General features: G+C 61.4%; 54 protein-coding genes and 1 riboswitch (2 of these 55 running past the window's edge). Of the genes, 23 read left to right on the forward strand and 31 right to left on the reverse strand.

The annotated features are described in order from the left end of the window. Together prpB and AC1RNA_RS15910 are read left to right on the forward strand one after the other, a co-directional pair. A protein-coding gene (gene prpB / locus AC1RNA_RS15905) for a methylisocitrate lyase (protein WP_009340256.1) crosses the window boundary here: on the forward strand, positions 1-104 show its 3' end. It extends 811 nt beyond the left edge of the window; 104 of the gene's 915 nt are visible here — the last part of the coding sequence; its start codon lies off the left edge, out of view; its stop codon occupies positions 102-104. A 136-nt stretch (positions 105-240) separates the two neighbouring features. After that, positions 241-480 carry a hypothetical protein gene (locus tag AC1RNA_RS15910; protein WP_009340257.1) on the forward strand — a complete coding sequence of 80 codons (240 nt, stop codon included), beginning with the start codon at positions 241-243 and terminating at the stop codon, positions 478-480. Between the two features lie 13 nt (positions 481-493). Here AC1RNA_RS15910 and AC1RNA_RS15915 read toward each other — a convergent pair whose 3' ends face one another. Continuing rightward, positions 494-847, reverse strand: a complete 354-nt coding sequence (locus tag AC1RNA_RS15915) for a hypothetical protein (RefSeq protein ID WP_009340258.1) — start codon at positions 845-847, stop codon at positions 494-496. A 384-nt stretch (positions 848-1,231) separates the two neighbouring features. Between AC1RNA_RS15915 and AC1RNA_RS15920 the strand changes: the two genes are divergently transcribed. The 3 genes from AC1RNA_RS15920 (at position 1,232) to sorB (ending at position 4,355) form a co-directional block, all read left to right on the forward strand. Next, positions 1,232-2,665, forward strand: coding sequence for an NAD-dependent succinate-semialdehyde dehydrogenase (locus AC1RNA_RS15920; protein WP_492951722.1), 1,434 nt, complete (start codon positions 1,232-1,234; stop codon positions 2,663-2,665). A 140-nt stretch (positions 2,666-2,805) separates the two neighbouring features. Beyond that, positions 2,806-4,011 (forward strand): SorA family sulfite dehydrogenase catalytic subunit, encoded by a 1,206-nt coding sequence (sorA, locus tag AC1RNA_RS15925; RefSeq protein ID WP_492951723.1) that lies wholly within the window; start codon positions 2,806-2,808, stop codon positions 4,009-4,011. A gap of 11 nt (positions 4,012-4,022) precedes the next feature. Then, positions 4,023-4,355, forward strand: coding sequence for a SorB family sulfite dehydrogenase c-type cytochrome subunit (gene sorB / locus AC1RNA_RS15930; RefSeq protein ID WP_009340262.1), 333 nt, complete (start codon positions 4,023-4,025; stop codon positions 4,353-4,355). A gap of 50 nt (positions 4,356-4,405) precedes the next feature. Here the strand turns inward: sorB and AC1RNA_RS15935 are convergent, their stop codons facing one another. The 7 genes from AC1RNA_RS15935 to AC1RNA_RS15965 form a co-directional block, all read right to left on the reverse strand. Then, entirely contained in the window at positions 4,406-4,717 is a 312-nt protein-coding gene (locus AC1RNA_RS15935; protein WP_492951724.1) for a polyhydroxyalkanoic acid system family protein, read from the reverse strand. A gap of 207 nt (positions 4,718-4,924) precedes the next feature. Beyond that, a complete protein-coding gene (gene treY, locus AC1RNA_RS15940) occupies positions 4,925-7,726 on the reverse strand; it encodes a malto-oligosyltrehalose synthase (protein ID WP_492951725.1) in 2,802 nt (933 codons plus the stop codon). A gap of 13 nt (positions 7,727-7,739) precedes the next feature. Continuing rightward, on the reverse strand, positions 7,740-9,485 hold the full coding sequence (gene treZ, locus AC1RNA_RS15945) for a malto-oligosyltrehalose trehalohydrolase (RefSeq protein WP_492951726.1): 1,746 nt from the start codon (positions 9,483-9,485) through the stop codon (positions 7,740-7,742). Then, positions 9,482-11,554, reverse strand: coding sequence for a glycogen debranching protein GlgX (glgX, locus tag AC1RNA_RS15950; RefSeq protein ID WP_492951781.1), 2,073 nt, complete (start codon positions 11,552-11,554; stop codon positions 9,482-9,484). The genes treZ and glgX overlap by 4 nt, the downstream gene beginning before the upstream one ends. Further along, positions 11,554-13,701: a 1,4-alpha-glucan branching protein GlgB gene (gene glgB / locus AC1RNA_RS15955; RefSeq protein ID WP_492951727.1), complete on the reverse strand. Its 2,148-nt coding sequence runs from the start codon at positions 13,699-13,701 to the stop codon at positions 11,554-11,556. The genes glgX and glgB overlap by 1 nt, the downstream gene beginning before the upstream one ends. Further along, a complete protein-coding gene (gene treS, locus AC1RNA_RS15960; protein WP_492951728.1) occupies positions 13,698-16,988 on the reverse strand; it encodes a maltose alpha-D-glucosyltransferase in 3,291 nt (1,096 codons plus the stop codon). The genes glgB and treS overlap by 4 nt, the downstream gene beginning before the upstream one ends. A gap of 9 nt (positions 16,989-16,997) precedes the next feature. Beyond that, the gene (locus tag AC1RNA_RS15965) at positions 16,998-18,983 is read right to left on the reverse strand and encodes an alpha-1,4-glucan--maltose-1-phosphate maltosyltransferase (protein WP_492951729.1); all 1,986 of its coding nucleotides are present in this window, start codon (positions 18,981-18,983) and stop codon (positions 16,998-17,000) included. Between the two features lie 146 nt (positions 18,984-19,129). Here AC1RNA_RS15965 and malQ point away from each other — a divergent pair, with 146 nt between their 5' ends. From malQ to AC1RNA_RS15985, 4 genes are all read left to right on the forward strand, one after another. Beyond that, a complete protein-coding gene (gene malQ, locus AC1RNA_RS15970) occupies positions 19,130-21,061 on the forward strand; it encodes a 4-alpha-glucanotransferase (RefSeq protein ID WP_492951730.1) in 1,932 nt (643 codons plus the stop codon). Between the two features lie 91 nt (positions 21,062-21,152). Beyond that, entirely contained in the window at positions 21,153-21,317 is a 165-nt protein-coding gene (locus AC1RNA_RS15975) for a DUF3309 family protein (RefSeq protein WP_275246523.1), read from the forward strand. A gap of 254 nt (positions 21,318-21,571) precedes the next feature. Continuing rightward, entirely contained in the window at positions 21,572-22,384 is an 813-nt protein-coding gene (locus tag AC1RNA_RS15980) for a dienelactone hydrolase family protein (RefSeq protein ID WP_492951782.1), read from the forward strand. 79 nt (positions 22,385-22,463) lie between these two features. Further along, positions 22,464-24,035, forward strand: a complete 1,572-nt coding sequence (locus AC1RNA_RS15985) for an adenylate/guanylate cyclase domain-containing protein (RefSeq protein ID WP_492951731.1) — start codon at positions 22,464-22,466, stop codon at positions 24,033-24,035. Positions 24,036-24,041: 6 nt separating this feature from the next. Here AC1RNA_RS15985 and AC1RNA_RS15990 read toward each other — a convergent pair whose 3' ends face one another. Further along, positions 24,042-24,284: a DUF2188 domain-containing protein gene (locus AC1RNA_RS15990; protein ID WP_009340274.1), complete on the reverse strand. Its 243-nt coding sequence runs from the start codon at positions 24,282-24,284 to the stop codon at positions 24,042-24,044. A gap of 365 nt (positions 24,285-24,649) precedes the next feature. Here AC1RNA_RS15990 and AC1RNA_RS15995 point away from each other — a divergent pair, with 365 nt between their 5' ends. Both AC1RNA_RS15995 and AC1RNA_RS16000 read left to right on the forward strand, forming a co-directional pair. Then, positions 24,650-24,991: a hypothetical protein gene (locus tag AC1RNA_RS15995; protein WP_492951732.1), complete on the forward strand. Its 342-nt coding sequence runs from the start codon at positions 24,650-24,652 to the stop codon at positions 24,989-24,991. Next, a complete protein-coding gene (locus tag AC1RNA_RS16000) occupies positions 24,991-25,266 on the forward strand; it encodes a GIY-YIG nuclease family protein (protein WP_009340276.1) in 276 nt (91 codons plus the stop codon). Before AC1RNA_RS15995 ends, AC1RNA_RS16000 begins: the two co-directional genes overlap by 1 nt. Positions 25,267-25,272: 6 nt before the next feature. Here the strand turns inward: AC1RNA_RS16000 and AC1RNA_RS16005 are convergent, their stop codons facing one another. Beyond that, positions 25,273-26,115 carry an AAA family ATPase gene (locus AC1RNA_RS16005; protein ID WP_492951733.1) on the reverse strand — a complete coding sequence of 281 codons (843 nt, stop codon included), beginning with the start codon at positions 26,113-26,115 and terminating at the stop codon, positions 25,273-25,275. Positions 26,116-26,288: 173 nt separating this feature from the next. Here AC1RNA_RS16005 and AC1RNA_RS16010 point away from each other — a divergent pair, with 173 nt between their 5' ends. From AC1RNA_RS16010 to sseA, 3 genes are read left to right on the forward strand one after another with little or no spacing between them, the layout of a single operon-like run. Continuing rightward, positions 26,289-27,464, forward strand: coding sequence for a vWA domain-containing protein (locus AC1RNA_RS16010; RefSeq protein ID WP_492951783.1), 1,176 nt, complete (start codon positions 26,289-26,291; stop codon positions 27,462-27,464). A 24-nt stretch (positions 27,465-27,488) separates the two neighbouring features. Then, on the forward strand, positions 27,489-27,905 hold the full coding sequence (locus tag AC1RNA_RS16015; RefSeq protein ID WP_492951734.1) for a rhodanese-like domain-containing protein: 417 nt from the start codon (positions 27,489-27,491) through the stop codon (positions 27,903-27,905). A 9-nt stretch (positions 27,906-27,914) separates the two neighbouring features. Continuing rightward, positions 27,915-28,763 carry a 3-mercaptopyruvate sulfurtransferase gene (gene sseA / locus AC1RNA_RS16020; protein ID WP_492951735.1) on the forward strand — a complete coding sequence of 283 codons (849 nt, stop codon included), beginning with the start codon at positions 27,915-27,917 and terminating at the stop codon, positions 28,761-28,763. 48 nt (positions 28,764-28,811) lie between these two features. Here the strand turns inward: sseA and AC1RNA_RS16025 are convergent, their stop codons facing one another. Next, positions 28,812-29,474 carry a hypothetical protein gene (locus tag AC1RNA_RS16025; protein WP_492951736.1) on the reverse strand — a complete coding sequence of 221 codons (663 nt, stop codon included), beginning with the start codon at positions 29,472-29,474 and terminating at the stop codon, positions 28,812-28,814. Positions 29,475-29,793: 319 nt separating this feature from the next. Here AC1RNA_RS16025 and AC1RNA_RS16030 point away from each other — a divergent pair, with 319 nt between their 5' ends. Next, complete coding sequence (locus tag AC1RNA_RS16030; RefSeq protein ID WP_492951784.1) at positions 29,794-30,945, forward strand: L,D-transpeptidase; 1,152 nt, start codon at positions 29,794-29,796, stop codon at positions 30,943-30,945. 77 nt (positions 30,946-31,022) lie between these two features. Here the strand turns inward: AC1RNA_RS16030 and gdhA are convergent, their stop codons facing one another. After that, positions 31,023-32,366, reverse strand: coding sequence for an NADP-specific glutamate dehydrogenase (gene gdhA / locus AC1RNA_RS16035; protein ID WP_009340283.1), 1,344 nt, complete (start codon positions 32,364-32,366; stop codon positions 31,023-31,025). A gap of 482 nt (positions 32,367-32,848) precedes the next feature. Between gdhA and ettA the strand changes: the two genes are divergently transcribed. The 4 genes from ettA to AC1RNA_RS16055 all read left to right on the forward strand — a co-directional run bounded on the left by ettA (position 32,849) and on the right by AC1RNA_RS16055 (position 37,256). Then, positions 32,849-34,498 carry an energy-dependent translational throttle protein EttA gene (gene ettA / locus AC1RNA_RS16040; RefSeq protein ID WP_492951737.1) on the forward strand — a complete coding sequence of 550 codons (1,650 nt, stop codon included), beginning with the start codon at positions 32,849-32,851 and terminating at the stop codon, positions 34,496-34,498. 8 nt (positions 34,499-34,506) lie between these two features. Beyond that, the gene (gene tam / locus AC1RNA_RS16045) at positions 34,507-35,277 is read left to right on the forward strand and encodes a trans-aconitate 2-methyltransferase (RefSeq protein WP_492951738.1); all 771 of its coding nucleotides are present in this window, start codon (positions 34,507-34,509) and stop codon (positions 35,275-35,277) included. 117 nt (positions 35,278-35,394) lie between these two features. Next, entirely contained in the window at positions 35,395-35,991 is a 597-nt protein-coding gene (locus AC1RNA_RS16050; protein ID WP_009340286.1) for a TIGR00645 family protein, read from the forward strand. 59 nt (positions 35,992-36,050) lie between these two features. Next, positions 36,051-37,256, forward strand: a complete 1,206-nt coding sequence (locus tag AC1RNA_RS16055) for a lytic murein transglycosylase (RefSeq protein ID WP_492951785.1) — start codon at positions 36,051-36,053, stop codon at positions 37,254-37,256. Positions 37,257-37,275: 19 nt separating this feature from the next. Here AC1RNA_RS16055 and AC1RNA_RS16060 read toward each other — a convergent pair whose 3' ends face one another. The 4 genes from AC1RNA_RS16060 to AC1RNA_RS16075 all read right to left on the reverse strand — a co-directional run bounded on the left by AC1RNA_RS16060 (position 37,276) and on the right by AC1RNA_RS16075 (position 40,109). Next, positions 37,276-37,488: a hypothetical protein gene (locus AC1RNA_RS16060; protein ID WP_492951739.1), complete on the reverse strand. Its 213-nt coding sequence runs from the start codon at positions 37,486-37,488 to the stop codon at positions 37,276-37,278. A gap of 131 nt (positions 37,489-37,619) precedes the next feature. Further along, positions 37,620-37,901, reverse strand: a complete 282-nt coding sequence (locus AC1RNA_RS16065; RefSeq protein WP_009340289.1) for a hypothetical protein — start codon at positions 37,899-37,901, stop codon at positions 37,620-37,622. Between the two features lie 289 nt (positions 37,902-38,190). Beyond that, on the reverse strand, positions 38,191-39,516 hold the full coding sequence (locus AC1RNA_RS16070; protein WP_009340290.1) for a chloride channel protein: 1,326 nt from the start codon (positions 39,514-39,516) through the stop codon (positions 38,191-38,193). Positions 39,517-39,752: 236 nt separating this feature from the next. Beyond that, entirely contained in the window at positions 39,753-40,109 is a 357-nt protein-coding gene (locus AC1RNA_RS16075) for a hypothetical protein (protein ID WP_009340292.1), read from the reverse strand. Between the two features lie 357 nt (positions 40,110-40,466). On the opposite strand from AC1RNA_RS16075, the gene AC1RNA_RS16080 reads away from it, so the two are divergent. Together AC1RNA_RS16080 and bfr are read left to right on the forward strand one after the other, a co-directional pair. Continuing rightward, on the forward strand, positions 40,467-40,736 hold the full coding sequence (locus tag AC1RNA_RS16080; RefSeq protein WP_492951786.1) for a (2Fe-2S)-binding protein: 270 nt from the start codon (positions 40,467-40,469) through the stop codon (positions 40,734-40,736). A 127-nt stretch (positions 40,737-40,863) separates the two neighbouring features. Next, positions 40,864-41,364, forward strand: coding sequence for a bacterioferritin (gene bfr / locus AC1RNA_RS16085; RefSeq protein WP_009340295.1), 501 nt, complete (start codon positions 40,864-40,866; stop codon positions 41,362-41,364). Between the two features lie 19 nt (positions 41,365-41,383). Here bfr and AC1RNA_RS16090 read toward each other — a convergent pair whose 3' ends face one another. The 3 genes from AC1RNA_RS16090 to AC1RNA_RS16100 all read right to left on the reverse strand — a co-directional run bounded on the left by AC1RNA_RS16090 (position 41,384) and on the right by AC1RNA_RS16100 (position 44,047). Further along, positions 41,384-41,983 carry a hypothetical protein gene (locus AC1RNA_RS16090; protein WP_492951740.1) on the reverse strand — a complete coding sequence of 200 codons (600 nt, stop codon included), beginning with the start codon at positions 41,981-41,983 and terminating at the stop codon, positions 41,384-41,386. Positions 41,984-42,134: 151 nt separating this feature from the next. Continuing rightward, positions 42,135-42,815 (reverse strand): YoaK family protein, encoded by a 681-nt coding sequence (locus AC1RNA_RS16095; RefSeq protein WP_492951741.1) that lies wholly within the window; start codon positions 42,813-42,815, stop codon positions 42,135-42,137. A gap of 176 nt (positions 42,816-42,991) precedes the next feature. Then, on the reverse strand, positions 42,992-44,047 hold the full coding sequence (locus AC1RNA_RS16100) for an alpha/beta fold hydrolase (protein ID WP_492951742.1): 1,056 nt from the start codon (positions 44,045-44,047) through the stop codon (positions 42,992-42,994). A 198-nt stretch (positions 44,048-44,245) separates the two neighbouring features. On the opposite strand from AC1RNA_RS16100, the gene AC1RNA_RS16105 reads away from it, so the two are divergent. Continuing rightward, positions 44,246-44,653, forward strand: a complete 408-nt coding sequence (locus AC1RNA_RS16105) for a DUF1801 domain-containing protein (RefSeq protein WP_492951743.1) — start codon at positions 44,246-44,248, stop codon at positions 44,651-44,653. 96 nt (positions 44,654-44,749) lie between these two features. On the opposite strand, the gene AC1RNA_RS16110 is transcribed toward AC1RNA_RS16105, so the two are convergent. The 10 genes from AC1RNA_RS16110 to thiO form a co-directional block, all read right to left on the reverse strand. After that, positions 44,750-45,013 carry a helix-turn-helix domain-containing protein gene (locus tag AC1RNA_RS16110; RefSeq protein ID WP_492951744.1) on the reverse strand — a complete coding sequence of 88 codons (264 nt, stop codon included), beginning with the start codon at positions 45,011-45,013 and terminating at the stop codon, positions 44,750-44,752. A 351-nt stretch (positions 45,014-45,364) separates the two neighbouring features. Next, on the reverse strand, positions 45,365-45,565 hold the full coding sequence (locus AC1RNA_RS16115; RefSeq protein WP_009340303.1) for a hypothetical protein: 201 nt from the start codon (positions 45,563-45,565) through the stop codon (positions 45,365-45,367). 15 nt (positions 45,566-45,580) lie between these two features. Continuing rightward, entirely contained in the window at positions 45,581-46,198 is a 618-nt protein-coding gene (locus AC1RNA_RS16120) for a class I SAM-dependent methyltransferase (RefSeq protein WP_492951745.1), read from the reverse strand. A gap of 60 nt (positions 46,199-46,258) precedes the next feature. Beyond that, positions 46,259-47,509 carry a glycosyltransferase family 2 protein gene (locus AC1RNA_RS16125; RefSeq protein ID WP_492951746.1) on the reverse strand — a complete coding sequence of 417 codons (1,251 nt, stop codon included), beginning with the start codon at positions 47,507-47,509 and terminating at the stop codon, positions 46,259-46,261. Beyond that, complete coding sequence (locus tag AC1RNA_RS16130; protein WP_009340306.1) at positions 47,502-48,059, reverse strand: dTDP-4-dehydrorhamnose 3,5-epimerase family protein; 558 nt, start codon at positions 48,057-48,059, stop codon at positions 47,502-47,504. Before AC1RNA_RS16130 ends, AC1RNA_RS16125 begins: the two co-directional genes overlap by 8 nt. Before the next feature lie 211 nt (positions 48,060-48,270). After that, complete coding sequence (gene thiC, locus AC1RNA_RS16135; protein ID WP_009340307.1) at positions 48,271-50,199, reverse strand: phosphomethylpyrimidine synthase ThiC; 1,929 nt, start codon at positions 50,197-50,199, stop codon at positions 48,271-48,273. Between the two features lie 141 nt (positions 50,200-50,340). Next, complete coding sequence (locus AC1RNA_RS16140) at positions 50,341-50,949, reverse strand: thiamine phosphate synthase (protein ID WP_492951747.1); 609 nt, start codon at positions 50,947-50,949, stop codon at positions 50,341-50,343. Further along, positions 50,936-51,730: a thiazole synthase gene (locus tag AC1RNA_RS16145; protein ID WP_492951748.1), complete on the reverse strand. Its 795-nt coding sequence runs from the start codon at positions 51,728-51,730 to the stop codon at positions 50,936-50,938. The genes AC1RNA_RS16140 and AC1RNA_RS16145 overlap by 14 nt, the downstream gene beginning before the upstream one ends. Continuing rightward, on the reverse strand, positions 51,730-51,927 hold the full coding sequence (gene thiS / locus AC1RNA_RS16150; RefSeq protein ID WP_009340310.1) for a sulfur carrier protein ThiS: 198 nt from the start codon (positions 51,925-51,927) through the stop codon (positions 51,730-51,732). The genes AC1RNA_RS16145 and thiS overlap by 1 nt, the downstream gene beginning before the upstream one ends. Further along, on the reverse strand, positions 51,918-52,982 hold the full coding sequence (thiO, locus tag AC1RNA_RS16155) for a glycine oxidase ThiO (RefSeq protein ID WP_492951749.1): 1,065 nt from the start codon (positions 52,980-52,982) through the stop codon (positions 51,918-51,920). The genes thiS and thiO overlap by 10 nt, the downstream gene beginning before the upstream one ends. After that, a riboswitch (TPP riboswitch) is annotated at positions 52,970-53,080 on the reverse strand. (Overlaps the previous gene by 13 nt.) A gap of 892 nt (positions 53,081-53,972) precedes the next feature. Between thiO and AC1RNA_RS16160 the strand changes: the two genes are divergently transcribed. Then, positions 53,973-54,179 (forward strand): hypothetical protein, encoded by a 207-nt coding sequence (locus AC1RNA_RS16160; protein ID WP_009340312.1) that lies wholly within the window; start codon positions 53,973-53,975, stop codon positions 54,177-54,179. Between the two features lie 95 nt (positions 54,180-54,274). Here the strand turns inward: AC1RNA_RS16160 and AC1RNA_RS16165 are convergent, their stop codons facing one another. Together AC1RNA_RS16165 and AC1RNA_RS16170 are read right to left on the reverse strand one after the other, a co-directional pair. Next, on the reverse strand, positions 54,275-54,778 hold the full coding sequence (locus AC1RNA_RS16165; RefSeq protein ID WP_009340313.1) for a DUF1993 domain-containing protein: 504 nt from the start codon (positions 54,776-54,778) through the stop codon (positions 54,275-54,277). Positions 54,779-54,910: 132 nt separating this feature from the next. Further along, positions 54,911-55,948: the 3' portion of a helix-turn-helix domain-containing protein gene (locus AC1RNA_RS16170; protein WP_009340314.1), read on the reverse strand. 420 nt of this gene lie beyond the right edge of the window; 1,038 of the gene's 1,458 nt are visible here — the last part of the coding sequence; its start codon lies off the right edge, out of view; its stop codon occupies positions 54,911-54,913.

Raw genomic sequence — 55,948 nt, forward strand, 5'->3', positions numbered from 1 at the left:
ACATGCAGACCCGCGCCGAGCTTTACGCCACGATCCGCCTGCATGACTATGAGGCGCTCGATGCGTCCATCGTCGAAAGCGTGGTGCCGAAGGCGGTCGAGTAGGGGCGTTGCCCCTCTCGCTGCAACAGTTCGAGCCCGGCTGCAATTAACACAGGATATGATCCGCTAAAATATATCGCCTGACCCGTGATTTACATCGCGCGGGCGGCTGGATTATCGTCCGCTGGCGGGGACGAAAATGGACAATCGGACATTCTGGCTCGGGTTGCTGGGCGGCATGATGGCTGGCGCGCTGATCATTGCGGCCGGTTATTATGCCATCAAGGCTTATCTGCCGCCGCCGGACGACGATCCGCTTTACAGGGCCAAGCAGTCATTCCTGCCGTTCGGCACGGGCCTGTCGCGCGCGGAAGCGGAGGCCGAAATTCTGTTCCTCAATCGCTGGCGCGAGCGGGCACCCGCCTCGCTCACGAGCTGACGCTTTACGGCTGCTAGCTGGTCAGGATCTTCGAGGCGCATAGCAGGACAATCAGGGTCAGGAACAGCAAGTCTATATAGGACTTGAGCTCGCCCTCGTGGCGCAGGCGCCCGACTTCCCGCGCGGATTGCCGGCGTGTCGATCCCTCGGCGCTGCCGGCCTTCGCGTCGTTTTCGAGACGTTCGATTTTCTGAAAGAACATGAATTGCCGGATCGTGGAGACGATCCTCATTGAGGAATAAACCAGCACCAGAAAGGCAATGATCGATCGCTCGCTGTATTTGCTCAAAAAATTCAGGGTAAGATAAACTAGCGCCAGGAACGCGAAGTTCGAGGCGAAGCGATAGATGTAGCCTAGGATAACCAAGACCGAATCCCTAGAAAGCGCGCCCCCACTTGCATCCCTCAGGATGCTGCGCAACAGAGAAATACAGGCCTGTCTCGGTGGCCTGTTTTATATCGAACCAGAGATCGTACCCCTTGATAGCCTTGAGAGAATCGGAGGTTCTTTAGTACCTCAACCTGCCGCTTTTCCGCCTGCGCCGCAAGGCGATTATCAAATCTGCGCGGAATCCCCGCATCCAGGCACGTCAGGATACCGGCAGGGATATCAGGTATTTGGAAAGAGGGCGGTGCATGGCCCGTCTGCCATTTCGGGAGTGGTTTGTTGCGGAAGCGGCCTTAGTTTATGCGTCTGCATCCTTTCCGTGCTACGGCACGCTCCGTTTCCTTCCGTACAAGGACTTTGCCGATGACCTCATACTCTGACACCCAGCTTTTCATCGACGGACGCTGGCGCGACGGAAGCAAACCGCGCCTGCCGGTGCTGAACCCGGCCACGGAGGAGACAATCGGCACGCTTGCGCATGCCGGACAGGCGGATCTCGACGAGGCGCTGGCCGCGGCGCAGCGCGGGTTCGAGGTATGGCGCAAGGTCGGAGCACTTGATCGTTCGAAGCTGATCCGCCGCGCTGCCGAGCTGCTGCGCGAGCGGGCCGATACCATCGCCACCCTGATGACTCTGGAGCAGGGCAAGCCGCTGGTGGAATCCCGGGCCGAGACGGCGGGTGCCGCCGACACCATCGAATGGTTCGCGGAGGAAGCGCGCCGCACCTATGGACGCCTCGTTCCGGCGCGGGCGACGAACGTGACCCAGATGGTGGTGAAGGAGCCGGTCGGCGTTGCAGCCGCGTTCACGCCCTGGAATTTTCCGCTCAATCAGGCCGTCCGCAAGGTCTCGGCGGCATTGGCGGCGGGTTGTTCGGTCATCCTGAAGGGGCCGGAGGAAACCCCGGCAAGCTGCGCCGCCTTGATCGGCGTGTTTGCCGATGCCGGTATTCCGGCGGGCGTCGTCAATATCGTGTTCGGCATTCCGGCCGAAATCTCCTCCTATTTGATCCCGCATCCTGTCATCAAGAAAATCTCGTTCACGGGCTCCACCGCCGTCGGCAAGCAACTGGCGGCCATGGCTGGCAGCCACATGAAGCGCGTGACGATGGAATTGGGCGGACATGCGCCCGCGCTGGTGTTCAACGATGCCGACGTGGCGCAGGCGGTGAAGATTTTGTCCGCCAATAAGTTCCGCAATGCCGGTCAGGTCTGCGTCGCGCCGACGCGCTTCCTGGTGCAGGAAAAGGTCTATCAGCAATTCCTCGATGGCTTCGTGGAGGCCGCCGAGGACCTCAAGGTCGGCAACGGCATGGAGAAGGGCGTGCGGATGGGGCCGCTCGCCAACAATCGCCGGATCGAGGCGATGGAAACGCTGGTTGCGGATGCCACTTCGCGTGGCGCCAAGGTGGCGACCGGCGGCGAGCGGATCGGCAATCGCGGCTATTTCTTCAAGCCGACGGTGCTGACGGACGTACCGCTTTCGGCGCGCATGATGACCGAGGAGCCGTTCGGCCCCGTCGCCATGATCAACCGCTTCTCCGATTATGATGAGGTGGTCACCGAGGCCAACCGCCTGCCGTACGGTCTGGCGGCCTATGCCTACACGACCTCGGCGAAAACCATGGCAGGTCTCGGCCGCGACATCGAAAGCGGCATGGTCAGCATCAACCATCATGGCATCGCGCTGCCGGAACTGCCGTTCGGCGGCATCAAGGATTCCGGCTATGGTTCCGAAGGCGGCATCGAGGCTGTCGAGGCCTATCTGAACACCAAACTGGTGACGCAGGCGATATAAGTTCCTGCAAAATCCGTCGGGGTTCTTGTACGACAAATGTCGTAAGGCGAGAATTCCGGTTTGCGGAATTAATGTCTGGAACACTTTGAAATCTCGTGGCTCAATTCTCCCAAGGGAATATGTCCCTTGGGAGGAAGATAATGATCGACCGACGCTCTGTGCTCCAGGGCGGCGTTGCATTGCTGGCAGGCACGAGCCTGCTGGGTAAGTCGACGCTCGCCTTCGCCGAGGAAACCGTCACGCTGCCATTCGGAAATGGCACCAGGCCGCTCGGCAAGTTCCCTCAAAAACGAACCATGATCGTGCAGACGAGCCGGCCTCCGCAACTGGAGACGCCGTTCTCGGTGTTCAATGAAAGCGTGATCACGCCGAACGATGCTTTCTTCGTCCGGTATCATCTCGCCGGAATTCCGCTGGAGATCGATCCCGCCAAGTTCACGGTGGACGTCAAAGGCAAGGTCGACAAGCCGCTGAAGCTGTCGCTGGCCGACCTCAAGAAGATGCCTTCGAAAACCATCGTCGCCGTGACGCAATGCTCCGGCAACAGCCGTGCCTTCTCCGATCCGCGGGTTGCTGGCGGCCAGTCCGGCAATGGCGCGATGGGCAACGCGCGCTGGAAGGGCGTGCCGCTCAAGGCGGTGCTGGAAAAGGCCGGCGTGCAGGCCGGCGCCAAACAGGTGGTGTTTGGTGGCCTCGACGGCCCGGTGATGGACACCACGCCGGACTTCGCCAAGGCGCTGGATCTGGACGTCGCGACCAATGGCGAGGTGATGCTGGCCTATTCGATGAACGGCGAAGATCTGCCGATGCTCAACGGTTTTCCGTTGCGCCTCGTGGTGCCCGGTTATTACGGCACGTACTGGGTCAAGCATCTCAACGAGATCACCGTCATCGACAAGGTGTACGATAATTTCTGGATGAAGACGGCGTACCGCATTCCCGACAACGAGTGCGCCTGCGTCGAGCCCGGCACCGCGCCGAAGGCGACCGTGCCGATCAACCGCTTCACCGTCCGTTCGTTCATCACCAGCGTGCAGAGCGGCGCGAAGCTGAAATCCGGCAATATCACCCTCAGGGGCATTGCTTTCGACGGCGGCACCGGCATCAAGCAGGTCGATGTGTCCACCGATGGCGGCAAAACTTGGAAGGCGGCGAAGCTCGGCAAGGATCTCGGCAACTATTCCTTCCGGGAGTGGACCTTGCCTGTGAAGCTGTCGGCGGGCGTGCACGAGTTGAAAGTGCGGGCCACCAGCAATGGCGGCAAGGTGCAGCCCGAGAAGGCGGTGTTCAATCCGGCGGGCTACATGCGCAACGTCATCGAAACCACGTCCGTGACAGTGGCTTGAGGGAGGGCATCATGAGCATGTTCAGGATTGTCACCCGTCTAGCCGCGCTGGGTGCGGCTGCGGGATTTGTGATGGCTGTGAGCGGCCTGCAAGCCAAACCGGTCAGCATCAAGCTCCCCCAGGAAACCGCGCAGTTCAAGCCGGGACCGAATCTCGATGTAGTCCAGGCCAATTGCACTGGTTGCCATTCGGCCGACTACGTCCAGACCCAGCCGCGTGGCCCGAAGTTCGGCAAGGACTTCTGGACCGCCGAAGTCAACAAGATGATCAAGGTCTACGGGGCGCCGATCGAGGCGAACGATATTCCGAAGATCGTGGACTATCTGGCGACGGCCTATCAGTGAAAGGCGAAAAGCCGGCTGCATACGTGCAGCCGGCTTTTTTTTTGTGCGCTTTATTTCTTCTCCAGCATCAGGCGGCCCTTATCGCCGATCACGGCCTGCGCGCGCTCGGCGAGTTTCGCCAGCAGCCAGGGCAGCATCACCTCAAGCCGCACGTGATCGTCCGTGACATCGATGTTGCCGCTGACGGCCTGCGCCAGCGCGGTGACGCGGAAGGTCAACTGGTTGTCGTTCCAGGTTTCCTCGTTCACGGTGAGCAAATGGCCGTATTGCGTGCGGGCACCGGCGAGGCCGCTTTTCATGCGGCGGACGGCTTCCTCGCGGCCGAGGTTGTGGGGAATTGAAACGACAAGCGGCTTCGACACTCTGCGATCTCCTGATTCTCTCCTGAGATATTCCCGATATTTGAAACCGCAAGCGGATGCTTTTGTGCGAAGCAACGCTTTGCCCGCCGGAAAGCTGTGAAGAGGGCGCGATATTGGCCTTTGGAGTGATTGAATTCCGCAAGGGTCAGCAAATAATCGCGATCCGCGGGGGAAGGGAACCAGACCTTTGAGTCGGCACAACGTCCGCTAGGCCGCCCGGCCATGATCCCGGGCGGCCTTTTTATGTGTGCGTTTGACCGTGGCTTCGCGCGCCGCGACCGGAAGGGTAGCGAACAGCTCGCTGAGAGGCAGCCCGGCGCGGGTTGCGCCGTTCACATGAAATCCGTCGATTCTGACAGCGCCTTCGATGGCGCCGTTCGGCCATGTACGGCCTCCATCGGTGAATGGCGCAAACCATCGCCTCGCCGCGACGATCACTGCTTCCTTGCGGTGAACACGCGCGAACGCGATGACGTGATCGCGATGCGGGCCGGTGATTTCCAGCGGCAGATAACTGCCGCTTTCGAACACGCCGGAATGGGCCTTGCGCAGCGCCAGCAGATGATGCGTCCATGCGAGTTTGATGCGGCCATCGGTGGCGTTGGCGATCAAATCGTCCCAGCGCGGCTCCGTTGCGACGTCCGCAAGCGCCATCTCGCGCGCCTTGAAATCGACGGGGCGGCGGTTGTCGGGATCGACGAGAGAGTAATCCCAAAATTCCGTGCCCTGATAGAAGTCCGGCACACCCGGCATCATCGCCTTGAGCGCGAGTTGTGACAGCGAGTTGAGAATGCCGATCAGCGATACGCGCCGGGCAAAGGCATCGATCGACGACAGGAATTCGGGTGATTGGCCCGCATCGAGAATCCGCTCCAGAAAAATCTCCACGCCGCGTTCGTAGGCGGGTTGCGGATTGAGCCAGCTTGTTTCGGCCTTCGCCTCGCGCGCCGCTTTGATCGCGTAGGCTTTCATGCGGGCGAGAAAGTCGGCATCGATGGTTTGCGGCCATGCGCCGATCAGAGCCTGGTAAAGCATGTATTCGAAGGCGGGCGAGGGCGCGCGCATGTTGCCCTCAGTCACGATGTGGCGGGCGTTGAACGATTTCCAGCGCCCGACAAGGCTTGCCCATTCGCCAGCCAGCTCCGACAGCACAAGGAGGCGGGCACGGGCATCCTCGCCGCGCTTGGTATCGTGCGTGGCCGTTGCCGTCATGCCGTGAGGTGAATCCTTGGCACGCGCCTGCATGGCGTCGTGAAACGTTTTCACGGGAAGCGAGGTCGCGGCGGCATCGCCGCCGACCTCGTTCAGCGCGAGCAACCGGTGGTAGCGGTAGAAGGCGGTGTCCTCCAGCGACTTCGCCATCATCGGCCCGGTGAACTGCTGCACCTTCAACGTAAAGCGCCGGACGCGGTTTCGGCCATGGGTGGCTCGACGGGTCGCGCGCTCCGGCGCGACAAGGTCGAGCGTAAGGACATCTTGCAGGAAATCGAAAATGCCCTCATTGGCCCCGAACCAGTCGGCTCTCGCCTTCTCAATGGTGTCCGCGATCAGCGCGCGGTCGTTCGGTGCAGGGCCGCCCGCCGTGATGTAGGTGCGATAGACCGGAAAATGCAGCACATACAATTCCAGCGCCTGCCGCAGGCTGTCTGCGGAAAAATCGCGGGTCGCGTAGTGGCCGCCGGCGATGCGCGCCAGAAGCCGCGCCAGCACGGTGAATTCGCTCGCGAGTAGCGTTTCCATCACGCGCTGCTTGGCGGCCCGCAGCACGGGATCGAAACTCGGCGCGATGTTGCTCGCCTGCCGCCATGTCTCATCGAGCGTGTCGAGACCTTTATCCCCCAGCAGGACGCGAGAGATCAGGTTGAGCCATTCATATCCGGTGGTGCCCTGCATGCCCGCGAATGCCGGCAGGGCCTCGCCTTCGCCGAGGATCTTTTCCATCACCAGATAGAACGACTCGCGGTTTTCTCCCTGCGCTTCCCGGATCAACCGCAGCAGGCGCTGGCAATATTGCGCGGGGTCGCGAAGCCCATCGATGTGATCGAGGCGAATGCCTTGCAATTTGCCTTCGGCCACCAGCCGCCGGACAAGAGCGTGAATAGCCTTGAATGTCTGGAGATTTTCAACTCGCAATCCGGCGAGCGTATTGATGTCGAAGAAGCGGCGATAGTTGATCTCGCTGGTCGCAAGCCGCCAGTGGCCGAGCCTGTAGTGCTGCCGTTCGAGGAGATAGTGCAATGCTTTTGTTTGCGCTTCGCGCCCTTTGCCCGCACGGTAGGCGCCGAGGCCGCGCGTGATGACCGCGTCCGCGCCATCGATGGCGCGCAACGCAGCCTTGAAGGCGGGCGCTTCCAGGCGGTTGGGGCGGCGCAAACCGGTATAGCGCGTGGCCAGATCGAGAATGGCGCGTCCGGCAACATCGTGTTCGGCTTGCGCTTCGCCGACGATGACGCGCAGGATCTCGCTGTAACGTTCAGGTGCGATGGGAAGCCGGTGTTCGTAGTACCAGGCGGAGAAGCTGCCTTCTTTAGGGTCGTAGCGCAGTTCGATCTCGCCGCCATCCAGCGCCTTGCCGTAAGAGGTGCCGAGGATCGGCAGCAGCACGCCACCCTTGGCGCGATAGGGTAAGAGATCCCAATCGATATCGAAAAAATCCGCATAGGGCGACGTCTCGCCCCATTCCAGCACGTCGAGCCACCATGGGTTATCGGCGAAATGCACGCCCATATGATTGGGCACGAAATCGAGGATCAAGCCGAGATCGTTCTGTTTCAGTGTGCTGCTGAATCGCTCGAAGGCGGCTTCGCCTCCCAGTTCGGGGTTGAGGACATTGTGATCGACAATGTCGTAGCCGTGCTGGCTGTGCGCGCGCGCTTTCAGGAAAGGAGAAGCATAGACATGGCTGATGCCGAGCGCCTTCAGATAAGGGACGACAGCGGCGGCATCGTCGAACGTGAAATTTTCGTTGAGTTGCAGCCGGTAGGTGGCGCGTGGAATCGCAGATGGCATCACATGGGCTTCCTCATATGGGCTCCATTGTCCAGCAGACCCCCCATGGTGCGAAGATGCCGGGTTCGCCCCAGATCATGTGCCCGCCGCGCGGTGTTTCTTTTGCGCTCGGTTCGGATGAAAGGTTGGCCGTCAGCGTCAGAAGCCGATCACCCAGAGTCCATGATGCAAACAGAACGCCGTCCGGCTCGAAAGAGGCTTCTTCGAAAGACGCCGCGCGCAAATGTGGAACGATATGTTGCCGCCGAACGGCGAGCAGCCTGCGCATGAGATCGTGCCGGCGCTGCCCATCAGGCTTTTGCAAGTCCTGCCAGTTCAATTTCGCGGAGATGAAGCTGGCTTGAGCGAGTGGATCGGGGATTTCGTCTCCGAACGCCTCGTAAGCCTTTTTGAATTCACGACGCCGCCCGTCGCGCACGGCTTGCGCGAGATCGCCTTGGAAATCGCAGAAAAACGGAAAGGGGGTCGTCGCGCCCCACTCCTCGCCCATGAATATCATCGGCGGCATCGGCGCGAGCAGGGTGATCGCCAGCGCGGCCTCGATGGCCGCGGGGTGAGCGGCAAGCCGGTCGCCAAGTGCGCGGTTGCCGATCTGGTCGTGGTTCTGAATAAAGTTCACGAAGGCGGCGGGCGAGAGATTGCCGCTCGGCTCGCCGCGCAGGGCGTTGTCACGATGCGTTGACGGCTCGCCCTGATAGGCGAAGCCGGACTCAAGCGCGCGAACGAGATAAGGCAGCGGCGGCTGATAGTCCTGATAGTAGCCGAATTTTTCGCCGGTCAGTAAAACATGCCAGGCGTGGTGGTAGTCGTCATTCCACTGCGCGCGATATTTTCCCGCAGGCGGGTCAGCGAATGGGTCGAGCAGGCTGGCACGATTATCGTCGTTCTCCAGTACGAGATGGATGTGCCGGCCGCTGCTGCGCGCGAGCGCACCGGCGGCCACGCTGATATCGCGCAGCAGCAGATCCTCTGCCGTCTCGATTGCGTGCACGGCATCCAGCCGCAGTCCGTCGAAGCGGTAGGTACGCAGCCAGTGCAGCGCGTTCTCGACCGCGAATTGGCGCACTTGTGGCACGCGATAATCGATCGCGTTGCCCCACGGAGTCTGCGCTGGTGAGAAGAAGGGTGGCGCGTAGAGGCCAAGATAATTCCCCTCTGGCCCGAAGTGGTTGTAGACGACATCGAGAAACACCATCAGTCCGCGCAGGTGCGCTTCGTCGATCAGCGCCTTGAGATCGTCGGGGTGGCCATAGCTGGAATCCGGCGCGTACCACAGCGCGCCGTCATAGCCCCAGTTCCAGCGGCCGGGAAAATCCGCCACCGGCATCAATTCCAGCGCGGTGATGCCGGTTTCGACCAGATGGTCGAGCTTGCCGATCATCGCGCGACAGGTGCCTTCCGGCGTGAACGTGCCGATATGAGTCTCGAGAAAGACGGCGTCTTCCCACGGCCGCCCGCGCCAGTTCGTGGCGCGCCAGTTGTAGCTGTGATGATCGATCACTTCGCTGGGGCCGGCGATATCTTCCGGCTGGAAGGACGAGGCGGGATCTGGCACTTCCGTTTCGCCGTCGATCAGGAAGCGATAGCGCGTGCCCGCGCCAATCTCCGCAACCTCTCGTGTAAACCACCCTTCGCTTTCACGCTGCATCTCATGCGTCGCGCCATCGAGCAGGACATCGACCCGTTTCGCGGCGGGCGCCCAGAGCCGGAACGTAACGCCGTCGGAAGTTAGCCGTGGGCCGAAGGAGGAGCCATTCATGCAGCCCCCGAGAATGCCAGCACCGATCGCGGAGGCGCGTTTGCCGTGGTGCCGGATGCAACGCTGCCGTTCGCTTCCAGCGTGGTGGTATCAAGCACGCAAGACCATTTTGTATATTCGGGCAGCTTCGGCAAAGTGAACTCGATCGGCTCGGGTGCGGCGTTCAGCACGATAAACAATGGCGGCTCGCCTTGTTCCTTGGGACCGAGCACGTAAGAGAGAAATCGCCCTTCCGGAAAATTCCAGTCGGCTTCCTCCATCTCGTTGGCCTGCGGCGTCAGCCACAACACGCCGTAGGTTCCGTCCGCCTTCAATCCGTCAACCCATTGGCGAGAGCGCAGTTGCGGAAAGTGCGCGCGCAGCGCGGTCAGCTTGCCGATGAAATCGGTGAGATCGTCGCCGTCCTGCCCGACGCCGTTCCAGTTCACCCAGCCGATCTCGTTGTCCTGACAATAGGCGTTGTTGTTGCCCTGCTGGCTGTTGCCGGCCTCATCGCCGGCCAGCAGCAGCGGTACGCCTTGCGCGAGGAACAGGCAGGCGAGCTGGTTTTTCCGCAATTGTCGCCGCAGCGCGACGATGGCTTCGTCGTCAGTCGGGCCTTCATGGCCGCAATTGTTGCTGTGATTGTCGTTGGAGCCGTCACGGTTGTCTTCGCCGTTGGCTTCGTTGTGTTTCTCGTTGTAGCTGAACAGGTCCATCAGGGTGAAGCCGTCATGCACCGTGATGTGGTTGATGCTCGCCTGCGGCGTGCGGCCGTCATGATTGAACAGGTCGGACGAGCCCGTCATGCGGCGGCCGAGGTCGCCGAGCAGGCTGCCTTCGCCCGCCCAATAGCGACGCAGCGTGGAGCGATAGCGGTCGTTCCACTCCGACCATTGCGAGGGATACGCGCCGACCTGATAACCGCCGAGGCCGACGTCCCACGGCTCGGCCACCAGCTTCACGGTGGCCAGCACCGGGTCTTGCCGCACGGCGGTGAGGAATGCGCCGCCACGGTCGAAGCCGTTCGGTCCGCGTGCCAGCGTGCTGGCGAGATCGAAGCGGAAGCCGTCGACATGGCAGACGTCGACCCAGTAGCGCAGCGAATCCATCACCATCTGCAACACACGCGGATGGGAGAGGTTGAGCGAATTGCCGGTGCCGGTGAAGTCGTCATAGAATCGCGGCTTGTCCGGCATCAGCCAGTAATAAGACAGGTTGTCGATGCCACGGAATGACAGCGTCGGGCCGAGGTGGTTGCCTTCGGCGGTGTGGTTATAGACCACGTCGAGCATCACCTCGATTCCGGCGTCGTGCAGCCGCGCCACGGCGGTGCGGAAGGAATCCAGCGCGCTGTTGTTGGCATAACGCGCTTCGGGCGCAAAGAAGGCGATGGAGTTATAGCCCCAGTAGTTGGAGAGCTTTTTCTCCACGAGATGTCGGTCGTCGACGAAACCGTGGATCGGCAGAAGCTCGATGGTGGTGACGCCAAGGCGTTTGAGGTGATCGACCACGGCGGGGCACGACAGCGCGCCGAATGTGCCGCGCAGATGTGGCGGCACGCCGTCGCGGGTCTGGGTCAATCCCTTGACGTGTGCCTCATAGATAATGGTGTCGGCCCAAGCCACGTTCGGCCGGTTCTCGCGGCGCCCCCAGTTGAAGGTTTCGTCGATCACGACAGCCTTCGGCATGCCGCGGGCATTGTCGCGGCGGTCGAACGACAGATCCTCGCGCGAACTGCCGGTGCGATAGCCGAAATGCGCGTCGCTCCAGACAAGGCGCCCGGCGAGGCGCTTGGCGTAAGGATCGATCAATAGCTTGTGGCAGTTGAAGCGATGGCCGTGGTCCGGGGCGTATGGGCCATGAACGCGATAGCCATAGAGCTGGCCCGGCGACACGTCGTTGAGATAGCCGTGCCAGACGTCTTCGGTGCGTTCGGGCAGCGCGATGCGCTCGATTTCGCGGCGGCCCTGATTGTCGAACAGACATAGTTCGACGCTCTGCGCGTTCGCTGAGAACAATGCGAAATTGGTGCCCCGGCCGTCCCAGGTCGAACCAAGACGGGTATGCGTGCCGGCGGACAGGCGCATCATTCGCCGTCCGGCACGAGATAGATGGCGGCGAGCGGCGGAATGGTAAGATCGAGGTGCGGCACAAGACCTTCCAGCGTCTCGCGGCCTCCGACATTGCCTTTATTACTGCCGCCGTAATGCGCGGAGTCGGAGTTGAACACCTCACGCCATCGGCCGGGGAAGGGCACCCGGACGCGATAATCCTCATAGAGATTGGGCGAGAAATTCACCACGACGAGGCAGCGCTGGCGCGGAGCATTGCCCTTGCGCATCCAGGCGAACACGTTGTGGTCGGCATCGTTGGTGATGATCCATTCAAATCCAGCGGGATCACAGTCCAGTTCGTGCAGCGCAGGCAACTGGCGGTAGAGGTTATTGAGGTCGCGCACCAGAGCCTGAATGCCGCGATGACGATCCTGATCGAGCAGATGCCAGTCGAGCGAGTGATCGTGATCCCATTCGCGCTCCTGCCCGAATTCCGAGCCCATGAATATCAGCTTCTTGCCGGGATGGGCGAACATGAAAGCGTAGTAGGCGCGCAGATTGGCGAAACGCTGCCAGTCGTCACCGGGCATGCGACCGAGAATCGAGCGTTTGCCATGGACGACTTCGTCATGCGACAGCGGCAGGATGAAGTTTTCCGAGAACGCGTAATGCAGGCCGAACAGGATTTGGTCGTGATGATATTTGCGGTGGATCGGGTCCTTGCTGATGTAGTCCAGCGTGTCGTGCATCCAGCCCATGTTCCATTTGTAGCCGAAGCCGAGCCCGCCGAACTCGACAGGGCGCGACACCTGCGGCCATGCGGTGGACTCTTCGGCGGCGGTCGTCGCGTGCGGAAATTTCGCGAATACTTCGGTGTTGAAGCGACGCAGGAATTCGATGGCTTCGATGTTTTCGCGGCCGCCATATTTGTTCGGAATCCATCCGCCGGGCGGGCGGCTGTAATCGAGATAGAGCATGGAGGCGACGGCATCGACGCGCAGGCCGTCGACGCCGTAACGTTCCAGCCAGAACAGCGCATTCGACACCAGGAAATTGGTCACTTCCGTGCGCCCGTAATTGTAGATCAGCGTGCCCCAGTCGAGATGGCGGCCCTGTAGCGGGTTGGCGTGTTCGTAAAGCGCGGTGCCATCGAAATAGCCGAGGCCGTGGCGGTCGTCGGGGAAGTGGCCCGGCACCCAGTCAAGTAGCAGCGCGAGCCCTTCCGCGTGGCAGGCCTCGACGAACGCGGCGAAGTCTTCCGGCGTGCCGAACCGGCTTGTCGGCGCGAACAGGCCGGTCGGCTGGTAGCCCCATGAGCCGTCAAACGGATGCTCGCTGACCGGCAGCAGTTCGATATGAGTGAAGCCCATGTCGCGCGCGTATTTCGGCAGCGTCTCGGCCAGCTCGCGGTAGGTCAGCCACTCATTGCCGTCCCTCCGTCGCCATGAGCCGAGGTGGACCTCGTAGATCGACATCGGCGAGGCGAGAGCGTTGGCCTTCGCAGGCGGGGCTATTTGGGGCGCGAGTTTGCTCTCGTCGAAAATGATGGAAGCGGTGTTGGGACGAAGCTCTGCCTGAAATGCGAGCGGATCGGCTTTCAGCGGCAACTGCTCGCCATGCGGACCAGCCAGGTCGAACTTGTAACGGTTGCCCGTGGTGATGCCGGGGATGAAGATTTCCCAATAGCCGTTGCCGCGCACACGCATGGCGTGCGGGCGGTTGTCCCAGTAATTGAAGTCACCGACCACGCTGACGCGCTTGGCGTTCGGTGCGAACACGACGAAGGCAACGCCGCGCACGCTTTCCAGCGTCATAGGGTGAGCGCCGAGTTTGTCGTAAAGCTGCTGGTGGCGGCCTTCACCGAGGAGGTAGAGATCGAAGTCGCTCAGCACCGGCGGAAAGCGATAGGGATCGTGCAGCTCCACGACGTTGTCGCCGTAATTGGCGCGCAAGCGGTAGGTGCCGACGTCTTTCGGCAGCGCTCCTTCGAACAGGCCTGCGTCGTGCAGCCGCGACAGCTCGGCACGATGCCCCTGTTCGTCGATGGCTTCGACCTGCGAGGCGTGAGGCAGGAAAGCGCGCACGACATTATGCCCGTCCTCCGGGTGCAGGCCCAGATAGCGAAACGGGTCGGAATGGCGACCTTCAAGGATGGCATAGGCTTCGGCGGGGAGAGTCATGTGTCAACTTCCGTTTCGCTCGCAAGAATGCGGAGCGCGCCGTCAAGCGGAACGCTCAGCCAGTCGGGGCGATGTGCGAGTTCGTATCCGATCTCGTAGAACACTTTTTCCAGCAGAAAGAATTTCAACAGCCGCTCCGCTGCCAGCGAATTCTGCGGCCACAGCCGGGCGTCGGTCACACTCTCGCGATAGGCGAACAGGAACGTCTCCGCCGCGATGTCGCGCCAGGTTTCGAGATCGGCGGACAGCGTGTTGATGCCATCGTCGGGGACTGCGGCACGCGCGCGCATCATGGCGGCGCCTGCGGCATAGTCGATCGATCGCAGGAGTCCGGCGACATCGCGCGCGGCGGGAGCCTTGCGGCGGCGTTCCGCGAGCGAGCGGCGTGGCTCGCCCTCGAAATCGATGATCAGAATGTCATCCTTGGCGATCAGCAATTGGCCCAGGTGCAGGTCACCATGATGACGCGCTTTCAGGATCTGCTGCGGTTCGGTCAGGAACGACGCGGTGAGATCGGGCAGGTCGTCTCGATAATGCAGCAAAGCGTCGATCAGCTTGCGGTCGTGTTCCTTGGCGGTCGCGCGATGTTGCTGAAGGCCCTCGAAAACGCGCGTGACGCTGGCGTTGAAATGCTCGCGCCACAATTTCAGGTCATCCGCGGTCGCGGGCTCCGGAGCGAAATCCGGGATGTCGGGGCGACTCGCTAGCGCCATCTGCATTTCCGCGACGCGCCGGCCGATCTGGGTCATGTAGCGCAGCGAATTGATCTGCTCGGAGCTTTCGGATTTCTTTTCCTCGGCGCTGAGCAGGCGGCGTTCTTCCACGAAGCGGTCGAGATAGCTGGCCGCCACCGACCAGGCATCGCCCTGGTTGGGAATGAGACGGTGGATGATGGCCACGGCCGAATGCCTGTCTCCCTCCACAAGCTCGACGCTGCCGAGCAAATCGGGCGTGTTGGCGAAACCCACGACATCAGTGAGGAAGCGGCCCATCTCGATCTCGGGATTGATACCGGCTTCGATCCGCCGATAGAGCTTCACGACGAAAGATTCGTCGACAAGACTCGTGCTGTTGGATTGCTCGGTCTCGACCGCGTGGACGTTTTCGATTTTGACTTCTGGCTCCTGGAGGAGTTTCGCGGTCGGCTCGAACAGCAGTTTGTCGACGCCGTTCGTGGTGGTGCGATTGTGACGCACATTGTCGAGCACCAGTTCGATGAATTCCTTGTCGGTCGCGACATCGAACAGCGTGCCTTCGCGCGCGGCCTGGCGGACGGCGGCAAGCGCATTGGGGTTGTAGCGTTCGCGGTCGAATCTCACCCAGTCGACGCGGATCGGCAGCGTGTAGCGTTGCATCTTGCCGTGCTGCATGGATTCGAAAATCGCAAGCCATGAACGGGATGCGCCATCCTCCGTCACGGGGATGGCGGAGGTGACCTTGGTGCTGATCGCATAGGCGGAGCGCTGGGGGAACCAGCGGGTGCGCGCCAGATGCACGGGCAGTACGTCACGCTCGAAGATGCGGCGGGTCCGCTCCAGCGTGACCCATGTGGAGCCCGCCGGCACCACCAGCGTCTCGAATTCAGGGAAAGGTTCGTGCTTCGACGGCTCGGGCTGCTTTTCTTCCAGCTTGAACCAGTAGAAGCCGTAGGGCGCGAGCGTGATGAGATAAGGCAGTTCGCCGATGGCCGGGAAAGTGGTGCGGCCGAGCATTTCCAGCGGAACGCGATCCTTCCATGGCGCGAGATTGAGTTCGGTCGCCTGTGCCGAGCGCGACAGGTTGGCGATGCAGAGGATGGTCTCGTCCTCATACTGGCGGACGTAAGCGACGGTGGCCCGATTGGTCGGGCGGATGAAGGTGATGCTGCCGCGCCCGAACGCCTTGCTGGTCTTGCGCACCGAGATCAGCCGCTTGGTCCAGCTCAACAGCGACGACAGGCTGCGCGACTGCGCCTCGACGTTGACGGATTCGTAGCCGTAGACCGGGTCCATGATCGGCGGCGCATAAAGCCGCGCGGGATCGGAGCGCGAGAAGCCGCCGTTGCGATCCGGTGTCCACTGCATCGGCGTGCGGACGCCGTTACGGTCACCGAGATAGATATTGTCGCCCATGCCGATCTCGTCGCCGTAATAGATGATCGGCGTGCCGGGGAACGACATCAGAAGTGAGTTCATCAGTTCGATCTTGCGCCGGTCGTTGTCCATCAGCGGCGCGAGGCGGCGGCGAATGCCCACATTGATGCGCGCGCGCGGATCGTTGGCGTAGGTCGACCACAGATAGTCGCGCTCGACGTCCGTCACCATTTCGAGCGTCAGTTCGTCGTGATTGCGCAGGAACAGCGCCCACTGGCAGTTATCGTGGATTTCCGGCGTCTGCCGCAGGATGTCGGTGACGGGAAAGCGATCTTCCTGCGCGATCGCCATGTAGAAGCGTGGCATCAGTGGGAAGTGGTAGGCCATGTGGCACTCGTCGCCATCGCCGAAATATTGCTGCACGTCTTCCGGCCACTGGTTGGCCTCGGCGAGCAGCACCTTGCCCTTGGCGTAGGCGTCGAGTTCGGCGCGCAGCCGCTTGATGACGGCATGCGTCTCGGGAAGGTTTTCGTTGTTGGTGCCTTCGCGCTCGCAGAGATAGGGAATGGCGTCGAGCCGGAAGCCGTCAACGCCGGCATCGAGCCAGCGCTTCATCACCTGCACGACGGCACTGACCACGCGCGGGTTGTCGAAATTGAGGTCCGGCTGATGCGAAAAGAAGCGATGCCAGTAATAGGCGCCGGCTTCCGCGTCCCATGCCCAGTTCGACTTCTCGGTGTCGGTGAAGATGATCCGGGTCTCGAGATATTTCTGGTCGGTGTCGCTCCACACATACCAGTTGCGGGCGCTCGATCCCGGAGGCGAGCGGCGCGCGCGCTTGAACCAGACGTGCTGGTCGGAGGTGTGGTTGATGACGAGTTCGGTGATGACGCGCAGCCCGCGCCGCTTGGCCTCGGTGATGAAGCGGCGGAATTCCTTCATGGTGCCGAAGTCGGGATTGATCGCGCCATAGTCCGCGATGTCGTAGCCGTCATCACGGCCCGGCGAAGGGTAGAACGGCAGCAGCCACAGGCAGGTGACGCCCAACTCCTGCAAATAATCGAGCTTCTCGGTCAGTCCGGGAAAATCACCGATGCCGTCATTGTTGCTGTCGGCGAACGCCTTGACGTGCAACTGGTAGATGACGGCGTCCTTGTACCAAAGCTCGTCGGCTTCGCTTTGCGGCATCTCGGCAATGGCTGGCATAATGTTCATGGCGTGGCCTCACGCCAGACAACGGAAGAGGGCGGCCGGGTCGCGCGCGGGATCGAGACGCAGATGAACGCCGCCCCATTCCACGCCGTGGCGTTCGCCGGTGATGATGTTTTCAAGTGCTGCGACCGGTAGCAATTGCGTATCGTGGCGCACGTTGATGCTCCCCAGCGGCAGCCAGATATTGTGCGGACCGTGTGACATGGCGATGGCGCCGACAACGACATTGCTGTCGTCGGCTGTCGATTTGGAAAAAGCGATAACGTTGCCATCCTGGATATCGAGAAAATTCAAACGGGCGGTCTGGCGCAGCGCAGGGTTCGCGCGGCGCGCCATGTTGATGGCTGTGATGTAGTCCTTGATGTTGCCGGGTGCGTTCCAGTCCCGCACCTTGATCTCGTATTTTTCCGAGTTGAGGTATTCTTCCTTGCCCGGAATAGGCTCGTGCTCAAGAAGCTCGAAGCCGTTGTAGATGCCGTAACTCGCCGACAGCATCGCCGCGAGCGCGACACGCGACTTGAACATCCACGGCTCGCCGCCCTGCAAATGATAAGGCAGGATATCCGGCGTGTTGACGAAGAAGTTCGGCCGGTAATATTCGCGCTCGGGATAGCCGGTGAGTTCGCGTAAATATTCCTGCATTTCCCATTTCGACGTGCGCCAGGTGAAGTAGGTGTAGGACTGCGAGAAGCCGAGCTTGGCGAGGCCCTTCATCAGCTTCGGGCGGGTGAAAGCCTCGGCGAGAAAAATCACGTTCGGATGCTGAAGCTGGATATCCTTGATCAGCCATTCCCAGAATGGGAACGGCTTGGTGTGTGGATTGTCGACGCGGAAAATGGCGACGCCCTGATCGATCCAGAACCGGATCACGTTGCGCAGCGCGTGCCACAACGCCTGCGCATCGTCGGATTCGAAATCCGGGTTGTGGATGTCTTCGTATTTTTTCGGCGGGTTTTCCGCATAGCGCATCGAGCCGTCGGGGCGGCGCTTGAACCAGTTCGGATGGCTCTTCAGCCACGGGTGATCGGGCGAGCACTGGATGGCGAAGTCGAGCGCGATCTCGAGCCCGTGGTTTTTGGCTTCGCGCACGAGATCGCGGAAATCGTCGAGCGTTCCGAGTTCGGGATGAATGGCATCGTGTCCGCCGCTCTCGTCGCCGATCGCATAGGGTGAGCCGGGGTCGTTCGGTCCGGCCTTCAGCGCGTTGTTTCGGCCCTTGCGGTTGGTGTGGCCGATCGGGTGGATCGGCGTGAAATACAGCACGTCGAATCCCATCGCAGCGATATCGGGCAGGCGGGCGATGCAGTCGCGGAAGGTACCGTGCCGCCCCGGCACCGTGCCCTGGCTGCGCGGGATCATTTCGTACCACGCGCCTTCCACGGCGCGGGCACGATCAACCATCAGCGGGAAAGGCTTGGATTGCGTCAGGTCGGTGCGAATCTGGCTTTCGGCCATCGCCTGTTCGACCTCGTCTGTCAAAAGAGACGCGATGTCTCCATTTTGCAGGAAGGCTTCGCAAGCCGTCGTAATCGTCAGCGCGCTCGCCTTGTCGTGCGGATCGGCGCGCGTCATCATCGCAGCACCTTCCAGCGCGTCGAGTGAGACGTCCTGACCGGCATCCATCTTCGCCATCACGCCGTGCCGCCATGTCGCGAAGGCGTCGGTCCATGCCTCGATGACATAGAGATGACGGCCCACGGTTTGTGGGGTGAACGTGCCGGTCCAGCGGTCGTTGCCGTGCAGTTGCATCGGCGCGCGCTGCCATTCGTTGTCCGTTTCCAGCCGCCAGCAGAGGGCTGCGGCCGCGATGTCGTGTCCGCCGCGGAAAATATCGGCCCAGACCTCGACCGGCTCGCCTGCGATGCGCTTCACCGGGAAGCGTCCGTCGTCAACGCAGGGGAAAACATCCTCGATATGAAAAACACCGTTATCGGGGGACGTTGCCGGAAAGATGCCCGATTGTTGTTCAACTTTTTTGATGGGCGGAAGCACGGACATCCGGGGCGCCTTGTCGCGAATTGGGTGGGTGTCCCTTACCAATGGCGCAGATCACGAATGGTTCCCCTGGAACGGATTTAAGTGTGGCAGGTTAGCCGTAAGCTCGAACTATGCATGAGACCTGCCTTCATCCCCGGTGCGACAGAATGGATTTGTCTGAAAAAGTGTCCCGATACGGGATCGAAGCGAGCTTTATCGACGGCACCGGACAGACCCATACGATCGACGAACAGACTTTCCATCAGGTCGCGGAAGCGTTGGGGCAGGCGCCGTCGTTGTCCGCGCCGATTGTCATCCGCTGCGTGGATGGCGTGGATATCGATCATCTCGTCACGCGGCTGTCGCATCTGCATGACTGGCAGATCTTCGATTCCGATGCTCACCTGATCTTATCATCCGGCGCGGCGTCAGAGGCGCGGCTTCCTTTCGGGGTCTATCGTCTGCGCGGGCGGCACAGCGAGGCGGTGGAAACATCTCTCATCGTCGCACCGGAGCGAGCCTATGAAGGCGAGTTCGATCGTCGATGGCTTCTGGCGGTGCAGCTCTATGGCATCCGCTCGCACCGGAATTGGGGAATCGGTGACTTCTCCGACCTGCAGACCTTGATGCGATGGGCGGCAAGCCTGGGCGCGGCAGGCGTCGGCCTCAATCCGTTACACGCGTTGTTCGATGACGAGGCGGAGGATTGCAGCCCGTATTCGCCGAACAGCCGCCTGTTTCTGAATTGCATCTACATCGATGTCGCGGCGCTGCCGGAATTACCGGAATATTTCACGGCAGAGAACCGAGCGGAGATCGAGCGGCTGCAAAATTCCGAACTGGTGGATTATGCGGGTGTCGCCGCCTTGAAGCAGCGCGCATTGAGACGAGCCTTCGCGCAATTCAAGGCGCGCACCACGCTCAAGCGCAAATCATCTTTTGATGCATTTCGCAAACAGCGCGGACGGACGTTGTCACGCTTCGCCTGTTTTGAGGCGCTGCGCCGGAAATACCGGGCCGCGTGGTGGGAGTGGCCGGAGCCATGGCGGCAGCCGGATGACAATACGCTCGCGGAATTTCGCCGGGGCGATGATGCGGACGACATCGTCTTTACAGAATTCGTGCAGTGGTGCGCGCACGAGCAGTTACAGGCCTGCACCGCGCTGGGCGAAGAGCTTGGTCTCCCGGTCGGGCTTTATCTCGACATTGCGGTCGGCGTGAAGTCCGGCGGGTTCGATGCGTGGAATGAGCAGGCCGCGATTTCACGACGGCTGTCGGTTGGCGCGCCGCCGGACCAGCTCAACACCGCCGGGCAGGATTGGGGCCTCGCAGGCTTCAATACTTCCGGGTTGGAGGCGCGCAGCTTCGCGCCGTTTCGCGACATGCTGGCGGCTTCGATGCGCTATGCCGGCGCGGTGCGGCTGGATCATGTGTTGGGGCTCAACCGCATCTACGTGGTGCCGTCAGGCTTTCCGCCCAATCGCGGCGTCTACATCCGCATGCCGTTCGAGGCCATGCTGGCGAGCGTGGCGATCGAAAGCGTCGCGCATCGCTGCATCATGATCGGGGAAGATCTCGGCACGGTGCCGGATGGCTTTCGCGAAAGGCTGGCCGATTGGGCGGTCTGGTCCTACCGTGTGCTGGTTTTCGAGCGTGGCGAAGGCGGCGCGTTCAACGGGCCTGACAGCTACCCCGCACGCGCGCTGGTCACGTTCGGCACGCATGATCTTGCGACATTCGCGGGCTGGCGGAGTGGGCACGACATCGCGCTCAAGCAATCGCTGCACATCGATCCGGGCGAAAGCCCTGGCGACCGCGATAATGCCGTCGGTCTGCTTGAGCGTGCGCTGGATATAAAGAGTGGCCAGACGAGGGGATTTGAGTCGATATTGTCCTATCTCGCCCAAACCCCGTCGCGTCTCCTCGGCGTTGCGATCGAAGATCTGTTCGGCGTGCTGGATCAGCCGAATGTGCCGGGCACGACCAATGAACACCCGAACTGGCGGCGCAAGCTGCCATGGCCGCTTGAGGCGTGGGACGCTCACATCGATGTTAACGGACTCACGGAAGCGTTGCGGTCGCGGATTGTATCGCATTGATTGGATTGAAATACGTAACCGAGGTTGCGTTTTCGGGAACGAAATTTTTCGTGGCCTGTTGGAGTGACGTCACGGGATTGAGGAGATCCATATGTCACTCGGCACGATTATTCTGATTATTCTGATTATTGCTCTGCTTGGCGGTTTCAGCGGCATTGGCGGCGGCCCGTTCTACGGCACCGGCTATTACGGCGGCGGCGGGCTTGGTCTCGTCATTATTATTCTTGTAATCCTGCTATTGATGGGGCGCATCTGACGTCCATCGGATTTGAAAAGCCCGCCTGTTCAGGCGGGCTTTTTGCTGGGCGCATAATGCCGCATCTTCCGCTGCTCTCCGGCAGTTGATTTGGCCGAGGCGATTTCAGGTGGTTGATTTACCGCGCCGATGCAGGCGGCATAAGATCGGCTCGGCTATAGCCCCAGAGGGAGTACAAGATGACATCGAATTCGGCATTGGCTTCGGATGAAATCGGCCTGACCAGGGTCGCGCCTTTGACGCGGCGGGGATTCATGACGGCCTCTGCCGCAGCGGCGGCGGGCTATACGCTGGCTGCAGGCCCAGTGCGGGCGGATGTCATCAAGACCGACACCACCGGGCTCGAAACCGGGCCTGCCGCCATCAAGGTTGCGGGCGGGGAGATGCCCGGCTATTTCGCGCGGCCTGCCGGTGTGAAAAACCCACCCGTCATTCTGGTGGCGATGGAGGTGTTCGGGCTGCACGAATACATCAAGGATGTGGTGCGCCGCCTCGCCAAGCTCGGCGCCTTCGCGGTGGCGCCGGATTATTACTATCGTGCGGGCGTCGATCTCACCAAGATCACGGAAATTCCGAAGCTGATGCCGATCGTCAACGCCAAGCCGGACAGCGAATTGCTCTCCGACCTCGACGCCACGGCGGCGTGGGCGAAATCGCAAGGTGGCGATACGGGCCGGCTCGGCATCGTCGGCTTCTGCCGGGGCGGGCGCAGCGTGTGGGAATACGCCGCCCACAGCAGCCAGCTCAAGGCCGGTGTCGCTTTCTACGGTTCGCTGATCGACCCGCCGAACCCGCTCTGGCCAAAAAGCCCGATGCAGTTGGCGGGCGACATGAAGGCCCCTGTGCTTGGCCTCTATGGCGCGGAGGATCAAGGCATTCCGCCCGCTCAGGTCGAGCAGATGAAGGCTGCGCTGGCGGCCGCTGGAAAGACTGCGGAATTCCACATCTTCCCCGGCGCGCCGCACGGCTTCCATGCCGATTACCGGCCGAGCTACCGCAAGGAGCAGGCCGAGCAGGCGTGGGGCGAGATGCAGGCCTGGTTCAGGAAATACAAGGTTCTGACCTGATCTCCGGCTTGCCGTGCCGCCCGGACATGGCCAACAATGGTGAGTGCAAGCCGCAAACGGTTTGCTGTCGGGGGGCACAATGGAAGAGGCTGCAAAGAGGGCGAAGTCCCGCGGCATTGTCGCGGGACTTGTCATTGCGGGGTTGCTGGCGGCGCTGCCGCTCGCGGTCTGGATGGACCTCACCAATCTGACGGAAAGTTCGCTGCGGCGGCAGGCGAGCGATCTGAATTCCGTCATCACCGGCGTGCGGGGATATTACGCTCGCAATATCGTTGCGCGGGTGCTCGCCTCACCCGGCACGACGCAGGTGGTGCACAATTACGAAGAGATCCCGGGCGCGATTCCGATTCCCGCGACCTTGTCGCTCGAACTCGGTGCGGTCATCAGCGACCAGCAGAAGAATATCCATTACCGCTTCGTGTCGGACTATCCCTTCACCAATCGGGCCCCGCACAAGCTCGATGAATTTGAGAAGGCGTCGCTCGCGAGCCTGCGAGAAAACCCCAAGCAGGCGCTGGTGCATTCGGAATGGAGCCCGTTTCATGATCGCGTCCGCTACATTGTTCCAGTGACGATGGGTCCGGCCTGTGTCAGTTGCCACAATACGCATCCGGAAAGCCCGAAGCGCGACTGGAAGGTGGGCGACGTGCGCGCGATTCAGGAGATCGATATTTCCCAGCCAATCGCGGCGAACATGTTTTCGTTCAAATGGCTGCTGGGCTACTTCGTTCTGGCGGCTGTCAGCGGCATTTCGTTCCTGACCCTGCAACTCAAGCAGAGCCGGACGATCCGCCACATGAACACGGAGCTTGAATCGGCGAACGATTTCCTCGCGACGCTATCGATGAAGATTTCGCGCTATATCTCGCCGCAGATCTACACCAGCATTTTCAGTGGCCGGAAGGATGTCACCATTCATACCGAGCGCAAGAAGCTGACGATCTTCTTTTCCGATATCCAGAATTTCACGGCGACGACGGAGCGGCTGCAACCCGAACTGATCACGGAGCTGTTGAACGAATATTTCACCGAGATGTCCGCCATCGCGATGTCCTATGGCGGCACCATCGACAAGTTCATCGGCGATGCGATGCTGATCTTCTTCGGCGATCCCGAAACCAAAGGTGATGTGGCGGATGCGCAGGCCTGCCTGAAGATGGCGTGGGAGATGCAGCGCCGCCTCACGGAGCTGAACGCGAAATGGCGTCATGCCGGAATCGAGGAGCCGTTTCAGGTTCGCATGGGCATCAATTCGGGCTTCTGCAATGTCGGAAATTTCGGCAGCAACGACCGGATGGACTACACCATCATCGGGGCGGAGGCGAACCTTGCGGCGCGACTACAGTCTATTGCAGCGCCCGGACAGATCGTCATCAGCTATGAAACCTATGCGCTGGTGCGGGGCGATGTCGTCGCCCATGAGTTGACGCCGATCACGATGAAGGGGATTTCGCGTCAGGTCGTGCCCTATGCGGTGGACCGTGTGCTGGACGAGGGCAGCGGCAAGCGCGACATCGTGGTGGAACGGATGGCCGGGCTCGATCTTTATTTCAATCCGGGCGCCGTGGCCCCGGCGGATGCCGAGCGGGTGAAGTCCATTCTGGCCGATGCGATGGCGTCGCTGGAAGCCGGGCAGGCAAAACCGGCGTAAGCCGGTTTATTCGTCGGCAACTTCAGTCGAGGGACGGTCGCTGCCTCGGGCCGTTTCCTCGTGCCACTTGCCCTCGGAATCCTCGTATTGGATGACCTCGGTGCGTCCCGGCACCCGCTGTTCCGTGGCGGCAGCCTGGGCGGCATCGTAGGCCGCCTTGCGGCTCGGGAATGTCTCGGAAAACACGCCGTTGGATTTGTAAGCCCAGCCTCCGTCATGTTCGACGATCTGGTAGACGACCTTGGTCATGTTCGCCTCTTGTCTTGTCGTTGTGTCGTTTCTTGATGCTTTCTTGGCACTCAACGCACAGCTCCGGTTCCCGGTTCGCGCCGGACCGGCCTGACAGAACACATGGGAGGCCGCCGGCGGTCCTCAATGGGTGTGGCGTTAAGACTTTCACGCCTTGCAGGTGGAAAAACAGCGTGATGCAGGGGCCGAAATAGACGAGCAGCGAGCGCGCGACACCACATCTTGTCGCGAACGAAACCGGTCATGCTATGAATCGCTGATTCGGGCGCGTTTCGTTCCGCGCGTGTTCCAAAGGTTAAGGCGCGTTGAGATGTCCGTCGCAAAATGGGGCATCGCGCGCCGGGAAATCGAGCCGGGAGAGTCGCATGTGGAAATGGGCCGCTGTGTTCGCGATGACGCTGACATTGATCGGGCAGGCCGTCGCGCAGGACGTGCCCGGCATCGAGATCTGCACCGCCGAGAAAAGCATGGAGCGGCGGACGAGTTGCCTGCAGAGTAATGTCAATTTTCTGATGCGCAGCATCGCGAAGCTGACGCAGGATCACCAGCAGAAGCTCGACGCCGCCAACCGTCAGATCGATGCGCTGAAGGCATCCGTCGTCAGCCTTCAGGCGAAGGTCGGTGAATTGCAGGCGGCGAACGCCGCGAAGGCCGCGCCGCATCCGGCCAAACCGAATGATAAGCCGAAAGAACCGGCCGCGAAATAATGAGCGACGCGCAGCGTGATCCCTGTTTCGTCTATGTGCTCGGCTGCGTGCACAAGGGCCGCACCACCACCTATGTCGGCTGGACCAACGATGTCGAGCGGCGGCTGGCGCAGCATAATTCCGGCACCGGCGCGCGCTCGACGCGCGGGCGCACATGGGCGCTTCTGCATGTGGAGACGTTCGCGACCCGCAACGAGGCGATGAGCCGCGAATGGCATCTCAAGCGCGACCGCGCGTTCCGCAAGCGGCTGACGCAAAAGATAGCGTCCGGGTGAGGCGGGCTACTTCTCCCGCCGATTCAGGAAGGCGACGCGCTCGAACAGGTGCACGTCCTGCTCGTTCTTCAACAGCGCGCCGTGCAGGGGCGGGATCATCTTGCGCGGATCGCTCTCGCGCAGCACGTCTGGCGTAACGTCCTCGTTGAGCAAGAGCTTCAGCCAGTCCAGCAGTTCGGAGGTCGAGGGCTTCTTCTTCAGGCCGGGCATGTCGCGCAGGTCGAAGAACAGCCGCAGCGCCTCGTCCACCAGCCGCTGCTTGATGCCGGGGAAATGCACCTCGACGATCGCCTTCATCGTCTCGACATCCGGAAACTTGATATAGTGGAAGAAGCAGCGGCGCAGGAACGCGTCGGGCAATTCCTTCTCGTTGTTGGAGGTGATGACGATGATCGGCCGTTGCGCGGCCTTGATGGTCTCGCCCGTCTCGTAAACGTGGAATTCCATGCGGTCGAGTTCGAGCAGCAAATCGTTCGGGAATTCGATGTCGGCCTTGTCGATCTCGTCGATCAGCAGCACCGGACGCGTGTCGTGAGTGAACGCCTCCCACAATTTGCCGCGCTTGATGTAATTGGCGATGTCCGACACGCGCGGGTCGCCGAGCTGGCTGTCGCGCAGGCGCGACACCGCATCGTATTCATAAAGACCCTGTTGCGCCTTGGTGGTGGACTTGACGTGCCATGTCAGCAGCGAAGCCTTGAGCCCTTGCGCGATTTCCTCCGCGAGCACGGTCTTGCCGGTGCCGGGCTCGCCTTTCACCAGCAGCGGACGTTGCAGGTAGATCGCCGCGTTGACCGCGATCTTGAGGTCGTCGGTTGCGACGTAATTCTCGGTGCCGGTGAATTTCATGAAACCATACTTGGATCGAGAGGAGGCGCGGGCATTCACGGATGCATATGAAGATGTCTTCCGGAAAAGCCTCGCGAGGCGCTCCCAATGTAGGCAAAAAGCCGCCCCGGTAAAGCGCAAACCTGCATGGTGGTGTGCTTGACGGGCAGCCACCCGTGCGCGAACGTCACACGATGTTTCTGCAATTCTTCACATCGCTGCGGCAGGCCAATGTGCCGGTCACGTTACGCGAGTACCTCACCTTGATGGAGGCGCTCGACGCGGGCCTGCCCGAGCATAATGTGGAGAATTTCTACTATCTGGCACGCGCGGCGCTGGTGAAGGACGAGCGCAATCTCGACAAGTTTGATCGCGTGTTCGGCGAGACTTTCAAGGGGCTGGAGTCCCTGTCGGAGGCGGTCGAGGAAGCCGCGATCCCGGCGGAATGGCTGAAGAAGCTCACCGAAAAATATCTGACCGAGGAGGAGAAAGCCAAGCTCGAGGCGCTCGACTGGAACAAGCTGATGGACACGCTGCGCAAGCGGATGGAGGAGCAGAAGAAGCGCCATCAGGGCGGCACCAAACGGATCGGCACGGGCGGCACCTCGCCGTTCGGCGCTTATGGCTACAACCCCGCGGGCATCCGCATCGGGCAGGACGGAAACCGGAATTTTCGTGCCGTGAAGGTCTGGGACCGCCGCGAGTTCAAGGATCTCGACGGCAATGTCGAACTCGGCGTGCGCAACATCAAGATCGCGTTGCGCCGCTTGCGGAAATTCGCCCGCACCGGGGCTGCCGACGAACTCGATCTCGACACCACCATCAGGCAATCGGCCAATCGTGGTTATCTCGACGTGCATCTGCGGCCCGAACGGCACAACGCGGTCAAGGTGCTGATCTTTTTCGACATCGGCGGGTCGATGGATATGCACGTCGCGCAGGTCGAGGAGTTGTTCTCGGCGGCGCGCACCGAATTCAAGCACATGGAATATTTCTACTTCCACAACTGCCTCTATGAGAGCGTCTGGAAGAACAATCACCGCCGTTTCAACGAACGAATTCCGACATGGGACGTTCTGCATAAATATCCGTCCGACTATAAAGTGATCTTTGTCGGCGATGCGGCGATGAGCCCCTACGAGATCGCGGTGCCGGGCGGCTCTGTCGAGCACGTCAATGCCGAGCCGGGCGCGGTGTGGCTGCAACGGGTGATCCAGACCTATCCGAATGTCGTCTGGCTCAATCCCGAGCAGCGGCGATATTGGGACTATTCGGAATCCACGGCGATGATCCGCAAGCTGTTCGAAAACCGGATGTATGCGCTGACGCTCGAAGGCCTTGAGCAGGCCATTCGCGAGCTGGTGCGATAATTATGGAATGATCAGGGAGGTCTTATGGCTCAGACAATTCACCGCGGCATCAAGGCGCTGCTCGACGAAGCCAACCGCGAGGTCGAGGCGATCAAGGCGCCGGACCTGATTGTGTCGGCGAAGGATGAGAGCATTCTCATTGTCGACCTGCGCGATCCGCGTGAGATTGAGCGCGAGGGCCGCATCCCCGGCGCGTTTCATTGTCCGCGCGGCATGCTTGAATTCTGGCTCGATCCGGCGAGTCCCTATGCGAAGCCTGCCTTTCAGCAGGACAGGAAGTTCATCTTCCACTGCGCGTCGGGCTGGCGCTCGGCGCTGGCGGCCAAGACCGCGCAGGACATGGGATTGAAACCCGTCGCGCATCTCGACGGCGGCTTCACGGCCTGGCGCGAGGCGGGCGGACCGATCGAGCGCGTCGAGCCGCACAAGCCCAAAGCATGAGGATTAATCATGAGCGATCCGCTGGTCTCGACATCATGGCTGCGTGAACATCTCATCGATCCCGATGTCAGGATCGTCGACGCGGCCTACCGGATGCCGGCGATGCGGCCGCCGACGGCAGCCGAGGAATATGCCGCGCGGCATATTCCGGGCGCGGTGTTCTTCGATGTCGATGTGATCGCGGATCGCACCAGTTCGTTGCCACACATGTTGCCGAAGGCCGATCAGTTCGCGCGCGATGTCGGCGGGCTCGGCATCGGCAATGACGATCTCGTGGTGATCTACGATCGCGGCGACTACATGGGCGCGCCGCGCGCGTGGTGGATGTTCGGCGTGTTCGGTCATGATCGCGTCAAGGTGCTGGACGGCGGATTGAAGAAATGGATCGCCGAAAGCGGCGCGGTCGAGAGCGCTTCGGTGACGCCTGCGCCGAAAACCTTTCAGGCACGGCTCAATGACAAGCGCGTGCGTAGCCTTGAAGATGTGCAGAAGAATGTCGAAGCGCGCGCCGAGCAGGTGATCGATGCACGCTCGCGCGAGCGCTATGAAGGCGCCGCGCCCGAGCCCTGGCCGGGGCGCCGCTCGGGCCGGATTCCCGGCAGCCTCAACGTGCCGTTCACCGATCTGATCGATCCGGCGACAGGCGAGATGCGTCGCGTGAGTGAGTTGCAAAAGATTTTCAGTGCGGCCCATGCCGATCTCGCGCGCCCCATCGTCACCTCATGCGGATCGGGCGTGACAGCCGGTGTGCTGTCGCTCGCGCTGGCGCGCCTTGGCGTGGACAGCGCGCTTTATGACGGCTCATGGGCGGAGTGGGGATTACCCGACGGGCCGCCGGTCGCAACCGGCAAGCCTTGATAATTCAAGCAATGATCGACTGAGCGGTTGCTTCGCGCGGTGATGACTCTATCGGCGCGGCGGAAGGGTGCTGGCAACGGTCGGCGCAGGTGCTGCCGCGGTTGTAGCCGCCGGGGCGAACAGCGGGAAAAAGCTTTGCTCCACGGGTGGCGGCGGGGCCGGGCGAACAATGCGGCGGCGGTAATGATGATGCGCACGGGCGCGCGCACGCGCCTTGGCGCGGATCGCGGCGCGCTTCCGTGCGACGGCTCTGGTCTTGATGGCTGATACCGGTGCCGCCGCAGGCTTGGCTGCGGGTTGTGGCTGGGCCTCGATGCTGGCCGTGGTGATGGCATCGGTCAAAGGAATTGATGGCGGGTCCGGAATGACGATGCGCGGAATGCCCGCTTCGTCTTCAGGCGTGGCCGTTTCGGCTTCCGTAATAAGAGGAGTGGGCGCAGGGGTCGGAGCTGGGGCCAGAACCGGGTCTACCGGCTGTGAGGCTGGCGGCTCGGCAAGTGGTGGTTCAGCGGGTGGTGGCTCGACCTGCAACACCGCAAGTGTCGGCGTCTCGACGACGAAGCTGGAGACGGGGGTCTGCAGATTCCGCAGCGGGGCAGCGGCAAATTCCTCATGAGTCGCGCGCAGAAATGCCGCCGCACCCAGACCGAAAACCAGCACGGATGCCGCAAGGGCCACTATGATCGCCAAAAGCCGGAACCCGGGAAGCATGGTGCAATCGTGTCCTGCCAGCAGAGCGCGAAATCGAGAACCAAAGTCCTTGCCTGAGCGATGGGTGATGGGCCATGCGGCCTGTGGCCCAAAAACTACCGTCGAATCAGGATGATCCAAGGATAGCCCCGGATCGGCAGGCGCGCCGCCGAAAACCCCCGCAGGGCCCGAATTCACGGTGGATAGCGATTTTGTGTTCCCGAGTGTCGCAAAAAAGTCAGCACAGACAGGCTTTTTTGGTTCATGTCTTGAATGTGCCGCTATCGTGAGCGATTGCATTAACGATACGGTGTTCGCTTCGCACTATCATAGGGGCATGATGTCCAATCGCCTTTCGACGAGCCTTCTGGTGCTGGCCGCAAGCATGGCCGGAGTTCCAGCCACGCAGGCTCAGACCTATCAGCAGCCCGGCTATTATGGGCAGCAGCAGCCCGATCCCTACCAGCAGAACCGCGCGCCGGATTTCGACCGCGTCGGCGATCGCGGCGACGGCTCGCTCTCGCCGCCCGGTTTCCAGCAGCCCGGTCCGCCGCAGCCCGGCTATCAGTCATCCTCCGCGCAGCAGCCTGCCTACCCGCAGGGGCCGATCCTGTCGCCGGACGATCCGCGCTACGGCCGTCCGCCGGGGGCGCCGCCGCTGAATTACTCCAACAACGGCCAGCAGGGGGCGCCGCAGCCGCAGAACGCCTCGGGTTACGATAATCCGCGTCCGCCCGGCAGCGTCGATGCATCCGGCGCGCAGCGCCCGGCAGTCGATTCGCAAGGCCGTCCGATGACGGTCGCCGTCTTGCCGGCCGAGGACCAGCCGGAAACCGGCCCCCGTCAGGAATTGTCGCCGCGCCTGCGCCGTCAGGAGGTCAACTATCAGACCAAGGAGCCCGCGGGCACGATCATCGTCGATACCGCGAACACGCAGCTTTATTACATCCTCGGCCATGGCCGGGCGATCCGCTACGGTGTGCGCGTGGGACGTGACGGCTTCACCTGGACCGGCGTGCAGAAGATCACCCGCAAGGCCGAGTGGCCCGATTGGCATCCGCCGCCAGAGATGATCGAGCGCCAGCCCTATCTGCCGCGCTTCATGGCCGGCGGCGACGGCAACCCGCTCGGCGCGCGCGCTATGTATCTCGGCAATACGGTGTACCGCATTCACGGCACCAACCAGCCGTCGACGATCGGCAAGTTCGTCTCCTCGGGCTGCATCGGCATGCTGAACGAGGACGTCGAGGATCTGTTCGATCGCGTCAAGGTCGGCACCCGCGTCGTGGTGTTGCCGGGCGGTCCGCCACCGGCGGTTGCGACGGCTCAGCCCGCCGCCGATACGGCCGGTTATGGCCCGTCCGCCAGCGCCGCGCCGCAAGGCTCGGTCGGCAACGGTGCGGCCGGTGGCCAGGCGAACGCCAATTACGGCGTCCCCAATCAGGGTCCGGCGGTGGTGCCGCCACTGCCAAGCCCGGTGACGGTGCGCTGAGCGCGATCTTCTGAATCAAAAAGGGCTGGCTCGACATCGAGCCAGCCCTTTTTCTTTTCGCGGAATGTTTCGCGGCGTCAGACGATGCCGAGCGCGCGCATGGCCTCCGCCACGCGGATGAAGCCCGCGACATTGGCGCCGAGCACGTAATTACCGGGCGCGCCATAGGTGTCGGCCATCTCGGCACAACGGTCGTGGATGTTGTGCATGATGGTTTCGAGGCGCTTCTCGGTGGCCTCGAAGGTCCATGAATCGCGCGATGCGTTCTGCTGCATTTCGAGCGCGCTGGTCGCAACGCCGCCGGCGTTTGCGGCCTTGCCCGGCGCGAACAGGATTCCGGCGTCGAGGAACGCCCGCACCGCTTCCGGCGTGGAAGGCATGTTGGCGCCTTCGCCGACCGCGATCAGCCCGTTCTTCAGGAGCGTGCGGGCATCCTGCCCGTTGAGTTCGTTCTGCGTCGCCGACGGCATCGCGACATCCGCGGGCACGTCCCAGATTCGCCCCTCGGGCAGGAAGGTTGCGCCGCGTCCGCGCGCCTTCGCATAGTCGGAGACGCGGCCGCGCTTGGTTTCCTTGATTTCCTTGAGGAGCGCCAGATCGATACCGGCTTCATCGACGACATAGCCGCCGGAATCCGAACACGCGATCACGCGGCCGCCAAGCTCGGTCACTTTCTCGATCGTGTAGATGGCGACGTTGCCCGCGCCCGAGACGATCACCTTCTTGCCGTCGAAGCTCTGCTTGCGCGTGCGCAGCATGCGTTCGACGAAATAGGTCGCGCCGTAGCCGGTCGCCTCGGTGCGGACTTGCGAGCCGCCCCAGGTCATGCCCTTGCCGGTGAACACGCCGGATTCGTAACGGTTGGTGATGCGCTTGTAATGACCGAACATGTAGCCGATCTCGCGCTGGCCGACGCCGATGTCGCCGGCGGGCACGTCGGTATATTCACCGAGGTGACGATACAATTCCGTGACGAAGGACTGGCAGAAGCGCATGATCTCGCGATCCGAGCGTCCCTTCGGATCGAAATCGGAGCCGCCCTTGCCGCCGCCGATCGGCATGCCGGTGAGCGCGTTCTTGAATGTCTGCTCGAAGCCAAGAAACTTGATCGTGCCGAGATAGACCGTCGGATGAAAACGGATGCCGCCCTTGAACGGGCCGAGCGCCGAATTGAACTGAACGCGGAAGCCGCGATTGATGTGAATCTTGCCTTTGTCGTCGGTCCACGGCACGCGGAAAATGATCTGCCGCTCGGGCTCGCAGATGCGCTCGATCAGGGCGTCTTCGGCGTAATGCGGATGTTTGGCGATGACGGCGCCCAGACTGTCGAGCACCTCGCGGACCGCCTGATGGAATTCTTCTTCGCCGGGATTGCGGCGCAGGACATCGGTAAAAATTGGCTGGAGTTTTTCGTCGAGCATTTAATCCTTCACCTGTGAGTTCTCAGAAACGACAGCATGCAGCCGCTCTCGAAGGCGGACCTCGCGAGTGTTGGATGATGTCGTTTGCGCCCGGCGCGCAAAATCGTGGTAGGTGGCGCGGGAAGCAGCGTCAATCGCTGAAAAGCGCGTGCGACATTCTGCGCGCTTGACGCTCATCGCTCCGTCCGGAGCGGCGAGGCGACCGGAAACTTCACTCCCGGTCCGCGCCCGTTCGAGCCGATCTGGAACGGGGACGGAACTTCGCCATTCGCGTGCGCGCGATGGCATGCGCCAAAGCAATGCCGCGGGATTGCCTGAAACGCGATTTGCGGTGGGAAAGTACTGAAAAACCTAACGTTCGAACCCTTGCGAGAGCGATCGAAGGCAGCCGATGGTTGCCCTTTTCGGCCCGTCCCATTACATCAGCAGCAAGTAAAAATTCCCGCATAGGTTGGCTTCCCGAGAGGCTTTGAAGGATCACGATGGCGCGCCAGTTCGTCTATTTCATGCAGGGCCTGACCAAGGCTTATCCCACTCGCAAGGTGCTCGATAACGTTCATCTGTCGTTTTACCCGGACGCCAAGATCGGCGTGCTCGGCGTCAACGGCGCGGGTAAATCGACGCTGCTCAAGATCATGGCCGGCATCGACAAGGATTATAACGGCGAGGCCTGGGTCGCCGAAGGCGCGCGCGTCGGTTATCTCGAACAGGAGCCGCAGCTCGATCCGAACAAGTCGGTCCGCGAGAACGTGATGGAAGGCGTCGCCAAGCAGAAGGCGATCCTCGACCGTTACAACGACCTTGCGGTGAACTACTCGGACGAGACCGCCGACGAGATGACGAAGCTGCAGGACGAGATCGAGGCGCAGGGCCTGTGGGATCTCGACAGCAAGGTCGATCAGGCGATGGACGCGCTGCGTTGTCCGCCGGACGATGCCGATGTGACCAAGCTCTCGGGCGGCGAGCGCCGCCGCGTCGCATTGTGCAAGCTGCTGCTCGATGCGCCGGATCTGTTGCTGCTCGACGAACCGACCAACCACCTCGACGCCGAAAGCGTGTCGTGGCTCGAAGGTCATTTGCGCAACTATCCGGGCGCGATCCTGATCGTGACCCACGATCGCTACTTCCTCGACAACGTGACCAGCTGGATTCTCGAACTCGACCGCGGCAAAGGTATTCCCTACGAGGGCAATTATTCGTCGTGGCTTGTTCAAAAGCAAAAGCGCCTCGAGCAGGAGGGCCGCGAGGACGCCGCGCACCAGAAGACGCTCGCGCGCGAGCAGGAATGGATCGCGTCCTCGCCGAAGGCGCGTCAGGCCAAGTCCAAGGCGCGTTATCAGCGCTACGAAGACCTGCTCAAGCAGGCAAACGAGAAGCAGAGCCAGACTGCACAGATCATCATTCCGGTGGCGGAGCGTCTCGGCAACAACGTCATCGATTTCGAGGGCCTCACCAAGGGGTTTGGTGACCGCCTCCTGATCGACAACCTCACCTTCAAGCTGCCGCCGGGCGGCATCGTCGGCGTGATCGGCGCCAACGGCGCGGGCAAGTCCACGCTGTTCAAGATGATCACGGGGCAGGAAAAGCCGGATGCCGGCACCATCACCACGGGTGAATCGGTGCATCTCGGTTATGTCGATCAGTCGCGCGATGCGCTCGACGGCAAGAAAACCGTGTGGGAGGAAATCTCCGGCGGTAACGACCAGGTTCTGCTCGGCAAGAAGGAAGTGAACTCGCGCGGCTATTGCTCGGCGTTCAACTTCAAGGGCGCCGACCAGCAGAAGAAGGTCGGCGCGCTGTCAGGTGGTGAGCGCAACCGCGTGCATCTTGCCAAGATGCTGAAGTCCGGCGCCAACGTGCTGCTGCTCGACGAACCGACCAACGATCTCGACGTCGATACGCTGCGCGCGCTGGAAGAGGCGCTCGAGGATTTCGCGGGCTGCGCCGTCATCATCAGCCATGACCGCTGGTTCCTCGACCGCATCGCCACCCACATGCTGGCGTTCGAGGGCGACAGCCATGTCGAATGGTTCGAAGGCAATTTCCAGGATTACGAGAAGGACAAGCTGCGCCGTCTCGGCCAGGATGCCGCGATCCCGCATCGGGTGAAGTACAAGAAGCTGACGCGGTAGGTTCGATCATGGCTGACTGGGACGCGCGCCAATATCTCAAATTCGAGGATGAACGCACGCGCCCGTCGCGCGATCTGCTCGCGCAGATTCCATTGACCGCGCCGCGGCATGTGGTCGACATCGGCTGCGGGCCGGGAAATTCCACCGAGCTTCTGGTGCAGCGCTGGCCCAACGCGACGGTCACCGGCATCGACACCTCCGCCGATATGCTGCGGCAGGCGCGCGAGCGTCTGCCGAACGTCGAGTTCATCGAGACCAATGTTTCGCACTGGAAACCACCAGCGGACGCCGACGTGCTGTTCGCCAACGCAATCTTCCAGTGGGTGCCGGATCATCTTGGGCAACTGAAAAGGCTGCTCTCGGGCCTGCCGCAGGGCGGCGTGCTCGCGGTGCAGATGCCGGACAATCTCGCCGAGCCGACGCATGTGCTGATGCGCGAGGTGGCCCTGGATGGGCCTTGGCGTGACGCTCTTTCGGATGTCACCCGGCTGCGCGACATACTCCCGTCACCGCGCGTCTATTACGATGCCTTGCAGCCACTGTGCTCGCGGTTCGAGCTTTGGCACACGGGTTACAATCACGTCCTCAACGATGCGGCCGAGATCGTCGAATGGGTCAAGGGAACTGGGCTGCGGCCGTTCCTCGATCCGCTTGAAGTGCCTCAGCGCAAGGAGTTCCTCGCGCAATATACCGCGCGCGTGGCGGCAAGCTATTTGCCGCAGCAGGACGGCAAGGTGCTGCTGCATTTCCCGCGTCTGTTTCTGGTCGCGGTGCGCTGAAGCGTTCCGGCGGCGGAAAAAGCCGTCGCGGCGGAGGGCTGGCGAAGCGCGGGGATGGCGAATCTGGCATGATTCCCTCCTGAGATTCGTCCTGAACCTGCCGGAGCCAGTCCCATCATGTCGCTGACCCCAGAGACGCCGCTGCCACCCAAGGGGGTGGGCCTGCGTCCGATCCCGATGCTGATCTTCAGTTCGCGCTGGCTGCAATTGCCGCTCTATATCGGGTTGATCGTTGCCCAGTGCGTCTATGCCATTCTCTTTTTGAAAGAGCTTTGGCATTTGATGAGCCACTCGTTCGATTTTACCGAGCAGCAGATCATGCTGGTGGTGCTCGGGTTGATCGACGTGGTGATGATCTCGAACCTCTTGGTGATGGTGATCGTCGGCGGCTACGAGACGTTCGTGTCGCGCCTCAACCTTCAGGGCCATCCGGATGAACCGGAGTGGTTGAGCCATGTCAACGCCAGCGTGCTCAAGATCAAGCTCGCGATGGCGATCATCGGCATTTCCTCGATTCATCTGTTGCGCACCTTCATCGAGGCGGGCAACCTCGGCGGTGTCGGGCGGACCACCAACTACACGACCGAAGGCGTGATGTGGCAGACCATCATTCATGTCGTGTTCGTGCTCTCCGCGCTGGGCATCGCGTGGGTCGATCGCATTTCGGCTGGACTCGAGGGCACCGGCGAGGAAGCCGGCCACGCGGCGCACTGAGGGGACCGGGCTTGGCTGCAAGGACCATCAACCGTCGCGGCCTTGTACTCGGCCTTTGTCTGGGTCTTGCTTTTTGTTTCGGCAGGCTGGGACCGGCCCGTGCCGCCGATGACGGCTTCACGCGCTTCGTCGCCTCGCTCTGGCCGGATGCCGAGAAGGCCGGAGTCACGCGCGCGACGTTCGAGACGCAGACGCGCGACCTCAAACCCGATTACAAATTGCCGGACCTGATACTTCCGGGCCGCCCCAAGACCGGCGCGCCGTCGCAGGCCGAGTTCGTTCAGGTGCCAGCGGATTATGTGAAGGAAGCGCGGATCGCACGGCTCGCTGTCGATGGCCAGCAGCTTGCATCGAAATATCACGACACGCTCGCTGCTATCGAGCGCCGCTTCGGTGTGCCGGGCACGATTATCCTCGCGATCTGGGGGCGCGAAACAGATTACGGCCGCTACCAGTTGCCCTATGACGGGCTGACCGTGCTTGCGACGCAGGCCTATGTCGGCCGCCGCAAGGATCAGTATCGCAATGAGTTTATCGAAGCGCTGAAGCTGATCCAGCACGGCGACGTCACGCGCAAAGGCTTGCGGACGTCATGGGGCGGCGCGACGGGGCTGACGCAATTCCTGCCATCCGAGCTTGCCAAGCACGGCGTGGACTTCGACAAGGACGGACACATCAACATCTGGACCTCGGTGCCGGATGCCCTGGCGTCCGCCGCGCAGCAACTCGTCAACAAGGGCTGGCAGCGCGGCATCCGCTGGGCCTATGAGGTGAAGGCGCCGCCGCGCGCCGATTGCACCGAGGGCGTGCCTGAAGTGACGAAGCCGCTCGGCGAATGGCTGCGCGAGGGCTTCGTGCCGGTTCGCGGACGTCAGTTGAGCGCGGCGGAAAAAGCGACGCCGGCCTCATTGTTGCAGGTCGAAGGAATTTACGGCCCGTCTTTCCTGGTGACGAAGAACTACTTCGTCATCAAGGAATACAATTTCTCCGATCTCTATGTGCTGTTCGTCGGCCACCTCAGTGACCGGATGAACGACGGTCAACCCTTCGCAACGCCGTGGTCCGCGTCATCGCAATTGCGGACCACTGACGTCGAGGCGATGCAGAAGAAGCTCACCGAGATCGGGCTTTACGCCGACAAGATCGACGGCAAGGCAGGCATGCTGACGCGCGCAGCCCTCGGCGCGTATCAGAAGCGCGCGGGATTGAAGGTCGATTGTTGGCCGAGCGAAAGTGTGCTGCGAGCGATGCAGGCAGGGCGCTGATCCTCGCGCTGTTGCGCGATCAGTTGCAGACCTGAATGCTTCGGATGTGCCAGCCGTAACCATCCCACCAGCGCTCGGTGCCGAGGCGGCATCCCGGAACGACATAAACCCGCGGCGGCGGCACATAGACCGGCGCGCGGTTGTCAGGAAGGTCGGCGGCGAGGGCAGGCATCGCATCGGCGAGCAAGCCCGAGACCGTTGCAAGGACGAACAAGGCGCACAGGGTTTTCATGGGCATCACTCCTCGGGCTTCCCGCGGTGCTGCCATCGAAACCTGAAATGTTTAAGGAGACTGGAATCAAAACACCCCGGCTGGTGAGGCCGGGGTGTTGGTATTCAAACTCTTAAACGGTCAGAGCCTGCTTAGTCGCAGATCTGAACGCGACGGACGCGCCAGCCGTAGCCATCCCAGAAGCGCTCACGGCGCCAGTAGCAGGGCGGACCCGCGACATAGGCCGGGCCGGGGCCGTAATAGGCCGGCGGAGGGGCGGACGCGGCAGCGCCGCCAATGATGGCGCCTGCGGCGAGACCACCGAGGACGCCCGCAGCAACGGCTCCTCCGTCGCGCGCACTTGCCGGCGCGGGCGCGAGGCTTGCTGCTGCAAGGGCGGCGGCCGCTGCGGCTGCCAGGATCATCTTCTTCATGGCTTCACCTTTCGAATTATGAACGGCCCGGACAACGGTCACCGCGCCTGAAGGTTGCACCGGACGCTTTGAATGGGGGCTGAACGGGCGCGCCTGCTTTCTGCCATGAACTTTTAGGCCGCGCAGCAAAAATCCGGGCATGTGGCCTTGGATTCTGCGTAAAGCCGCAAAATTCAGGAGAAATTCCAGATAATTAAATTGGCCTGGCCAAACTGGGGCGGCATCCCGGTGGACAGAAATTCTGGCCTCGAATGAGGGCGGAAGCGAATCTATCGAGGAATCGGGCCGATTATATTTTTGATGCGGCCGGCGCGGGATGAGGCTGCTCCGCCTCGGCGGCAAAGCCTTTCGCCAGTGCGTGATACACGCCTTCCGTGCAGATCAGGCGCGAGGTTGCATGGCCGATCAGCGCCGCCGCCATCAGCGGCACGACCATCGCGTGATTGTCGGTCATCTCGGTGACGATCACGAAGGCGGTGATGGGCGCCTGCACGACGCCTGCGAAATACGACACCATCCCGAGCAGCATCAGGGCGCTCAGGGCGGTGTCGTGAAACAGCGCCGCGACGTTGGCGCCAAGGCCTGCGCCAATGGCCAGCGAGGGCGAGAAGATGCCGCCCGGAATGCCGCCGATCGCGGCAAAGGTCGTTGCCAGGAATTTCAGGATGCCGAAGCTTTCCGGCAGGGGATGTCCGCCCTCGAGCGCTGCCTTCACCTGCGTATAGCCGGTGCCGTAAATCGTATCGCCTGACACGATCCCGCAGATCGCGACGGCGAAGCCGCAGGCCAGCGCGAACAGCAACGGATAGTTCTTGATAGCGTAGCCTGCAGGGTGGCGGATGCCGCGCGCCATCAGGATGAGGATGCGGCTGAAGACGCCGCCCGCGAGGCCGCCGACGACGCCGCACACCGGTACGGCAAGCCAGTCCATGCCCATGCGAAGGGTCGCGGGTGTGCTGCCGAAATAGGAGTAGTTGCCCATCAGCGAGAGCGACGTCAGACCGGCGGCGATCACAGCCGCGATGATGAGGCTGCTGGTGCGTGTCTCGAAGGCGCGGCTCATTTCCTCGATGCCGAACACGATGCCCGCGAGCGGGGTGTTGAACGCCGCCGCGACGCCGGCAGCGGAGCCCGCGAGGATCAGGCCGGGCTGACGGCGCGGAGAAAACCGGCCGAGTGCGAACATGATCGATGCGCCAACCTGAACCGTCGGGCCTTCGCGTCCCACCGATGCGCCGCAGATGAGGCCGAGCAGCGTCAGCAGCACCTTGCCGATGGCGATGCGGATCGACACCAGCGTGTTGCGCGCGGTCGGGTCGGTGAGGTGGCGCGCGGCGATGGCCTGCGGAATGCCGCTGCCCTGCGCGTTCTGGAAATATTTGTTGGTCAGATAGACCGACAGCATGAAGCCGAGCGGCGTGACGATCAGCGATGCGTAACGTTCTTTCGCGATCAGCCATGCGAATGCGATCTGGGCCTGATCGGAGAGCAACGCCAGCCCGACTGCCGCACCACCCACCGCGACGCCGCCCAGCAGGAAGATGGCGCGCCGCTGCCAGCGGGCGGAAAACACGCGAGCGTGCCGGACGTAACGGTTTCTTTGATACGGTGTCATGTTGGCGGTGCGTCGATGCTGAGGGGCACTGGCAGCCGAAAGAAATACGGCAAGGGTCCTACGATGGTCCTAATGCATCGTGCGTGCCAAAAGCGCCATGCCGTTGGTGCCGATCAGGCGATATTTTGGGCACGCTGTTTCATATCCCGAAACGAAGAAGGCTCCGAAGCTGTGCCGATTGCATCGCACAGCGCCGGAGCCCGGATCGACAGGCATCGCACAAGGCGATGCGGAAATCAGAACAGCGAGGCGTACTGGGTGAGGCCTGCGCGCTGGGCGAAGTTCATCGCCACCTGGCGCTGCCGGTCGTCCAGCGTTTCCAGAAGCGGCGTCACGGCCGGAGCGGCGCGGCGAACGGCTTCCTCGGTCACCGGTCCGCGCGACAGCGCGCGCAGCGCGGCGACGACCGCCGGCCAGTGTTTTTCCTGCTCGGCCTTGAGCTTGAGCGCGGCGTGGCAGCGCATGATCGCCACTTCGCTCATCGCGATGTGGAGGACGGAGGCCTTGGCGGGCTTGACCGATGCTTCCTGTGCGACGACGGGTGCGCTCATCGACATCAGGGCAACAGCGATAGCAATCGGAAGTATCCGCATGATCCTCACTTCGTATTGTCGGGGTTTGTGCACGTGCGAAGTACGTGCCTTATGTGACCAAAATGCGATCAAGCAGTTAAGAAAACGCCAACGCGTTAATGCTGGGGATAGTTTAAATTATTGGAATTGTTTGCCTTTCAAGATGTCATGCAGTTTTGCCGTAACACTCGTCCATGATTGTTGATCGGGGAACACCGGTTTTCCGGGAACGGCGTCGCCGGGGAGGCGGAAGCGGGCAGGCGGGGCCTGGATAACGGCCAGTTTGGAATAGCTTGAAACTGGCCGTTTTGCTTTTGCATCCGGTCAGGGAGGATGACATATCAAAGGGGACCTTTCTTACCGCCAATGTTGGTGCTGATGATCGTCTGTTCCTGCAATGTGTTGAGCGACCACGATGTTCGCGGTGTCGTGACCGACACACAGCAGCCTCCCCGGACGGCAGGACAGGTCTATGGCTGCCTCGGCTGCAGCGCTCAGTGTGGCCGTTGCGCCCGCACCATCCGCAAGATCATGGATGAAGCTCTCGGCGCTTGCGCCAAATCCTGCTGTGCAGGATGCCCGCACACCGCTGCGGTGGCAGATAATACTGATTCTGCTGAAAAAGCTCCGCTGAACGAAGCGGCCTGATCCTCGGCTTTCGCGAGTCTCCCTACAATTTCATGTGCGGATGTGTCGGCTTGCCCCGGCTCCAAATCTCATTTAGAAGCGTTCTAAACTAGGTTTCGGCTCGTTTCAGGAGATAAAAGGAGTGGCCATGAAGGGTGATCCGAAGGTTGTCGACTATCTGAACAAGGGTCTGCGGAGCGAACTCACGGCCATCAACCAGTACTGGGTTCATTTCCGCCTTCTGAACCACTGGGGCCTGAAGGAACTGGCCAAGCAGTGGCGCAAGGAATCGATCGAGGAGATGCATCACGCCGATCGCTTCACTGATCGCATCCTGTTCCTCGACGGGTTTCCGAACATGCAGGTGCTCGACCCGTTGCGTATCGGCCAGAACGTCAAGGAAGTCATGGAGTGTGACCTCGCCGCCGAACATGGCGCGCGCGATCTCTACCAGGAGGCCGCCACCTACTGCCACAGCGTGAAGGATTACGTCTCGCGCGACCTGTTCGAGTCGCTGATGAAGGATGAGGAAGGTCACATCGACTTCCTCGAAACCCAGCTCGATCTTATCGCGCGGGTTGGCCTGCAGCTCTACGAACAGCGTCACATGGGCCACATCGGCGACGACAATCCGCCGGAAGAAGCCTGATCGCGTTCGCGATAACGTTTTAGGATTTTGCCCTTTTGTCCCGCATCGGCCCAGACGTTGCGGGACAATTTGCGAGGACGGCATCGATTGCCGTCTTGCCGCCGTCGGTCTCGAAATCCGCCACGGTGCGGCCTGCGTTCAGCGACCTGATCCTCACCACTAGCGATTTCGACGACGCCAATTCCTGCGTGAATTGCGCGACCGTCGCACCATCCTCGATCACGATGACCTTGTAGCCGAGCAGCACGCGTGAGGGCACGTTGTCGTGGCCCGGCTTGTCGTCAAACCGGTAGCCGAGCTCCGAATTAAGATCGCTGCCGATCCTGAACTCGAACGAGAAACGGATAATTGGTCTGTTCTCGAAGCAGGTGAGCTGGATGACCGCGGGCTTGGTGTGAGGCACCGCGCTGTTGGAGGAGTGCTGGGTCGCGAGCTGTGCGCTTGGCACCGGGACTCCGGTGATGCGGTCCGGTGTCCGCTCGATCCGCCAGTTGCCGGCGGCGATCGTATTGGCCTCGTTCTGGAATACGGATGGATCGCGCGTGCTGCACGCCCCCGTTACGGCGGCCAGTCCCGCTATCGCGATGCCGGACACTACGTTCTTGATTGTCTTGTACACACTCGCGCCCCCACGAGAGACGCCAGTCTGCAATCGGAAATGGCGGGACGCAAGGATTTCCCGCGCCGCTCGCGTTTCAACTCTAGTGTCCTGAATCAAAAGTTCGCCTCACCATGCCGCACCTTCAGGAGCGAACTTCTAAACCACCACACTAGCGGGACGATTGCAGATCGGTGGCGCACATGGCCACGATCACGGCCAGCAGCAGGCACCAGAAGCCGACATAGGAAAACAGCAGTGCCGAAATCGCGCAGCCGCAGGCGAAGGCTAAGATGGTGCAGCACAGCCGGCCAAGCCGCGCGCGGGTTGCGGCCCGCTGCTCGGGGTGGGCACGGGTGAGGAGGTCGACGGCATCCAGCGTCGCCTGCACGGTAGAGCCGGTCATCATGGTGGAGGGCGGCATGTCCGCGAGGTGGACGCGCTGCACGGCCGTCTGCATCGCCATTGCAGCAACGCCGGCAGCGCTGGTCCAGAGCGCGATTGAGGAGTCGCCGTCGGAAAACGGTCCGTGCCAGATCGCCATGACTGTAAAGGTGATAAGAAGCAGGATCTTGGTGACGAACAGAATCGGCATGGCCGGCCAATTTCGCCGGCGCATGGCGGTGCCTGCGAGACGGGCGAGCGCCACGATGACAACGAATTCCGGCAGCGCCAGCAGTTTGCCGATAAAGCCGTGACCGCCGCCGATGATCGCAGCTCCCATGGTCACGAAGTTGCCGGTGACATGGGCGACGAACAGCCCGTGCAGGCCGAGAAAGCCTGCGGTATCGACGACGCCGCCATTGAAGGCCAGCAGGATCGCGATGGTGAGCGGGTGGGTCAGATATTTCATGCGGCACCTGCTGGGGAATCAATCACTCCGAACTATGCCGGGCGGAATGATTCCGGCAAGGTGCCAGGCACAAGGAGCGGCTTTGTTTTCGGCTCCGGACGGCAAAAAGCCCCGGCAAGGACCGGGGCTTTGAGCGGGACTTTGAAAAAGTTCGTGGTACCGGAATCGATACCGCTCTACTTCGCCGTCGCGGCGATGAAGTCGGCCAGCTGCTGGCTGTAGAATTTCGCATTCGCCGTGGTCGAATGGCCACGTGTCTCGGTGCTGGCCGGGATGAGATAGATCTTTCCATTCTTCACGCGCTTCATCGCGGCTTCCGTCACGCCGGTCTCCGGCGGGTTGCGCTCGTCGTCGGCCGCGTTGATGAGCAGCACCGGCGCCACGATCTTGTCGAGTGCCGCGGACGGATTGAAGTCGTGCGACGCATCCCACTGATAAACGAAGTCGTTGGCGTCGGCGTGAAACGGCCCGTTGATGCGGGCGTCGTACATCTTGTCGGCCTTCTCGCCGGTGGGCGCGAGCGTCTGGTAGCCGAGCGTGCCGCCAGCCGAGGCGAGGCCAAATGCCGCCACCGCGTATTTGATCATCGGCGGCTGCGTCGTGTAGTTGCCGTTCATGTAGCCGGGATCGTTGCGGATCGTCTCCAGCATCGCGCGGCGCAGGAGCCAGTTGCGCGCCGCCATTTCGGTCGGCTGCGAGGCCATCGGCACCAGCGCATCTGCGAAGGTCGGGTATTTCTCGCCCCACAGCCAGGTCTGCATGCCGCCCATCGAATTTCCGATGATGAGGCGCAGGTGCTTCACGCCGAGTCCTTGCGTGACGAGCTGGTATTGCGCCTCCACCATGTCGTCATAGTCGTATTTCGGGAATGCGGTCTTCATGCCGTCGGACGGCTTCGACGATTTGCCATGACCGATGCCGTCCGGAATGATGATGAAATATTTGGTGGCGTCGAGCGGTTGGCCGGGGCCGAACAACTGGCCTGCAAAGGTCGGCGTCAGCATGGTCGCCGTGCTGCCGCCGGAGCCGTGCAGCACCAGCACCGGCTGGCCGGTAGGCTCGCCCACGGTCGCATAATGCAGCTTTAGCTCCGGCATGGTCTCGCCGGTGTGGAATTTGAAATTCCGGGCGATGAAGTCGCCTTGCTTCGGCGTGGGATAATCGGCGGCCTCGGCTGCGCCGAGTGAAAAGGAAGCTAAGGTCATCGCGACACAGGCATGGACTAATTTCATGTTGTTTTCTCCCCAGGGCGGCCGCTTGACGGGCCGCTCGGCGAGAAAGCTAACATGACACCAAAATCGCATGAGGTGAGATTTTTGTGAGAAGCAAGGGAATAAAATCGCCGGCTTGCTAAGATGATCTGCCAGATGGCCGCGTGTTGCAGATGGTTGTGGTATTGGGAATTCGAGACTGCGAAGCATGAGGGTTGCATGACTCCATCGGAGAAAATCGACGGGTTGATCGCGAGCATCACGGACTGGCGCGGTGAGACTTTTGCCGCTGTTCGCAAGACCATTCTCGCGGCTGACAAGGAGATCGTCGAGGAATGGAAGTGGATGGGTAGCCCGGTGTGGTCGCGCGACGGGATCATCGCGGTTGCCAACGCTCACAAAGGCAAAGTGAAGCTGACCTTCGATTACGGTGCGAGGCTTCCCGACCCGGACAAATTGTTCAACGCAGGCCTCGAAGGCAACCAGAGGCGGGCGATCGATTTTTTCGAAGGCGATAAGGTCAACTCACGTGCGCTGAAGGCGCTTGTGCGCGCGGCGATTGAGTTCAATCAGACTAAAAGGAAGAAAGCGCCGAAGGCTGCGAAGAGCGCTAAAAAGAAAACATAAAGCCGCGGAGCAGTTCTGATCCCCGGATCAGACCCGATGATCCGAACATTTTGATGAAGCGCGAACGCCAACGGATCGCATCAGCGTTCGTCAGCTTTAGCTATGAGCCGGCACCTCAATCCCGTCTGACGAATATTGTCTTATTTTGTTGCGCAGCGTTCGCACCGAGACGCCGAGAACACGCGCCGCGCGCGTGCGGTTGCCGCCACAGCGGACGAGGGTCTGCAAGACAAGCTCCCGCTCGATCTCTCCGACTGTCGATCCAATCAGAAACGGAACGACCTCATTCGGGGTCGTTGCCGGATTCAACGGCGGAAGTTCCAGCGCGTGGACAGATGAGTTTTGTGAATCTTGGGCCATCAGCATCTCCCGATCGATACCAATCCTCTCGGGTTGAGAGAACATTTGAACGGATAGCCCCCCAGTGATGCGAAGGGTCGGCGCGTATGGTTAACGAATTCCTAATTCCCGGCTAATCCCTTCATGGAACTGATGATTTTGACTTCGCCGAATTCGCTGCATTGCTGCCATCGTCTTGATAGCTCTCGACTTTTTCAAGCTGGTGTTTGTGCGAGAGTTATCATTCACGAGTTGTTACGTCGCGCTGCTGCGATCGCGCACACGATATAATTTCAAGTTTCATTCTGCTTGGCTGCGAACGCGATTCGGCGAAGACGTTCGCGCTGTGATTGTGTGCAACCGTATGTGCCGCTATTTCTTTTGCAAAAGCTGTTCGCGCAGTTTCATCAACCGGTCGAGTTCTTCGTTCTGTTCGGCGATCCGGTCGGCATTGCGTGCTTCGTCGGCGGCGCCGGACTCCGCGGCGGCCTGTTCGGTGATCTCGCGGATGTTGTCGCGTGCGATGGCGATGCGCTCATCGATTTCCTGAAGTGACAGCGGATTGTTGCTCATGGCGCTATCCTCGCTTCATGGTTTCCGGGCGGTCAGTCCGATCACGGCCGACATGCCGGAATGGCCGGGGCCTTCCTGCAGTTCGCGTTCTTCCTCAACGATGCGGACGTCATCGTAATCGCCGAACGCGCGCTCCAGCAGGTCGCGCGTATAAAGCTGCGCGACATTCTTCGGCCCGCCGGTGGCGTAATCAAGTTGCTTCGGCGTATAGCCCTGCAGAATCAGGAGCCCGCCGCGCTTGAGTGCGCGCCGCATGCCGGCCCATTTCTTCGGGCGCTTCTCGGGCGTGCTGAACTGGGTGAAGATTTCCGCGACGACGTCGAACGCTTCATCGGGGTAGGGCCACTCGTGCGCATCGGCCTCGACGAAGTTGACGGTGACATTATTCTCGGCCGCGAGCTTGCGTCCCTTGGCTTGCGCTGACGGCGAGAAGTCGGTCGAGGTCACGTCGAGGCCCTGCATTGCGAGCCAGACGCCGTTCCGTCCTTCGCCGTCGGCAACCGCGAGGGCCCTTCCCGTGCGCGGGAGCAACGGTTTGCAGTGCACCAGAAACTCGTTCGGCTCCTTGCCGAAGCGATAGTCCGGCGAGGCAAAACGGGCCTCCCAATGATCGAGGTCTGGGTTCTGTGACATGTCTTGAATTACAGCACTCTTTGCGCCGGCAGTCACCTGGAGCTCCGAACGGGCCGCTGTTCAGAAAATGGGGTCCAGTACAATGTTCGCTATGGCGATCCCAACCGGGCGATCGTCCTTGCCTTTGTGGAGCGAGGAAAGAGGAACTGTCGGTTTATCCAGAGTCAACACTGTGTAATCATCAGCCTTCAGGGGAATCTCTGCCCTGATGCGCGATTTGCCGAACAAGCCTTTCCTGATGCGGGATTCGACGCGACGATCTTCGACATACATCGTCAATTCGGACAAATTCTTTGTAAGCGCTTCAAGTGTAATGTGCGCGCGCTGACCGGTGTAGGGGATCAGAATCTTCGGTCTTGGATTTGGGCCGGACCAACGAAATTCGGGGCGTTTATGCGCGAAACCCTGCCAGTCGAGGGCGCGAGCTTCGTGTGTTTGCCGGATGATGGTGCGTTTGTTCAATGGCGACAATGGTGGCCTCGAGAGGCCCTTGTTCTGCCGGTTTGTCTCGAACACGACCCCGGGCTTGTATGTTTTTTCGTAGTCCGTTGAGTCCGTCAGCATGAACGTATTGGCCTCCATTGCTGTTTTCACGATTTCCGCAGGCTCCGGCGCTGTCCCGTTGATGAGCGCGGCCAGCATATCGCGCTGCTCGTCGCTGCTGACCCGCAGGTAAGACAGATAGCGGTGGCCTGCGGCGAACTTGTGTACGGTGATGACGCCGGTGGAGATGAATCTCATTCCGGCCTTGAGAGCTCGCTGCATGAAATCGTAATCAACCGATTTTGCAATCGAACGCGGATCCTGCCACGGGCCAATTCGCTCCGTCACGTCGCGCCGATGGGCGATAGAGCTGGGCGGGAAAAAATATCCGGCTATGTTATCGGACTCTTTGAACAAGCCATGGACATAATAGATGCCAGTTCCGGGCGGCGTATGATACACGCAGCCGGAGACGGCAAAGTCGGCGCTCTTGTCGTGAAGACTGGCTGCGCGAATTCTGGACAGGTGATCCCGCGTCCAGATGTCGTCGTGGCCGAGATAGGCGATCCATTCGCCACGGGCGATGCGAATTCCCTCGTTATTGGGAAAGCTCTGGCTCCCCATATTCTGCGGCAGATTGTGCCAGGTGATCCGCCTGTCGGAAAATGACCGCACGACGGATTCAGTTTCGTCCTTGCAGCCGTCACCGACGACAAGGAGTTCGAAGTCATCAAAGTCCTGGCGCAGCACGGCCTCGACCGTCGGAGCGATATGCAGGCCGCGGCCATACGTCGCCAGAACGATCGAGAAAGCCGGTTTGTCAGTCATTGAAACTGAACGGAATGCGCGGGTCGCTTGCGGAGATCCGTGACTTGTCCGGATTTTTAGGATCATAGATGTTGGTCGGCAGATTGACGAATGTCGAATCTTCGTCGCCGATATTCTTCACGCCGTGAACGACGTAAGGCGGAATCCGGAGCATAGCCGGGCGGTCCTTGCCGAACGTCAGAACCGAGAGTTTTTTGAAGGTCGGACTCTTCTCCCGGATGTCGTACAGGGCGACCTGAAAGCAGCCCTGGGTATAAGCAAGCCGGTCATGCTGACGGCGGTGATAGACCCATGCGCGCACCGACCCGGCTTTTGCCTCGACAAGATAAACATGGACGATGGGCTCGATGATGTTGTCGCGAGTCGTCAAAAGTTCGATCAAGCTTCCGCGGTTATCCGTGCGGCGTGCAAGAGGCGTGATCGTCACGCCCTCGATCAGGTCATCGGCGATTTCAGAATGCGCAGGCGTCAATTGCAGAGGAGCGTCGTCTTTGAAATCGTCCGGCTTAAGATAAGTGCCGGAATGATCCGAATCTTTGGAGCCGTTCATGTTCAAATGATCCGCAATGCAAGGAAACAACAATATACCAGCACGGTGTCAGCAAAGGAAAGGACTGCTGGCATCGTACCGTGTTCGTTGCAGAAAGCTTTGGAAAGGTTCAATCCCGGCCGTGTTTTAATGCCACTTTCTTCATCAGATATAAAAACGGCGCCGGAAATTCCGGCGCCGTCAAAGGCTTGGTGATGGATAAGAAAGCCGCTTACAGAGCCTTGTTGCTCTCCTTGACGGCTTCGGCCTCGACATAGACCTGATTGCCCATGGCTTTGAACTTCTCGCTCATCTGCGCCATGCCGTCCTCGATCACGCCTGACATCGACAGGCCGACGCCGGGAAGCGCCTTGCCCTCGGGATAGAGCGCGGCCTTCTCGTTGTCGCCCAAGGTGGCGGCATAGTCGCGCACGTCCTGCGTGATCTTCATCGAGCAGAACTTCGGGCCGCACATCGAGCAGAAGTGGGCGACCTTGTGTGCTTCCTTCGGCAGCGTCTCATCGTGATAGGCGACCGCCGTTTCAGGATCGAGGCCGAGGTTGAACTGATCCTCCCAGCGGAAGTCGAAGCGCGCGCGCGACAGGGCGTCGTCGCGCAGTTGCGCCGCCGGGTGGCCCTTGGCGAGGTCGGAGGCATGCGCCGAGATCTTGTAGGTGATGACACCCACCTTCACGTCGTCGCGGTTCGGCAGGCCGAGATGCTCCTTCGGCGTCACGTAACAGAGCATCGCGCAACCGAACCAGCCGATCATCGCCGCACCGATGCCGGAGGTGATATGATCGTAACCCGGTGCGATGTCCGTGGTCAGCGGCCCAAGCGTGTAGAACGGCGCTTCGCCGCACTCCTTGAGCTGTTTGTCCATATTGATCTTGATCTTGTGCAGCGGCACGTGACCGGGGCCTTCGATCATGACCTGGCAGCCCTTCTTCCACGCGATCTGCGTGAGTTCGCCGAGCGTCTCGAGTTCGGCGAACTGCGCGCGGTCGTTGGCGTCGGCGATCGAGCCCGGACGCAGTCCGTCGCCGAGCGAGAACGACACGTCGTACTTGCGCATCAGGTCGCAGATTTCCTCGAAGTGGGTGTAGAGGAAGCTCTCCTTGTGGTGCGCGAGGCACCACTTCGCCATGATCGAGCCGCCGCGCGAGACGATGCCGGTGACGCGGTTGGCGGTGAGGTGGATGTAGGGCAGGCGCACGCCGGCGTGGATGGTGAAGTAATCGACGCCCTGTTCGCACTGCTCCACCAGCGTGTCGCGGTAAAGCTCCCAGGTCAGCTTGACCGGATCGCCGTCACACTTTTCCAGCGCCTGATAGATCGGCACGGTGCCGATCGGAATCGGCGCGTTGCGCAGGATCCATTCGCGGGTGGTGTGAATGTTGCGGCCGGTGGACAGATCCATCACGGTGTCGGCGCCCCAGCGGATCGCCCACACCATCTTGTCCACTTCCTCCTCGACAGACGAGGTGACGGCGGAGTTGCCGATGTTGGCGTTGATCTTGGTGAGGAAGTTGCGGCCGATGATCATCGGCTCGAGTTCGGCGTGGTTGATGTTGCAGGGGATGATGGCGCGGCCGCGCGCGATCTCGCTGCGCACGAATTCCGGGGTGATGAACAGCGGCACTTCGGCGCCGAACGATTCACCGTCGGCGCGGGCGGCTTCCGCGCGCTCAAGCTGCTGCTTGCGGCCGAGGTTCTCGCGCTCGGCGACGTAGATCATCTCCTTGGTGATGATGCCGGCGCGCGCGAATTCGAGCTGGGTGATCGGCGCATCGCCGACACCGCGCACCGGCTTGTGGTGCGCCTTGAAGGCAGCCGCGGCGTGCTTGGCGCCGACATTGCCGTTGTCTTCCGGCTTGATCTCGCGGCCTTGATATTCCTCGATGCCGCCGCGCTCCTTCACCCAGGCCATGCGGGTGCGGGGCAAACCGGCGTTGACGTCGATCAGCACGTTCGGGTCGGTGTAGGGGCCGGAGGTATCGTACACCGGCAGGTTCGGCTCGCCCGCGCCTTCGGAGAGAATGATCTCGCGCAGCGGCACGCGCAGGTCGGGCGCCGCGTCGGGCGTCGAGAAAATCTTGCGCGACGACGGCAGGGGACCGGTGGTGACGGCAGCTTTGATATCGGTGATAGGCTTGTTCATGGCATCCTCCTTGAGGGTTTTGTCGGTGTCATTCCGGGCGGTTCGCGAAGCGAACCGATCCGGAATCTAGAAGTGGAAAACTGTTGAGCGGGATTCCGGGTTTGCTCGCTTTGCTCGCGCTCCGGAATAACGAAATTTCCATCACGCCACCTCCATCGCGGTATCGAGCCAGGCGCGCACGCGCGCATCCGGATCGGCGTTCTGGGTGACATCGCTGACGACAGCGATGGAATCCGCGCCGGCCGCAAAAATCTCGGCGGCGTGTTCGAGCTTGATGCCACCGATCGCGACCAGCGGCAGGCCGCCGATCATCTGTTTCCAGCGGGTGATGCGCTCGATGCCCTGCGGCTTAAAGCGCATCGACTTCAGTGTGGTGAAGAAGATCGGGCCGAGCGCGACATAATCCGGATCGGCGGCAAGCGCGTTGGCGAGTTCTTCCTCGTCATGAGTGGAAACGCCGAGCGTCAGCCCCGCCTTGCGGATCGCCGCGAGATCGGCATCCACGAGATCTTCCTGGCCGAGATGCAGATGCTGCGCGCCGTTGTCGATGGCCGCGCGCCAGTAGTCGTTGACCACGAGCTTGGTCGCGGTGCCGCGAACGGAAGCGAGCGCGTCGCGCACCAGCGCGTTCGCCTTGGTATCGTCGAGATCCTTGGCGCGCAGTTGCACGGTGCCGACGCCAAGCTTCGCCAGCCGCGCAACCCATGCGACCGTGTCGACGACAGGATAGAAGCGATCAGGATACGGCATGCCAGAACGGTGTCCCAACGACAGGGGTGGAAGGTGAGGCGAGGTCGCGGGCTTCCATCAGGCCAGCTTCGTAACCGGCGCGGCCCGCTTCGATCGCCAGACGGAAAGCGTTCGCCATCTCGACAGGACGCTCTGCTTTCGCGACCGCGGTGTTGAGCAATACGGCGTCGAAGCCGAGTTCAAGCGCCTGCGCGGCGTGGCTCGGCGCGCCGATGCCGGCATCGACCACGAGCGTAATGTCCGGCAGGCGGGCGCGCAGCAGTTTGAGGGAATCGCGATTGGTGATGCCGCGCGCGCTGCCGATCGGCGCCGCCCATGGCATCACCACGCGGCAACCGGCATCGACGAGGCGCTGCGCCACCGAGAGATCCTCGGTGCAATAAGGGAACACCTGGAAGCCGTCCTTGACGAGAATCTCCGCCGCCTCGACAAGGCCGACCACGTCGGGCTGCAGCGTTTCGTTGTCGGCGATCACCTCGAGCTTGATCCATGAGGTGTTGAACAGTTCGCGTGCAAGCTTCGCGGTGGTGACGGCTTCGCGCACGCTTTTGCAGCCCGCGGTGTTCGGCAGTACGGTGACGCCGAGTTCGCGGATCAGCGACCAGAACGCATCGCCGGTCTTGCCGCCCGCCATCTCGCGACGGATTGAGACGGTGACGATCTGGCTTTTCGAGGCGCGGATCGCATCCTGCATGATCTTCGGCGACGGATACAGCGCCGTACCGATCAGAAGCCGCGAAGAGAATTCCTTGTCGTAGAATTTGACAGTGCTTTTCACCATTACCCCCCCTGCCGTGGCGTGAGGATTTCAACCAGATCGTTGTCGTTCAGTGGCGTCTCGCCCCAGCGCGCGCGGGGCACCACGTCGTAGTTCAGCGCGACCGCGACATGCGTGCCTTCATATTCAAGCTCGCTCAGCAGATCGGCGACACGGGTCGCCTTGATCTCGCGGCGCTCGCCGTTGACGGTCACGAACATTGCATCACCTCGTTGTCGATCAGGCCGCGTGTGACGTAATTCACCGTCAGCTCCGCAAGCGCGGGCGCCAGCAGGAAGCCGTGGCGGTACAGCCCGTTGACGTTGATCCGATTGCCGTAGATGGCGATGCGCGGAAGATTGTCAGGCAGGGCCGGGCGCAGGCCCGCACCCATTTCGATAATGCGCGCTTCGCCGAAAGCCGGGTGCAGCGCATAAGCGGCCGACAGCAGTTCGAGTGCGGAGCGCACGCTGACGCGATTGTCCTCGCTCTCGATCGACGTCGCGCCGATCATGAAGCGATGATCTTCGCGCGGGATGACGTAAAGCGGCCAACGCGGATGCATCACGCGCACGGGGCGCGATAGCGACACCTCATCGGTTTCGACAATAATCATCTCGCCCTTAACGCCGCGCACGTCCTTGACGGCGTCGCGCGCGAAGATGCCGCGGCAGTCGATCACAAGGCCGCCGTCGCTCGCGAGTTTGTCGGGCTCGCATTCGCTGTTGAAGCGGATTTCGCCGCCGGCCTTGGCGATTTTCTCGTGCAGTTGAGGCAGCACACGGCGCGGCTCAACGTGGCCTTCATGCGGAAAGAACAGCGCCTCGCGGAAGCGGCCTTCGAGCGAAGGCTCGAGCTTGTCGATGGCGGCAGCATCGAGCCGTTCATAGTCGCTGGTGATGCGCGCGAAATGATCGAAATCGGCGCGGTCGCGCGGATGCGCCACGACCAGCGAGCCGTTGAACGGCGTGTCGGGCAGTTCGGTGCGCCACAGGTCGAGCGAGCGGGTGCCGAGCCGGGTGATGACGGGTTCGGACGTTTCCTGTTCGCACCACGGTGCCAGCATGCCGCCGGCGAAATGGCTGGTGGCGTGCGTCATCGCCGCGTTATCGCGCTCAATTACTTTGACGCTATAGCCCGCCTTGGCGAACGACAGCGCCTGCCATGCACCGGCGACGCCTGCGCCAACGATGGTGATGCGGCGGCCTGCGCCCTGCGTATTGGCCGCGTCTTTAATGTGATGAGTTGCGTCCGACGACGCTGAGTTCTGAAACATCCCTGTCCCTTCGCCGGCATGACCCGGATCAGGTTCAAAGGGTCACCGCACCATCGCGGTATCTCAGCTCCTGTGACGGAGCCCCCCTCGGAACAGTACTAACGATAGGCCCCGTGCCCTGGAGGGTCAATACTTTAGATGTAATCTATCTGCGGAATTTACCCGCACTGTTGGCTATCGTTGAGGTTGTGGAACCGCCTTTCGCGCGTGGTGGTTTTGCGTCAGCATTCCCGAATCCGATGTCGCATATCCGCAATTGCATTTCGCGCCAGCAAGATTCCGGATTTCGGATGGATCGATCTGGAATGGCCGCTCGCGAATTTTACCATTTCGGATTTTTGAATCATCGTGCAGGTCTGCGTCGGTGCCTTGCCGATTGCATGACGAACGATTCGTGGCCGACACGCCGAACATGTTTGCGCTGAAGCGGTCGATCCGTCTTGAACAAGAAAAACGATGTCGATGCGGCGTGGCTGACATCCAATACGCCAGCGGTGCGGCTGCCAGATCATCTTTTGGTTGAATATGAATTTATGCCGATGGTCGCGCCGTGATGCATGTGCGCAGCGCAGCAGCAACGAAAACTGACTCGCGGCGTTGAAGTTATTCCATTTATGAAAGTCTGGTTCCGCAATTTCTGTCGCGGCGCAGCGTTTATTCTCACGCGCGGCTGCAACGCAGCATATGCAGTGCTAATTTTGATGGTGCGTCACTTCGTTGTTCGCGATGTCGTGAAATCGTTATATGCTCATGGCACGAAGCAACCGAAAGGCAGCCTTTCATCATGCTGATCCTGATAACGATGACTTCGAATGCCAAACACCCCTCTGCGAATGGTTGCTCGTCTCGGAGCGCTGTATCGCCGCGCCAAGTTCGTGATGCGGGCTGTGCGATGACGGCTGCGTGTCAACGCACATTTCTCTGAAACCTTTTCAGTCATCTTGCGTTAGTGCGCCATCAGGGGGCCGGAGTGATCCGGACAGAGACGAAATGTCAGACACTTATATTATCGAAGTGAGTTCCGAGCCGGCGGGGATCGTGGTGAGGGACAAAGCGGGATTCCGTTTCTTCGCAGCCAACCATCGCTTCAATCCACTGGAAGGCCGTCTGTTTCGCAGCGCGCGCGAAGCCGAACGCGTGGCACGGGAATTGTTGAGCGGCAAGACCAAGCCCGAAGCTGCCACCGCGATCGCCTGAAGGCCTGCGTGCCTGAGGAAATCATCCGGCGTGCGGAATGAAAAAGACCGGCGGAATACGCCGGTCTTTTGATTCCTGTTTGTAGCGGGCGGTATTCAGTTCGCGCCGAGGAAATCCAGCTTGCCCAACGCAACGCCGTTGTGGCGCAGGATGTTGTAGGCGGTCGTGCAATGAAACAGGAAGTTCGGCAGCGCGACGTGGTTGAAGAATTTCTGCCCCGGCAGCGTCTTGGTGGTGTCCTTGCCGGTCGCGAACGTCACGTCGCGCACGTCGCCGCCTTCGTATTTCGCCGCCGGGATGGACTTGATCCCTTCGATGGTCCTGGCGATGCGCTGCTGCAATTGCTCGAACGTGGTTTCGGTGTCGGGCGTGGAAGGTACTTCCGTGCCGGCGAGCCGGGCGCAGGCCTTGCCGGAAAAATCACAGGCCAACTGGATCTGGCGCGTCAGCGGATACATGTTCGGGTAGAGCCGCGCATTGAGCAGCACCTCGGGCGCGATGCCTTGCTCCTTTGCATAGGCCTCGCCCTTGGCGAGCACTTTCGAGAGGGCGATCAGCGAATGGGTGAACAGCGGGGCGGTACCATCGTAAAACGACATGGGAAGCCTTTCAGAAAATCGTGCGGTGAAACAGTGGGCCGGATGTAGTGCGCCCGCAGGCGCACACAAGGCACGCTCACGTGATTGCGAGACGCAATTTCCAGCCATAGAGCCCGCGATGATTCTCCCGGCTCACATGTCTCTCGCGCTGGAGAACGCGAACGACGACACGCGCCGCGTGGTCTCGTCGAGGATGAGCGTCCGCGTCAGCGGCGGCTCGGCGCGCTGGCTGCAATTTTCCCGCTCGCACAGCCGGCAGTTGACGCCGATCGGCGTGCCCTCGGCGCGGTCGAGGTCGAGGCCTGCTGTGTAGACGAGCTTCGAGGCGTGGCGGATTTCGCAGCCGAGCCCGATGGCGAAGCGTGGCTGCACATGCGGCCACGGCACGGCGGGGCGGCGCAGCGTCTGCGCGATCGAGAAATAGCGGCTGCCGTCCGGCAGTTCGATGATCTGCTGTAAGAGGCGGTCCGGCGTGTCGAAGGTGGAATGCACGTTCCAGAGCGGGCAGGTGCCGCCGAATTTCGAAAACGGAAACGTGCCGGAGGAGAACCGCTTCGAGACGTTGCCCGCATTGTCTACCCGCAGCAGGAAGAACGGCACGCCGCGCGCGTTCGGCCGTTGCAGCGTGGTCAGGCGATGGCAGACCTGCTCGAAGCCCGCGTTGAAGCGCCGCGTCAGAACGTGCAGGTCGTAACCCAGTGTTTCGGCCGCGCTCAGGAACGGCTGGTAGGGCATCATCACCGCCGCCGCGTAATAATTCGCGAGCGTGATGCGGTAGAGCTTGCGCGTGGTGTCGTCGAGCGGCCCGGCGCGGTTGATGATGGATTCGAACTGTGCGTTCGCCTCGGAGAGGCTCAACTGCATCGCGAGCTGGAAGGTGCGCCCGGCGCTGTCGACGAGCTCGGAGATCAGCACCTGGCGGCGGTGGCGGTCCCAGCGCCGCAACGTCTCGCGCATCACGTCCACCGGCATGATCCGCACCGTGGTCGAATGCTTTTCGCGCAGCCGGTTGATGAGTGCCGTGCGCAGGCCCTGCGGATCGGTGTCGATCTCGTCGCGCAGCGTCTCGGCAGCGGTTTCAAGTTCGGGGAAATAGTTGCGGTTGGCCTCGATCAGGTCGCGCACGCGCTCGATCGGGTTGGCCTCGTAATCATGGCCACCCCCCTTGTC

It is taken from the genome of Afipia sp. GW821-FHT14H12 (assembly GCF_058803465.1).

Coding starts and splice junctions, on each gene's coding strand:
- thiS (WP_009340310.1), bottom strand. CDS start 51,927: ATGTTCGTGACCGTCAACGGCGAGCGCCGCGAGATCAAGGCGACCCGT.
- glgB (WP_492951727.1), bottom strand. CDS start 13,701: ATGACTCTCCCCGCCGAAGCCTATGCCATCCTTGAAGGTCGCCATTCC.
- AC1RNA_RS16140 (WP_492951747.1), bottom strand. CDS start 50,949: ATGCCGTATCCTGATCGCTTCTATCCTGTCGTCGACACGGTCGCATGG.
- thiO (WP_492951749.1), bottom strand. CDS start 52,982: ATGTTTCAGAACTCAGCGTCGTCGGACGCAACTCATCACATTAAAGAC.
- AC1RNA_RS16015 (WP_492951734.1), top strand. CDS start 27,489: ATGGCTCAGACAATTCACCGCGGCATCAAGGCGCTGCTCGACGAAGCC.
- AC1RNA_RS16075 (WP_009340292.1), bottom strand. CDS start 40,109: ATGCGGATACTTCCGATTGCTATCGCTGTTGCCCTGATGTCGATGAGC.
- AC1RNA_RS16070 (WP_009340290.1), bottom strand. CDS start 39,516: ATGACACCGTATCAAAGAAACCGTTACGTCCGGCACGCTCGCGTGTTT.
- treZ (WP_492951726.1), bottom strand. CDS start 9,485: ATGAATGGCTCCTCCTTCGGCCCACGGCTAACTTCCGACGGCGTTACG.
- gdhA (WP_009340283.1), bottom strand. CDS start 32,366: ATGCTCGACGAAAAACTCCAGCCAATTTTTACCGATGTCCTGCGCCGC.
- AC1RNA_RS16000 (WP_009340276.1), top strand. CDS start 24,991: ATGAGCGACGCGCAGCGTGATCCCTGTTTCGTCTATGTGCTCGGCTGC.
- AC1RNA_RS15995 (WP_492951732.1), top strand. CDS start 24,650: ATGTGGAAATGGGCCGCTGTGTTCGCGATGACGCTGACATTGATCGGG.
- sseA (WP_492951735.1), top strand. CDS start 27,915: ATGAGCGATCCGCTGGTCTCGACATCATGGCTGCGTGAACATCTCATC.
- sorA (WP_492951723.1), top strand. CDS start 2,806: ATGATCGACCGACGCTCTGTGCTCCAGGGCGGCGTTGCATTGCTGGCA.
- AC1RNA_RS16025 (WP_492951736.1), bottom strand. CDS start 29,474: ATGCTTCCCGGGTTCCGGCTTTTGGCGATCATAGTGGCCCTTGCGGCA.
- AC1RNA_RS15910 (WP_009340257.1), top strand. CDS start 241: ATGGACAATCGGACATTCTGGCTCGGGTTGCTGGGCGGCATGATGGCT.
- AC1RNA_RS16080 (WP_492951786.1), top strand. CDS start 40,467: ATGATCGTCTGTTCCTGCAATGTGTTGAGCGACCACGATGTTCGCGGT.
- AC1RNA_RS16060 (WP_492951739.1), bottom strand. CDS start 37,488: ATGAAAACCCTGTGCGCCTTGTTCGTCCTTGCAACGGTCTCGGGCTTG.
- AC1RNA_RS16010 (WP_492951783.1), top strand. CDS start 26,289: ATGTTTCTGCAATTCTTCACATCGCTGCGGCAGGCCAATGTGCCGGTC.
- tam (WP_492951738.1), top strand. CDS start 34,507: ATGGCTGACTGGGACGCGCGCCAATATCTCAAATTCGAGGATGAACGC.
- AC1RNA_RS15965 (WP_492951729.1), bottom strand. CDS start 18,983: ATGTCCGTGCTTCCGCCCATCAAAAAAGTTGAACAACAATCGGGCATC.
- bfr (WP_009340295.1), top strand. CDS start 40,864: ATGAAGGGTGATCCGAAGGTTGTCGACTATCTGAACAAGGGTCTGCGG.
- glgX (WP_492951781.1), bottom strand. CDS start 11,554: ATGCGCCTGTCCGCCGGCACGCATACCCGTCTTGGTTCGACCTGGGAC.
- AC1RNA_RS16005 (WP_492951733.1), bottom strand. CDS start 26,115: ATGAAATTCACCGGCACCGAGAATTACGTCGCAACCGACGACCTCAAG.
- AC1RNA_RS16125 (WP_492951746.1), bottom strand. CDS start 47,509: ATGACTGACAAACCGGCTTTCTCGATCGTTCTGGCGACGTATGGCCGC.
- AC1RNA_RS16165 (WP_009340313.1), bottom strand. CDS start 54,778: ATGTCGTTTTACGATGGTACCGCCCCGCTGTTCACCCATTCGCTGATC.
- AC1RNA_RS15920 (WP_492951722.1), top strand. CDS start 1,232: ATGACCTCATACTCTGACACCCAGCTTTTCATCGACGGACGCTGGCGC.
- ettA (WP_492951737.1), top strand. CDS start 32,849: ATGGCGCGCCAGTTCGTCTATTTCATGCAGGGCCTGACCAAGGCTTAT.
- thiC (WP_009340307.1), bottom strand. CDS start 50,199: ATGAACAAGCCTATCACCGATATCAAAGCTGCCGTCACCACCGGTCCC.
- AC1RNA_RS16160 (WP_009340312.1), top strand. CDS start 53,973: ATGTCAGACACTTATATTATCGAAGTGAGTTCCGAGCCGGCGGGGATC.
- AC1RNA_RS16115 (WP_009340303.1), bottom strand. CDS start 45,565: ATGAGCAACAATCCGCTGTCACTTCAGGAAATCGATGAGCGCATCGCC.
- AC1RNA_RS15985 (WP_492951731.1), top strand. CDS start 22,464: ATGGAAGAGGCTGCAAAGAGGGCGAAGTCCCGCGGCATTGTCGCGGGA.
- AC1RNA_RS16095 (WP_492951741.1), bottom strand. CDS start 42,815: ATGAAATATCTGACCCACCCGCTCACCATCGCGATCCTGCTGGCCTTC.
- AC1RNA_RS15990 (WP_009340274.1), bottom strand. CDS start 24,284: ATGACCAAGGTCGTCTACCAGATCGTCGAACATGACGGAGGCTGGGCT.
- malQ (WP_492951730.1), top strand. CDS start 19,130: ATGGATTTGTCTGAAAAAGTGTCCCGATACGGGATCGAAGCGAGCTTT.
- AC1RNA_RS16100 (WP_492951742.1), bottom strand. CDS start 44,047: ATGAAATTAGTCCATGCCTGTGTCGCGATGACCTTAGCTTCCTTTTCA.
- AC1RNA_RS16130 (WP_009340306.1), bottom strand. CDS start 48,059: ATGAACGGCTCCAAAGATTCGGATCATTCCGGCACTTATCTTAAGCCG.
- AC1RNA_RS16105 (WP_492951743.1), top strand. CDS start 44,246: ATGACTCCATCGGAGAAAATCGACGGGTTGATCGCGAGCATCACGGAC.
- AC1RNA_RS16065 (WP_009340289.1), bottom strand. CDS start 37,901: ATGAAGAAGATGATCCTGGCAGCCGCAGCGGCCGCCGCCCTTGCAGCA.
- treY (WP_492951725.1), bottom strand. CDS start 7,726: ATGCCATCTGCGATTCCACGCGCCACCTACCGGCTGCAACTCAACGAA.
- AC1RNA_RS16145 (WP_492951748.1), bottom strand. CDS start 51,730: ATGGTGAAAAGCACTGTCAAATTCTACGACAAGGAATTCTCTTCGCGG.
- AC1RNA_RS16030 (WP_492951784.1), top strand. CDS start 29,794: ATGTCCAATCGCCTTTCGACGAGCCTTCTGGTGCTGGCCGCAAGCATG.
- treS (WP_492951728.1), bottom strand. CDS start 16,988: ATGAACATTATGCCAGCCATTGCCGAGATGCCGCAAAGCGAAGCCGAC.
- AC1RNA_RS16050 (WP_009340286.1), top strand. CDS start 35,395: ATGTCGCTGACCCCAGAGACGCCGCTGCCACCCAAGGGGGTGGGCCTG.
- AC1RNA_RS16120 (WP_492951745.1), bottom strand. CDS start 46,198: ATGTCACAGAACCCAGACCTCGATCATTGGGAGGCCCGTTTTGCCTCG.
- AC1RNA_RS15980 (WP_492951782.1), top strand. CDS start 21,572: ATGACGGCCTCTGCCGCAGCGGCGGCGGGCTATACGCTGGCTGCAGGC.
- AC1RNA_RS15975 (WP_275246523.1), top strand. CDS start 21,153: ATGTCACTCGGCACGATTATTCTGATTATTCTGATTATTGCTCTGCTT.
- AC1RNA_RS16110 (WP_492951744.1), bottom strand. CDS start 45,013: ATGGCCCAAGATTCACAAAACTCATCTGTCCACGCGCTGGAACTTCCG.
- sorB (WP_009340262.1), top strand. CDS start 4,023: ATGAGCATGTTCAGGATTGTCACCCGTCTAGCCGCGCTGGGTGCGGCT.